General features: G+C 38.3%; 50 protein-coding genes, 1 pseudogene and 2 riboswitches (1 of these 53 running past the window's edge). Of the genes and pseudogenes, 6 read left to right on the top strand and 45 right to left on the bottom strand.

Annotated features, from left to right (window positions below; all coding sequences use genetic code 11):
• The 3 genes from STRINF_RS06750 to metK form a co-directional block, all read right to left on the bottom strand.
• Window positions 1-471: the 5' end (the start) of a UDP-N-acetylglucosamine 1-carboxyvinyltransferase gene (locus STRINF_RS06750; protein WP_006532322.1), read on the bottom strand. Its footprint begins 789 nt before the window's first position; only the first 471 of its 1,260 coding nucleotides appear in the window; the start codon lies at window positions 469-471; its stop codon lies off the left edge, out of view.
• A gap of 266 nt (window positions 472-737) precedes the next feature.
• Window positions 738-1,583, bottom strand: coding sequence for an AraC family transcriptional regulator (locus tag STRINF_RS06745; RefSeq protein ID WP_043878394.1), 846 nt, complete (start codon window positions 1,581-1,583; stop codon window positions 738-740).
• A gap of 116 nt (window positions 1,584-1,699) precedes the next feature.
• Entirely contained in the window at window positions 1,700-2,890 is a 1,191-nt protein-coding gene (gene metK / locus STRINF_RS06740; protein ID WP_043878393.1) for a methionine adenosyltransferase, read from the bottom strand.
• A 385-nt stretch (window positions 2,891-3,275) separates the two neighbouring features.
• Between metK and birA the strand changes: the two genes are divergently transcribed.
• A complete protein-coding gene (birA, locus tag STRINF_RS06735) occupies window positions 3,276-4,208 on the top strand; it encodes a bifunctional biotin--[acetyl-CoA-carboxylase] ligase/biotin operon repressor BirA (RefSeq protein ID WP_006532319.1) in 933 nt (310 codons plus the stop codon).
• Here birA and STRINF_RS06730 read toward each other — a convergent pair.
• The 9 genes from STRINF_RS06730 to udk form a co-directional block, all read right to left on the bottom strand.
• Window positions 4,189-4,383, bottom strand: a complete 195-nt coding sequence (locus tag STRINF_RS06730) for a DUF3272 family protein (RefSeq protein ID WP_043878416.1) — start codon at window positions 4,381-4,383, stop codon at window positions 4,189-4,191. The genes birA and STRINF_RS06730 overlap by 20 nt on opposite strands.
• Window positions 4,384-4,470: 87 nt before the next feature.
• Window positions 4,471-6,159, bottom strand: coding sequence for a DNA polymerase III subunit gamma/tau (gene dnaX, locus STRINF_RS06725; protein ID WP_006532317.1), 1,689 nt, complete (start codon window positions 6,157-6,159; stop codon window positions 4,471-4,473).
• On the bottom strand, window positions 6,159-6,656 hold the full coding sequence (locus STRINF_RS06720; RefSeq protein ID WP_043878392.1) for a GAF domain-containing protein: 498 nt from the start codon (window positions 6,654-6,656) through the stop codon (window positions 6,159-6,161). The genes dnaX and STRINF_RS06720 overlap by 1 nt, the downstream gene beginning before the upstream one ends.
• A gap of 152 nt (window positions 6,657-6,808) precedes the next feature.
• Entirely contained in the window at window positions 6,809-7,399 is a 591-nt protein-coding gene (gene leuD / locus STRINF_RS06715) for a 3-isopropylmalate dehydratase small subunit (protein WP_006532315.1), read from the bottom strand.
• A gap of 12 nt (window positions 7,400-7,411) precedes the next feature.
• Window positions 7,412-8,800, bottom strand: a complete 1,389-nt coding sequence (gene leuC, locus STRINF_RS06710; protein ID WP_043878391.1) for a 3-isopropylmalate dehydratase large subunit — start codon at window positions 8,798-8,800, stop codon at window positions 7,412-7,414.
• A gap of 38 nt (window positions 8,801-8,838) precedes the next feature.
• Complete coding sequence (locus STRINF_RS06705; protein WP_006532313.1) at window positions 8,839-9,117, bottom strand: DUF1294 domain-containing protein; 279 nt, start codon at window positions 9,115-9,117, stop codon at window positions 8,839-8,841.
• Window positions 9,114-10,151: a 3-isopropylmalate dehydrogenase gene (gene leuB, locus STRINF_RS06700; RefSeq protein WP_006532312.1), complete on the bottom strand. Its 1,038-nt coding sequence runs from the start codon at window positions 10,149-10,151 to the stop codon at window positions 9,114-9,116. Before leuB ends, STRINF_RS06705 begins: the two co-directional genes overlap by 4 nt.
• 49 nt (window positions 10,152-10,200) lie before the next feature.
• The gene (locus tag STRINF_RS06695) at window positions 10,201-11,766 is read right to left on the bottom strand and encodes a 2-isopropylmalate synthase (RefSeq protein ID WP_006532311.1); all 1,566 of its coding nucleotides are present in this window, start codon (window positions 11,764-11,766) and stop codon (window positions 10,201-10,203) included.
• Window positions 11,767-12,074: 308 nt separating this feature from the next.
• Window positions 12,075-12,707, bottom strand: a complete 633-nt coding sequence (gene udk / locus STRINF_RS06690; RefSeq protein ID WP_006532310.1) for a uridine kinase — start codon at window positions 12,705-12,707, stop codon at window positions 12,075-12,077.
• A 155-nt stretch (window positions 12,708-12,862) separates the two neighbouring features.
• Here udk and STRINF_RS06685 point away from each other — a divergent pair, with 155 nt between their 5' ends.
• Window positions 12,863-13,948 (top strand): DEAD/DEAH box helicase, encoded by a 1,086-nt coding sequence (locus STRINF_RS06685; protein WP_006532309.1) that lies wholly within the window; start codon window positions 12,863-12,865, stop codon window positions 13,946-13,948.
• A 40-nt stretch (window positions 13,949-13,988) separates the two neighbouring features.
• Here STRINF_RS06685 and STRINF_RS06680 read toward each other — a convergent pair whose 3' ends face one another.
• The 9 genes from STRINF_RS06680 to acnA form a co-directional block, all read right to left on the bottom strand.
• Window positions 13,989-18,563, bottom strand: coding sequence for a S8 family serine peptidase (locus STRINF_RS06680; protein ID WP_006532308.1), 4,575 nt, complete (start codon window positions 18,561-18,563; stop codon window positions 13,989-13,991).
• 305 nt (window positions 18,564-18,868) lie between these two features.
• Window positions 18,869-20,512, bottom strand: a complete 1,644-nt coding sequence (locus STRINF_RS06675) for a phosphoenolpyruvate carboxykinase (ATP) (protein WP_006532307.1) — start codon at window positions 20,510-20,512, stop codon at window positions 18,869-18,871.
• A 185-nt stretch (window positions 20,513-20,697) separates the two neighbouring features.
• Entirely contained in the window at window positions 20,698-22,128 is a 1,431-nt protein-coding gene (locus tag STRINF_RS06670; RefSeq protein WP_006532306.1) for an NADP-dependent glyceraldehyde-3-phosphate dehydrogenase, read from the bottom strand.
• A gap of 353 nt (window positions 22,129-22,481) precedes the next feature.
• Window positions 22,482-24,215, bottom strand: a complete 1,734-nt coding sequence (gene ptsP, locus STRINF_RS06665) for a phosphoenolpyruvate--protein phosphotransferase (protein WP_006532305.1) — start codon at window positions 24,213-24,215, stop codon at window positions 22,482-22,484.
• A gap of 4 nt (window positions 24,216-24,219) precedes the next feature.
• A complete protein-coding gene (locus STRINF_RS06660) occupies window positions 24,220-24,483 on the bottom strand; it encodes a phosphocarrier protein HPr (protein WP_004230961.1) in 264 nt (87 codons plus the stop codon).
• 219 nt (window positions 24,484-24,702) lie between these two features.
• Window positions 24,703-25,503, bottom strand: a complete 801-nt coding sequence (locus STRINF_RS06655) for a putative ABC transporter permease (RefSeq protein ID WP_006532304.1) — start codon at window positions 25,501-25,503, stop codon at window positions 24,703-24,705.
• A 77-nt stretch (window positions 25,504-25,580) separates the two neighbouring features.
• On the bottom strand, window positions 25,581-26,756 hold the full coding sequence (gene icd, locus STRINF_RS06650; RefSeq protein ID WP_006532303.1) for an NADP-dependent isocitrate dehydrogenase: 1,176 nt from the start codon (window positions 26,754-26,756) through the stop codon (window positions 25,581-25,583).
• A gap of 29 nt (window positions 26,757-26,785) precedes the next feature.
• The gene (locus tag STRINF_RS06645; RefSeq protein ID WP_006532302.1) at window positions 26,786-27,904 is read right to left on the bottom strand and encodes a citrate synthase; all 1,119 of its coding nucleotides are present in this window, start codon (window positions 27,902-27,904) and stop codon (window positions 26,786-26,788) included.
• A gap of 3 nt (window positions 27,905-27,907) precedes the next feature.
• Window positions 27,908-30,571: an aconitate hydratase AcnA gene (acnA, locus tag STRINF_RS06640; protein WP_043878390.1), complete on the bottom strand. Its 2,664-nt coding sequence runs from the start codon at window positions 30,569-30,571 to the stop codon at window positions 27,908-27,910.
• 272 nt (window positions 30,572-30,843) lie between these two features.
• Between acnA and nrdH the strand changes: the two genes are divergently transcribed.
• The 4 genes and pseudogenes from nrdH to thiT all read left to right on the top strand — a co-directional run bounded on the left by nrdH (window position 30,844) and on the right by thiT (window position 35,327).
• Window positions 30,844-31,071: a glutaredoxin-like protein NrdH gene (nrdH, locus tag STRINF_RS06635; protein ID WP_014334480.1), complete on the top strand. Its 228-nt coding sequence runs from the start codon at window positions 30,844-30,846 to the stop codon at window positions 31,069-31,071.
• 70 nt (window positions 31,072-31,141) lie between these two features.
• Window positions 31,142-33,301 (top strand): class 1b ribonucleoside-diphosphate reductase subunit alpha, encoded by a 2,160-nt coding sequence (gene nrdE / locus STRINF_RS06630; protein WP_006532299.1) that lies wholly within the window; start codon window positions 31,142-31,144, stop codon window positions 33,299-33,301.
• A 260-nt stretch (window positions 33,302-33,561) separates the two neighbouring features.
• Window positions 33,562-34,525: pseudogene (gene nrdF / locus STRINF_RS10890) on the top strand (class 1b ribonucleoside-diphosphate reductase subunit beta).
• A gap of 69 nt (window positions 34,526-34,594) precedes the next feature.
• A riboswitch (TPP riboswitch) is annotated at window positions 34,595-34,692 on the top strand.
• A gap of 68 nt (window positions 34,693-34,760) precedes the next feature.
• Entirely contained in the window at window positions 34,761-35,327 is a 567-nt protein-coding gene (thiT, locus tag STRINF_RS06620; protein ID WP_014334477.1) for an energy-coupled thiamine transporter ThiT, read from the top strand.
• 63 nt (window positions 35,328-35,390) lie between these two features.
• Here the strand turns inward: thiT and ribH are convergent, their stop codons facing one another.
• The 24 genes from ribH to STRINF_RS06505 form a co-directional block, all read right to left on the bottom strand.
• The gene (ribH, locus tag STRINF_RS06615) at window positions 35,391-35,852 is read right to left on the bottom strand and encodes a 6,7-dimethyl-8-ribityllumazine synthase (protein ID WP_006532294.1); all 462 of its coding nucleotides are present in this window, start codon (window positions 35,850-35,852) and stop codon (window positions 35,391-35,393) included.
• 11 nt (window positions 35,853-35,863) lie between these two features.
• Window positions 35,864-37,042 carry a bifunctional 3,4-dihydroxy-2-butanone-4-phosphate synthase/GTP cyclohydrolase II gene (locus STRINF_RS06610; RefSeq protein ID WP_006532293.1) on the bottom strand — a complete coding sequence of 393 codons (1,179 nt, stop codon included), beginning with the start codon at window positions 37,040-37,042 and terminating at the stop codon, window positions 35,864-35,866.
• Window positions 37,043-37,645, bottom strand: a complete 603-nt coding sequence (locus STRINF_RS06605; RefSeq protein ID WP_006532292.1) for a riboflavin synthase — start codon at window positions 37,643-37,645, stop codon at window positions 37,043-37,045.
• Window positions 37,645-38,700 carry a bifunctional diaminohydroxyphosphoribosylaminopyrimidine deaminase/5-amino-6-(5-phosphoribosylamino)uracil reductase RibD gene (ribD, locus tag STRINF_RS06600; RefSeq protein ID WP_006532291.1) on the bottom strand — a complete coding sequence of 352 codons (1,056 nt, stop codon included), beginning with the start codon at window positions 38,698-38,700 and terminating at the stop codon, window positions 37,645-37,647. Before ribD ends, STRINF_RS06605 begins: the two co-directional genes overlap by 1 nt.
• A 219-nt stretch (window positions 38,701-38,919) precedes the next feature.
• A riboswitch (FMN riboswitch) is annotated at window positions 38,920-39,174 on the bottom strand.
• 69 nt (window positions 39,175-39,243) lie between these two features.
• Complete coding sequence (locus STRINF_RS06595) at window positions 39,244-39,801, bottom strand: NAD(P)H-dependent oxidoreductase (RefSeq protein WP_006532289.1); 558 nt, start codon at window positions 39,799-39,801, stop codon at window positions 39,244-39,246.
• A 95-nt stretch (window positions 39,802-39,896) separates the two neighbouring features.
• Complete coding sequence (locus tag STRINF_RS06590; RefSeq protein ID WP_006532288.1) at window positions 39,897-41,027, bottom strand: acetylornithine transaminase; 1,131 nt, start codon at window positions 41,025-41,027, stop codon at window positions 39,897-39,899.
• 25 nt (window positions 41,028-41,052) lie between these two features.
• Window positions 41,053-41,787 (bottom strand): acetylglutamate kinase, encoded by a 735-nt coding sequence (gene argB / locus STRINF_RS06585; protein WP_006532287.1) that lies wholly within the window; start codon window positions 41,785-41,787, stop codon window positions 41,053-41,055.
• A 12-nt stretch (window positions 41,788-41,799) separates the two neighbouring features.
• The gene (argJ, locus tag STRINF_RS06580) at window positions 41,800-42,993 is read right to left on the bottom strand and encodes a bifunctional ornithine acetyltransferase/N-acetylglutamate synthase (protein WP_006532286.1); all 1,194 of its coding nucleotides are present in this window, start codon (window positions 42,991-42,993) and stop codon (window positions 41,800-41,802) included.
• 20 nt (window positions 42,994-43,013) lie between these two features.
• Entirely contained in the window at window positions 43,014-44,036 is a 1,023-nt protein-coding gene (gene argC, locus STRINF_RS06575) for an N-acetyl-gamma-glutamyl-phosphate reductase (RefSeq protein ID WP_006532285.1), read from the bottom strand.
• 114 nt (window positions 44,037-44,150) lie between these two features.
• The gene (locus STRINF_RS06570) at window positions 44,151-45,329 is read right to left on the bottom strand and encodes a pyridoxal phosphate-dependent aminotransferase (RefSeq protein ID WP_006532284.1); all 1,179 of its coding nucleotides are present in this window, start codon (window positions 45,327-45,329) and stop codon (window positions 44,151-44,153) included.
• Window positions 45,330-45,342: 13 nt separating this feature from the next.
• The gene (locus tag STRINF_RS06565) at window positions 45,343-46,125 is read right to left on the bottom strand and encodes a carbon-nitrogen family hydrolase (RefSeq protein ID WP_006532283.1); all 783 of its coding nucleotides are present in this window, start codon (window positions 46,123-46,125) and stop codon (window positions 45,343-45,345) included.
• Between the two features lie 186 nt (window positions 46,126-46,311).
• Entirely contained in the window at window positions 46,312-46,962 is a 651-nt protein-coding gene (locus STRINF_RS06560; protein WP_006532282.1) for a hypothetical protein, read from the bottom strand.
• Window positions 46,963-46,982: 20 nt separating this feature from the next.
• Entirely contained in the window at window positions 46,983-47,261 is a 279-nt protein-coding gene (locus STRINF_RS10610; RefSeq protein WP_223903559.1) for a peptidase M50, read from the bottom strand.
• 111 nt (window positions 47,262-47,372) lie between these two features.
• Window positions 47,373-47,558, bottom strand: a complete 186-nt coding sequence (locus STRINF_RS06550; protein ID WP_006532280.1) for a hypothetical protein — start codon at window positions 47,556-47,558, stop codon at window positions 47,373-47,375.
• Between the two features lies 1 nt (window position 47,559).
• Window positions 47,560-50,178 carry an alanine--tRNA ligase gene (alaS, locus tag STRINF_RS06545; RefSeq protein WP_006532279.1) on the bottom strand — a complete coding sequence of 873 codons (2,619 nt, stop codon included), beginning with the start codon at window positions 50,176-50,178 and terminating at the stop codon, window positions 47,560-47,562.
• A 32-nt stretch (window positions 50,179-50,210) separates the two neighbouring features.
• Complete coding sequence (locus tag STRINF_RS10750; protein WP_014334468.1) at window positions 50,211-50,333, bottom strand: hypothetical protein; 123 nt, start codon at window positions 50,331-50,333, stop codon at window positions 50,211-50,213.
• 203 nt (window positions 50,334-50,536) lie between these two features.
• Window positions 50,537-51,595, bottom strand: coding sequence for a peptidylprolyl isomerase PrsA (locus STRINF_RS06540; RefSeq protein WP_006532278.1), 1,059 nt, complete (start codon window positions 51,593-51,595; stop codon window positions 50,537-50,539).
• A gap of 69 nt (window positions 51,596-51,664) precedes the next feature.
• Complete coding sequence (locus STRINF_RS06535; RefSeq protein ID WP_006532277.1) at window positions 51,665-52,366, bottom strand: O-methyltransferase; 702 nt, start codon at window positions 52,364-52,366, stop codon at window positions 51,665-51,667.
• 52 nt (window positions 52,367-52,418) lie between these two features.
• The gene (locus STRINF_RS06530; RefSeq protein WP_014334465.1) at window positions 52,419-53,030 is read right to left on the bottom strand and encodes an HAD-IA family hydrolase; all 612 of its coding nucleotides are present in this window, start codon (window positions 53,028-53,030) and stop codon (window positions 52,419-52,421) included.
• A 1-nt stretch (window position 53,031) separates the two neighbouring features.
• A complete protein-coding gene (locus STRINF_RS06525; protein ID WP_006532275.1) occupies window positions 53,032-53,538 on the bottom strand; it encodes a GNAT family N-acetyltransferase in 507 nt (168 codons plus the stop codon).
• Between the two features lie 72 nt (window positions 53,539-53,610).
• Window positions 53,611-55,413, bottom strand: coding sequence for an oligoendopeptidase F (pepF, locus tag STRINF_RS06520; protein ID WP_006532274.1), 1,803 nt, complete (start codon window positions 55,411-55,413; stop codon window positions 53,611-53,613).
• Entirely contained in the window at window positions 55,413-56,375 is a 963-nt protein-coding gene (locus STRINF_RS06515; RefSeq protein ID WP_006532273.1) for a competence protein CoiA, read from the bottom strand. The genes pepF and STRINF_RS06515 overlap by 1 nt, the downstream gene beginning before the upstream one ends.
• A 50-nt stretch (window positions 56,376-56,425) precedes the next feature.
• Window positions 56,426-57,142, bottom strand: coding sequence for a pseudouridine synthase (locus STRINF_RS06510; RefSeq protein WP_006532272.1), 717 nt, complete (start codon window positions 57,140-57,142; stop codon window positions 56,426-56,428).
• 32 nt (window positions 57,143-57,174) lie between these two features.
• Window positions 57,175-57,671, bottom strand: a 497-nt coding sequence (locus STRINF_RS06505) for a glucosamine-6-phosphate deaminase (RefSeq protein ID WP_006532271.1), incomplete at its 5' end; no start/stop codon positions are given.

Below are 57,671 nucleotides of genomic sequence, written 5' to 3'. Positions count from 1 at the left end.
GTGAGCTCCATGAATTGGTTCTCCATCTGTTGCAAGGCGCATAGCTTCGCCTTCATAAGATACTTGAGCTCCCATAGCTTCAAAAGCTTTCAAGTGAAGGTCAATTGGACGAGGCCCAAGATCACATCCACCTGGAAGTCCAACAGTCGCTTCACCAAATTGGCTAAGCAAACTACCATAGAAATAATAAGAAGCACGCAAGCTATTGATTTTTCCATATGGCATTGGTTGATTTTTAACACCACGTGGATCGATTTCAAGCGTTTCGCCTTCTCGCTTAATCTTAGCTCCCATCACTTCCATAATCTCAATCAAACTATCAACATCGGAAATGGCAGGAACTCCATCCAAAATAACAATATCATCAGATAGAATAGCTGCTGGAATCAAAGCCACAACACTATTTTTAGCACCCGAAATAGCAACCTCTCCCTTTAAAGGTTTGCCACCATTAATAACAATTTTACGCATACATTCAAAACTTTCTGCTAGAATTCAACCTTTACATTTTATCATAGATTATGGCATTTGACAAACTGATTATGGTGAATATTTTGACACTTTGTTAAGATTTTGTCATATTTTTTCGTGTTTTAATATCATAAGCAGAAACTACTACTTTTATTTTTCAAACTTTTTTAGTCAAAAAATTTTAAAATCAAGGTTAAACCTGTTTCAAATGTCTACTTTATGGCAAGTGTAACAAACTGATGGACTTTATTAAAAATATTGGTCAGCTATTTAACCTTTTCTTTAACAATCGGTATCCACAAAGCCATTTCATAATCTTCAGCGTGAATATCTCCTTCTGCATAAACCTCAAAATCTGGAGCACCAGAGTGGCGATAACCATTTTCTGGAAAAAATACTTCAAGAACATATTTCCAGGCTTCGTGAATAGCCTCTGGAACATTGCCTCTGACTGGAACAATCGCATATTGCGTTTCTGCTACTTCTAAAAGACTCAAACCCAACTCTTGTGCCTTTTTCTTATCTGTAACATCATATCCCGCTAAGTAATTAAGTCCCACACCAGATGAGAGCTCTGAGCAGACACCAAAACTTTGACCATTTCCTAATGCTTTTAAATCAGCAATTTCAAATTTAGCATAGAGTTCATCCCAAACTCCTGGGCAATCTTTACTTTCAATGTGTGATGCTAAAACACCAGCAACCGCAAAAGCCGCTTTCTTTTCAATTGTGATATTCATAGACTTACCTCCACTTACCGTTAATGATAAGTAAACTTTTGGAAATACTTTGTAGGGCATTCCCTTACGAACTTCAGTTGGCGTTGAACCGTGGAATTTTTTAAAAGCTGCGCTAAAACTATCCGCAGAATCATAACTATATTTCATAGCAATATCAATCACCTTATCAGATGACATCTTCAAATCATTAACCGCTTCTGATAATCTACGCTTACGCAAATACTCTGATAAGGTTATATCTGCCAAGACAGAAAATAAGCGAGAAAACATAGCATAGGAATATCCTGATAAGTGTTGAACTTTTTGTTTATCAATTTCGGTCGTTAATACACTTTCAAGGTAGGTCATTGTTTGATTAAATCGTGAAATCATTACCCTCACCTCCTACTGTATAGTCTAGCAAAAGATTGAAAGATTTTCCCCTTATTTTTAAAACAAAAAATCTAGGATAAAAAAAACGCCGCACTATCAGTGCAACGTTTCTATATTTATTTTACAGCTTCTTTCAAAGCATCGACTTTATCAAGTTTTTCCCATGGAAGATCGATATCTGTACGTCCCATGTGTCCGTAAGCAGCTGTTTGACGGTAAATTGGACGTTTCAAATCAAGCATCTTAATGATACCTGCTGGACGAAGGTCAAAGACTTCACGAACAGCAGCTTCCAATTTGCTTTCAGCAACTGTGTTAGTACCAAATGTATCAACACGAACTGAAACTGGATGTGCCACACCGATAGCATAAGCTAATTGCACCTCTGCTTTGCTTGCAAAACCAGCAGCAACAATATTTTTAGCGATGTAACGCGCAGCGTATGATGCAGAACGGTCAACTTTTGTAGCGTCTTTACCAGAGAAAGCACCACCACCATGACGTGCATAACCACCATAAGTATCAACGATAATCTTACGACCAGTCAAACCAGAATCCCCTTGAGGACCACCGATTACAAAACGACCAGTTGGATTGATGAAGAATTTAGTCTTGTCATCAAGGTATTTAGCTGGAATAACTGCTTTGATGACTTTTTCAATCACATCATTGTGAATTTGTTCGTTGGTTGCTTCTGGGTCATGTTGAGTTGAGATAACGACAGTATCTACACGAACTGGTTTGTCATTTTCATCATATTCAACTGTAACTTGTGATTTCGCATCTGGGCGAAGGTATGAAATTTCGCCTGATTTACGCAAATCCGCCAATTTTTTAACCAATTTGTGAGAAAGTGAAATTGGCAATGGCATCAATTCTGGCGTTTCATCAACAGCAAAACCAAACATCAAACCTTGGTCACCAGCACCAATCAAGTCAAGTGGATCTTGATCAGCATTCCCACGAACCTCTAATGCTTCGTTAACCCCTTGTGCAATATCAGGTGATTGTTCAACCAATGACGGATGAACCCCAACTGATTCAGCAGCGAAGCCATAATCAGCATTTGTGTAACCGATTTCTGCGATAGTATCGCGAACAATGCGGTTAATATCAACATAAGCTGTTGTTGAAATTTCTCCAAAAACATGAACTGACCCAGTGTATACAGCTGTTTCTGCTGCAACGTGTGCATCAGGATCTTGTTCCAACACAGCATCTAAAATAGCATCTGAAATTTGGTCTGCAATCTTATCTGGATGCCCCTCAGAAACTGATTCAGACGTGAAAAGTTTACGTTCTGACATAAAAATGTCCCCCCATATCATCATTTTTTCATTCTAATACCTCTAGGTATTAAAATGTCGGGAATTTTTCCCTTTCGAAACCTCCACATTAAAAGTAGACATTTCTAATGAGTTACAAAGTACCAATCTAAATCATCTAAAAAGAGATGGCGCGGTCAATAGCGTGTTAGTCAAGTCAGCGAAATCGCAGATAATACTGAAGAATATCAAGATGAGCTAACGAAGAAGAACACACTATTAAACCGCCAGATTGTCTTATCGGGACTCATTAACTAGAATATTGTACCACGTTTTACCCAAATTGCCTATAGAAAAATTCTTACCATTTCATAACAAATTCATTTTTCATTAAGAATATTTAGAAAAAATATATTATACTATTGATATGAAAACCTACGAAAAAATTTATCATTATTTACAAAACCAAAATGATTACATTAGCGGAGAGACTTTGGCAAATGAATTCGAACTGTCACGCACCGCTATTTGGAAAGCCATCAAGACTTTAGAAGAAAAAGGCGTTCAGATTGATTCTGTTAAAAAACGTGGCTATAAAATTCTCTCAGGTGACTTGCTACTTCCAGAAATCATTTCTAAAGATTTAAAGATAGCTGTTAGTCTCAACGAAAAAAGTCAATCAACTCAATTAGATGCTAAAAATCATTTAGATGAAGATAAAGAAGCGCACCTCTACTTAGCTCCAAGTCAAGAGCAAGCTAAAGGAAGATTTGGTAGACAATTTTTTGCCTCAGAACAAGGTGGCATTTATATGTCACTTCACCTTAAACCAAATGTTCCTTTTGAAGAAGTAAAACCTTATACACTCATGATAGCCTCAAGCGTTGTTAAAGCCATTTCGCGACTAACTGGCATCGAAACAGACATCAAATGGGTCAATGACATCTATTACAATGGTAAAAAAATCGCTGGCATTTTAACTGAAGCTTTTTCATCTGTTGAAACAGGATTAATTACCGATGTTATTATTGGAGTTGGCATCAATTTCCACATCACAGACTTTCCAGCTGATATTTCTGAAAAAGCCGGCTCACTTTTTTCTGGGCAACCAAGTATCACGCGCAACCAACTCATCACCGAAATTTGGAAACTCTTCTTCACTATTCCAGAAAAAGATTTAATCAAAGTTTACAAAGAAAAATCACTTGTCTTAGATAAACAAGTGACTTTTACAGAAAATGATTGTCTATACTCAGGAATCGCCCAAGACATTACCAATCAAGGGCATCTGATTGTCAAACTTGACAACGGTCAAGAAAAAATGCTTCGTAGCGGTGAAATCAGTCTTTCTTCTTGGTAGTTGATGTTAGGGTCTGCAAGACCTTATCAACCGTGTAGGCACGTTGAAGATCACGTAGCAAAAATAACCCCCAAAAGAAAGCAAAGAAATAATCACCATTAAATAAACATTCATTAAAAAAGTAGGTTTCAAAGGCGCACATGAGTGCCATTAAAATAAAACGTTTTATAGTCATATCTTTATTATAGCATAGATAGCTGCTTTTAGCAGTTTTCGCTGGCACGATTTCAAGTTAAAAGGAAGTTTCGATTGAAACTTCCTTTTAATCTTCTACTTTGTTAATTTTATCTGCTAGAAAATCAAAGCCTTCTGGAATGAAAGAGTCATCTTTGACTTCTTCTTCAATTGATTCAACTGAGTTTTGCTTTTTCTTTTTAAGATTTTGAGCAAATTCAGTTCGGATGCTGTTAAAGTCTTTTCTAGGCACAGCCAAAATATTTGGTGAGAAACCAGCAGCTTTACTCATGATATTACCAAACATGTCATTAAGGTCTGTTCGTTTCATGGCTTGCTCGGCATTAAAGGCTGCATCAAAAGCTAAAATGGCATTCTCGCTATTCGCAAGAACTGGTTCAGAACCAAGCAAAAGTGCGCGGTCTTGAGCTGAAATGCTATCCAAAATTTCATTCCAAGCGCCTTTAAGGGCTTCAAGATACTCCCTTGATTTCTGACTATCAGCAATCGTTTCTTCCATGATGTTTAAAATCTTGACGCGGTCAACCTTGTAGCGATAGCTAGAATTTGCTTTTGGACGTTTGTTTGATTTTGGTGAAATCGCAGAGCTATCCAGATTAGCTAGTTGATTTTTCAAGCCTTTAATTTCTGACTGTAGTCTAGCTAACTCATCTGACAATTCTTCTGGAACCTGAGTTAGAGCGGTTTGCTTACCTGATTCTGACAACTGAATGGTCAACATTTCGGCGTATATCTTAGGCTGAACACCATTTTTGATTTCAGGTAAAACTTTGGTCACCAAGTCAATCATCGCAAAGATAAGGTCTTGTTGAACATTAGCCAAATTCTCTTGAAAAACTTGACTCGTGTGGGTGTTTTCACCACCACTTTGAGCCACTAATAAATCACGAAGATAATTCAATAAATCCGTCGCAAAACGACTCATGCTCTTACCACTATCGAAAATTGTTTCAAGATTTGTCAGAGCTTGGCTAGTTTGATTGGCTAAAACATTTGCTACAAAATCATCCAAAGCCGTCATTGAAATGCTGCCTGTGATTTCTTCAGCAATGCTAAGTGAGACATGATTATCACTTGTAAGACTTAGCGCTTGGTCAAGAATAGACAAAGCATCACGCATTCCACCTTCTGCACAGCGTGCAATCAAGGTCAAAGCATCTTCTTCGTATGTAATGCCTTCTTTGCCAAGAATATCAGCCAAATGGTCTCGAATAGCTGCTAACTTAATCGCTTTAAATTCAAAACGTTGAACACGTGACAAAATTGTCGCAGGAATTTTATGCAGTTCAGTAGTCGCTAAGATGAAAACAACATTTTCTGTTGGTTCTTCTAAGGTTTTTAGAAGCGCATTAAATGCTCCCGTTGAAAGCATGTGAACTTCATCGATGATATAAACTTTATAAGTGGCACGACTTGGTGCATAGGTTGACTTATCACGAATTTCACGAATTTCATCAACCCCATTATTAGACGCCGCGTCAATCTCAATGACATCTTCAAGACTACCATTTGTAATATCATGACAAATATCGCAATGATTACATGGTTCACCATTGACCTGGTGAGGGCAGTTCATAGCCTTTGCAAAAATTTTAGCGGCACTGGTTTTACCAGTTCCTCGTGGACCTGAAAACAAGTAAGCATGGCTGATTTTGCCAGAAGAAACTGCTTGTTTTAAAGTCGTTGAAATAACCGTTTGCCCAACCATTTCATCAAAGGTTTGGCTACGGTATTTTCGATAGAGGGCTTGATACATTATTTTTCAACTCCAAACATATCTAGATTCCAATATGATTTTTCGACAAGAATAGCTGCAAATTTTTCAAGATATTCTTGGTCAACAGCATCATAACCATCTGTCAAACGTGAATCCAAATCTAAAACACCAACAAGTTTGTCATCTTTAACCATTGGAACAACAATTTCACTCATGGCAGCAGAATCACATGCAATGTAGTTGGCGTGTTTTGTCACATCTGCAACAATCATTGTTTCTCGTTTAGCTGCTGATTCTCCACAAACACCTTTACCAAGTTTAATATGTACGCAAGATACCCCACCTTGGAATGGCCCAAGAAGTAACTCTTCACCATTGAAAAGGTAAAAGCCAGTAAAAACAGAATTTGGCAAAGTCATCTTCAAGAGCGCACTTGCATTTGAAAGGTTAGACAACAAGCTTTTTTCGTTAGCAAACAAAGCATTTGCTTGCGCTAACATGATTTCATAATTCTCAATTTTCTTAGTATTTTCCATAAGCTTAATTATATCAAAAAAAGCCTGCTTCGTCATACTTTGAAAAAATGATATTTTGGTGAACTTGATGTAAAAAAGAGCTGAGACAATGGCATCTCAACTCAATTTATATTAAAATGACTGCTTAGTTAGGTTGCCTACTGCTTAATACTTTATTGCCAGTAACTTGGACGATTTTTTTCGTAGGCTGAAATCAATTCTTCATACTGAAGAGTAATCCCGATATCATCAAGACCAAGAACAAGCTTACGTTTCCACTCACTATCGATTTCAAATGGAAATTCGCCAGCTGATGATTTGATGACTTGATTTGGTAAATCAATGGTAATTTCTTCTCCTGCAGGTAGCGCAGCTAACTTTTGACGCACTTCCAATGGTTGAACAATGGGAAGCATGCCATTTTTTAATTCATTATTATAATGAATGTCTGAAAACGAACCCGCAATCACACAACGAAAACCATAATCTTCAAGCGCCCAGGCAGCATGTTCACGTGATGACCCTGACCCAAAATTATCTCCAGAAATTAAAATCGTCGCATCACGATATTCAGGCTGATTAAAGATAAAATCAGGATTTTCATCGTAATTATCATTTAAATAACGCCATTCAAAAAGGAGATTTTTTCCGAAACCTTTTTTATCAACAGCTTTTAAAAATTGCTTTGGAATCAGTTGGTCAGTGTCAATATTATCATTCATCAAAGGGACAGACTTCCCTGTATAGACGGTAAATTTTTCCATGGTCTCTCTCCTTTATTCTACTTCTGATAGTTGACGAACATCTACAAATTTACCAGCAATCGCTGCCGCTGCCGCCATGGCAGGACTACAAAGATGTGTCCGAGCTCCAAAACCTTGGCGCCCTTCGAAGTTACGGTTACTTGTTGAGGCACAATGTACACCTTCTGGCACATGGTCTGGGTTCATTCCAAGACACATTGAACAGCCTGGCTCACGCCATTCAAAGCCAGCATCCAAGAAAATCTTATCAAGTCCAAGGCGCTCTGCTTCTTTCTTAACAGGTCGAGATCCTGGAACAACGATAGCTGTCAAATTTGGAGAAATGTGTTTTCCTTTGACAATTTTAGCTGCTAATTGAAGGTCTGAAAGTCGAGCATTGGTACAAGAACCGATAAAGACATAACCAAGGTCAATATCTTCTGCTTTCTCACCTGGTTTCATGTCCATGTAGTGATAGGCACGTTCGTCATTCATGTCTTTGATTTCTGGGAATGGTTGACCAAATTCAACACCCATTTCAGGGTTTGTCCCCCAAGTCACCATAGGTGCCAAGTCAGAAACATCGATAGTGATTACCTTGTCGTACTCTGCATCAGGATCAGAAACTAATGTCTTCCAATCTTCTACAGCTTGCTCAAATTTATCACCTTTTGGTGCAGCCCCACGACCTTTCACATAATCAAATGTCTTTTGATCTGGGTTCATCAAGCCCATTTTAGCACCAAATTCAATCGACATATTGGCAATTGTCATGCGTTCATCCATTGAAAGAGTATCAATAGCTTCACCACAATATTCGACCGCATAACCCACGCCAGCATCAACACCGTATTTAGCAATCAAAGCCAAAATAAAGTCTTTTGAATAAACCCCATTTTGTGGTTTTCCGACAAACTCGACCTTCATTTTTTTAGGTTTCACTTGCCAAATGCATTGTGTCGCAAACACATGCTCCACTTCTGATGTTCCAATACCAAAAGCAATAGCTCCAAAAGCGCCATGTGTCGCCGTATGGCTATCCCCGCAGACAATAAATTTGCCAGGTTGACTGCGTCCTGTTTCCGGACCAACCATATGAACAATCCCTTGACGTTCGCTTCCATGTGTTGCTGCGTCAATACCAAATTCTTCAACGTTTCTTGCAAAAGTATCAATTTGATTTTTTGAAATCAAATCACGAATATTGAAAATGTCAACCGTTGGAACATTATGGTCAGTTGTTCCAAATGTTAACTCTGGACGACGCACTTTACGATCAGCATCTCTAAGACCTTGAAAGGCCTGCGGACTTGTTACTTCATGAATATAGTGCTGATCAACATACATAAGCTGTGGTTCACCTTCTTCGCCAGTAATCACATGACGTTCCCAAAGCTTATCAAAAATCGATTTTCCGCTCATATTTTCCTCCACTGTCTTTACTCTTATCTTTTTAGTATTTAATGCCACACGACTAAAATCCAATAAATAAAAGCAATATCAATAATAATCCCTAAATACCAAGATGCTTTAAAATACCACTTTAATGTTTTGTGATGAAATATCTTTCCACCAAGAAAAGCTCCAAGACCACCAAGCAAGATACTTTCCCACAACAATGTCTTTTCAGGAATTCGCCAATGGCCAGACTTAGCTTTTTGTTTATCAACCCCATAAGTGATAAAAACAAAAACATTCCAAAAGATAAAAGCAAGGACTGTATAATCTTTTAAACTCATAGATTTGCAATAATGGCTGCTGTCATTTCTGCTGTTTTTGCCTGACCACCTAGATCACGTGTCAAAATACCTTGGTTAAAGGTCTTGTCGACAGCTTCTTCAATCATTTCTGCCCCAGCAAATTCCCCGAAACTTTCACGAAGCATCATCGCAACAGACAGAATCATGCTGACTGGATTTGCAATACCTTTGCCAGCAATATCTGGTGCTGAGCCATGAATTGGTTCATAAAGACTTGGCCCATTTTCTGAATGGCTAGCCGAAGGCATTACGCCAAGAGTTCCTGGAAGCACGCTTGATTCATCAGACAAAATATCACCAAATAAATTTTCAGTTACCACAACATCAAAACGTGATGGATTAGTAATCATAATCATGGCTGCGCTATCTACCAATTGGTGTTCCAAAGTCACATCTGGGAATTCTAGCGCCACTTCTTCAGCTACTTTTCGCCATAACTTTGAAGTTGCTAAAACATTTTGTTTGTCAATGCTAGTCACTTTTTTGCCACGAACTTGTGCCAATTCAAAAGCTTTTCGAATGATGCGACGGATTTCTTGAGCAGAATAGTCATTGATATCACGCGCAGCTTCATCTTCTAATTTGTGTTCACCAAAATAAATTCCACTAGTCAATTCACGAACCATCACAAAATCTACCCCTTCAATGCGTTCAGGTTTTAATGGTGATAAGTGTTTAAGCGCATCAAAAATACGAACAGGACGGATATTAGCAAACAGATTCAATTCTTTACGAATAGCAAGTAAGCCTTGCTCTGGTCGAACTGTTGCATTATCGTATTTTGGTCCACCAATAGCTGCTAACAAAATAGCATCCGCAGCTTTGGCAGCATCCAATGTATCTTTTGGTAGGGGATGACCGCAAGCGTCAATCCCTGCACCACCAAAAGGTTTTGCATCAATATCATAATCAAATCCAATCTTATCCGCAACAGCTTCAAGAACTTCAAGACCAGCTGCCATGATTTCTGGTCCGATACCATCACCAGCTAATGTCACAATTTTTTTACTCATCCTTGTATCACTCGCAAGAAAACAAGCTACTTTCTTGCTCTATCCTTTCTTAATCATTTGTTGGAACATCACGGAATGAAACAGCTTTGCCAATTTCTCCCGCATTTTCCTTTTGAACCAAAGCATTAGCATTCACATAAGCAATGGCACCAGCTTTAAGAACATCAAAATCAATACCTGAGGCGTTAAAAATAGTACCTGTATCATCATTTTCGACTGAAACGGATACGCGCGCTTGAGAATCAATACCATCTGTCACTGCATCCATTGTGTAGCTTAGTAGACGAACTTTTTGGTTGAAGAATTTATCAACGGCATTATAAACAGCCTCAACTGAGCCTTTACCATCAGCTGTTACATCGACTTCTTCGTCCTCAGCATTAATCATTGTCACCTCAGCAGTAACCGTTTCGTCTGGATTAGACGTAAATTTCAAATCACCAAAATGGAAACCTTCTGGATTTTCGATTTCTGTTCCAGCAACCAAAGCACGGATATCAGCATCTGTAATTTCTGTTTTCTTATCAGCCAACTTTTTGAATTTACCAAAGAGTGGTTTAATTTCAGCCTCTTCAAACGCAATTTCAAGTTCTTTTAATTTTTCAACAAAAGCATGTCGACCTGAAAGTTTTCCAAGAGGAAGTGAGTTGTGCTTAACCCCAACAAGCTCTGGTGTAATGATTTCATAAGTAAGTGGATTTTTAAGCACACCATCTTGGTGAATCCCTGATTCGTGTGAGAAGGCATTTCCACCAACAACTGCTTTATTTTTAGGAATTGGAATACCTGAGAAGCGAGAAATCAATTCTGAGGTATTGACCGTTTCGTTAAGAACAATATCTGACGTTGCTTGATAGTAATCTTCACGGATATTAAGAGCTACTGCAACTTCTTCAAGGGCAACGTTACCTGCGCGTTCACCGATACCATTGACCGTACCTTCAATACGTCCTGCACCATTTTTAATGGCAGCAAGTGTGTTAGCTGTCGCCATTCCAAGGTCATCGTGACAATGCGGACTAAAGATAATTTCACGGTCAGATGTTACATTTTCAATAAGGTATTTGAAAATATGCCCAAACTCTTCAGGCGTTGTAAACCCAACAGTATCAGGAATATTAATGTAAGTTGCGCCAGCATCTACCGCTGTTTGAACCACTTGAAGAAGATAATCAAGTTCCGTTCTAGTAGCATCTTCTGGAGAAAATTCTACCACATCAAATTTACTACGCGCATAAGTTACATGTTCTTTGATAATATCAAGAATCTCTTCTTTTGTCTTTTTCAGTTTGGATTCACGGTGAATTGGACTTGTCGCGATGAAGACGTGACATTGCGGGTATTCAGCATCTTTCAAAGCTTCATAGCAAGCATCGATATCGGCTTTGACTGAACGAGCCAATCCTGACACCGCTGTTGTTGTCATAGCTTCAGCAATTTGGCGAACAGCTTCAAAAGAATCTGGGCTGGCAGCTGGGAATCCAGCCTCAATTGATGCAATGCCCCATTTTTCAAGTTGCTTAGCAATCGCAACTTTTTCTTTAACTGAAAAATTCACCCCTGGCGTTTGTTCGCCATCACGAAGAGTGGTATCAAGAAATTCAACTTTACGCATAGTAACCTCTTTCTAATTCTAGCAAAAACAATAAGATAAAAATAAAAACATCTCACGGTCAAGCGAGATGTTTTTATCCCGCTTGGTAAGCCAAACAGGACTAATGCTTATGCTGCACTAGCCCTCATTACGCAATAGCAAGACTGTCATTGTTGCGAATGTCATTGACTTATTTTCCCTTCGATGTTTTTCGTTTTTTAACATAATACCCCTTTCTAAGGTAAAAGTCAACAGAATAATCTAAATAAAACAAATTTTCTGAAAATAATTACTGAAAGTAAAAAGAGCTGGATTTTCCAGCCCTTCACTTATTCTTCATTTTCTTTCAAAATTGCAGCAATTTTAGTGTTGATAAGGTCAATCGCGACAACGTTTGAAGCACCTTCTGGGATGATGATGTCTGCATAACGTTTTGTTGGTTCGATGAATTGATGGAACATTGGTTTAACCACTGATGCGTATTGTTCGATAACACTATCAAGGCTACGTCCACGTTCTTCCATATCACGTTTAATACGACGGATGATACGGATATCGTCATCAGTATCAACAAAAAGTTTAATATCCATCAAATCACGAAGACGTTTGTCTTCAAGAACCAAGATACCTTCAACGATGATAACATCTTGAGGTTCTTGACGATATGTTTTTTCACTACGAGTGTGTAGTGTGTAGTCGTAAATTGGAATATCTACTGGGCGACCTGCAATCAATTCATTGATGTGTTCAATCATCAAATCGGTATCAAAAGCAAGTGGGTGGTCATAGTTAGTTGAAACACGCTCTTCAAAAGTCAAATGGCTTTGATCTTTGTAGTAAGAATCATGTTGAATCATTGCAATTTTTTGATCTTGGAAATTTGCCAAAATTGCTTTAGAAACGCTGGTTTTTCCGCCTCCAGAACCACCAGTCACACCAATAATAATAGGTTTTTTACGCATTTATTACTCCAAATAAAAAATATTTCCTATCTATTCTACTACTTTTTTTAAAATTTTCAAACATTGAAATCCCTTACTTGCCCTTAAAATAAAAAAAGTTAGCTTTTTCTATGTTATAATGAAGTAAAGACTAGATAGAATAGAAAAGGAAACCTATGATTTCACAATTTCCACAAGTTTGGCAAGAACAGCTAAAATCACTTAGCTTTTCAGAGCTGACAGACATTCAAAAAAAGGTATTTGAACCTATTTCACAAGGAGATAACCTTCTTGGTATTAGCCCGACAGGTACAGGTAAAACCCTAGCTTATCTCTTTCCCGCACTTCTAAAATTAAAGCCTAAAAAATCTCAGCAATTGCTTATCTTAGCTCCAAATACCGAGTTGGCTGGGCAAATTTTTGAAGTTACAAAAACATGGGCTGAGCCATTAAACCTGTCTACACAACTCTTTATTTCTGGCTCAAGCCAAAAACGTCAAATCGAACGTTTGAAAAAAGCTCCTGAAATTCTTGTCGGAACACCAGGTCGTGTCTTTGAACTCGTTAAACATAAAAAAATCAAAATGATGAACGTTGACACAATCATCTTAGACGAATTTGACGAATTGCTTAGCGATTCACAATATCACTTTGTTGAAAATATCATTCACCGTGTTCCGCGCGACCACCAAATGATTTACATGAGCGCAACAGATAAAGTTGATCCTGAAGTTTTAGCTGAAAATACGATTACTATAGATCTTTCTGACCAAAAACTTGACCAGATTACTCACTACTACATTTTAGTTGACAAGCGTGACCGTGTTGAATTGCTTCGTAAATTCGCAAACATTCCTGATTTTCGTGGTCTCGTCTTCTTCAATAGTCTTTCAGACCTCGGTGCAGCTGAGGAACGCTTACAGTTCAACCGTGCTTCTGCTGTTTCTTTAGCCTCAGATATCAACGTAAAATTCCGTAAAGTCATCCTTGAAAAATTCAAGAATCATGATATTTCACTTCTTCTGGGAACAGATTTGGTAGCACGCGGTATCGATATTGACAATCTTGAATATGTCATCAATTTTGAAGTTGCTCGTGATAAGGAAACCTACACACACCGTGCTGGCCGTACAGGACGTATGGGAAAATTAGGTGTTGTTATCACATTTGTTAGCCACAAAGAAGACTTGAAAAAACTTAAAAAATTCGCTGATGTCTCAGAAGTTTATCTTAAAAAACAAGAACTTCATTTGAAAAAATAATATCTAAAAATGCATAGCCATCTAGGCTATGCATTATTTTTTATTCTTGTACGTGTTTTCGATTTTTCCAGATAAGAGAAACACCTGCTAAGATTATAAATCCTAATGAAACTAAGAATGATTCTGATTGACTAGATGTCGTAGGAAGATAAGCAGTCTCTTTGGATTGTTTAAGTGCCGAAGCAGATTTTTCTGCTAAACCTCGTTTATTCACCCCTAGTGCTACTACCTCTCCTCCTTTCTCACTGGCACTTTGAGTTCTCATCGATTGTGGTGGTGTTTCACTCTTAATAACCTCTTTTGGAATGAAATCATTAAGCTCAGTTTGAGTAGATGTGGTTTGCTTTTCTTTTCCATCAAGCTCTGCTTCTGCCGCTTTTAGGTTAGCTAAGGCAGCATCGACCTCACCTTGAGTTGCTTCTGAGTTGCTCAAAACAGATTGCGCTTCGACTAAAGCTTGATTATAGGCTGTTTTTGCTGGTTCACTTGCATTTTTATATTTAGCTGATGTGACTTTCAAGACTTTTGATTTGTGTGAAAGATTTGAAAGTGCTCGGAAATCTGTTGCTTTTCCATCAAGAGCTTCACGCGTAGATTTCAATTTTTTCAATGTCACATCAACTTCTTCTTGGGTTACTGAACCTTTTGCAAGCACTAAGTTCGCTTTACGGTGCTGAGTGTCATAAGTGGTACGTGCTGCGACTCCAGCATTGTAATAAGCTGGGTCTTCTTGTTCTGCTTGAAACTGACTATCTTCTTCAGTCAATGCCTTAAAGTCTGTCGTTTTGCCATCTAAAGCTTCAATAGCATCTTGTAATGTTTGAAGTGCTGCATCAACTTCAACTTGTGTGTATTTTCCTGACAAAATGGCTTGCGCGCTTGTCAATGCATCTCGATAAGCTAAGAGTTTTTCTAGTGAAGCATTATAATAACGCGCTTCATTTTCAATACCATTTATTGCTTGTGTTTCCGCAATCAAAGCAGTTTTATCAATAATACTAAAAGCAATATGATTTTGTTTTCCATAAACAACTGTGAAATGTGGATCCTCATAAAGCTCATAACCAACTGGAAGTGGCAATTCTAATATGTAGCCTCCAACATATACGTTTTTACCATAATCTTTCTTAGCATATCTTGCTGCTGGAATAACTGTCAGTTTGCCATTTTTATTTGAAATAGAAACTGTTGTACCTTTTGGAAGTTCCTTATCAAAATCAAGTACCAATGCTGCCTGATTACGCATATGAACATAGAAATTCACTGTTTTGTAACTATCCGCATCTGAAAGCTTAATAATTTGGCTAGTTGGACCAGCTAATTCGGCAGCATCTGTATCATAAAGTGCAAGTTCTACAGTATAATCACCAAATGGCAAATTAACCGTAGATAAATCATTGCCGTAATACTTCAAATCAGTGATAACATTACCATCATGGTCTTTGACAATAAACGTATAATCAACATAACTTGCAACATTTGTCTGACCATCAAGAAGGTTGATTGTAACACGCCCACTTTCATTCCCGACATTGACCAAATCACTAACTTTAGCCGTTTCCGTATTGCCAGCAAAATCTTCTACCACATAGTAAAAATCTTCTAACGAAGCAGCAGCAAGCGGCAAAGTAAACGAGCCATCTGGATTTTGTTCAAGAAAAACAGGGGTGTAATGGTCATCGATATAATAAACACGTCCACGTAAAACGCCTGAACCATCATCTAAAGCTTTTCTAGGATTAAAGTTTTGGCTAGCTGCATCATAAGTTGCAGTTGTGATAACTGGATTTTTACGATCGACAATAATATCAAATGCTAAATGTTGAGCTTGTGCACCAATAACGGTTGGATAGTAAGTCAAGACATACTTGTATGAACCATCTGACAAGTCCTTACCGTCCAGATTATCACCATACCAAATCGTTGATGAAAGAGCTGTTGAACCTCTTTCGCTCTTATAATTTTTAACTCCAGAAAAAGTCTCACTTTGCCATAAAGGATGCTCAAAATTGACATCATCTGCTGCATACACCGCAGCGCTAGCATCAGTATAATTTCTTAAAAAGACACCTTTGAAAGCTACGAAATCTTGCTTACCGTCATTATTTGGTGAGATAGCAAGTCGCGTTGTGCCATTTTCATCCAAGTGCAAGACAAAGTCTCCAGCATTATTGGCATAAGTACCAAGAACGATTTGTCTTGAACTATCAGTCGAATTTGTTAGCAAGGCTGTCGTATCATCAGAACCAGAAACAATATGGTCACCATCAATTTCTAGATAAAAACCTTCTTTACCATCAGACACCAATTTGTAGACAGAATCTTCTACAACAGCTAGATTTTGGAAATCACCTCTAAATCCAACAAACGGAAGGCTGACAACTTCAGCAAAATCAACCGAATCCAAGAAACGAACAAAACCTTCAAGATAATAACCATTTGGCATTTCTTTTGTTAATAGCTCAGCAAACTGACGTGCATCAACAGTAATCATTACTTTCTCAGAACTATTAGCCTTCACAGTAATGGTTCTACCAGCGATACTTGCCAAGTGTCGTGGTGATAAAGTAATCTTACCATCCTCGACAGCATCTGTTTGAAGATTTGTTTCATAGGTTAATGTCTTATCTTGGTCGCTAATGTTATGAATAGTTACATCAAAATTAAAAGTATCTCCAACATTTCCTAGAGTGATACTGCCGTAACCGTCATCACTTGTCAGATATAAACCAGAACTAATAGCTGATGCTGTATCAACTAGCCCTGCTCCTTGTTGGCGTGGCGAACTAAATTCACCTGCTTGTTCATCATAATGCGCCTTAGCATTGCTCATAATCAAAGCTTTTACCAAGTAAGCTATTTCGGCATCTGATTTTTCTGGATATTTTTCCTTGAGGTACTGCTTAACCAAAGCTACAACACCTGTTACGTGAGGAGCAGCCATACTTGTACCACTCATCAAACCGTATTGACCATCATTAAACGATGAATAAATGCTTCCTCCGGGTGCTGAAACATCAGGTTTTAACTCACCATCACTCGTCAATCCCCAGCTACTAAAGCTTGAAAAATGCCCAGCTTCGATATTATCAAATTTTTCAAGATTACCACTGAAACGAATTTTATAATTACCGTTTGCAAGAGCATTACCAAATTTATACGGAATAAATACGGCTGGAATAGCAATGGCTGAATCATCAAGAGACATGCTGATATTTGCTCCTTGAGGGTCGTTATTATAAATAACAACACCTTCAGCTCCTTGAGCAATGGCGTTAGCAATTTTTTCAGAAAAAGTTGAGCCACCACGCTTAATAAGAGCAATTTTTCCTGTTAAATCAACCCCTTGCACTTCTTCTGCTGTACCTGTACCTACGTAGACATAGTCATAATCTCTACCAATTTCAAATTTCTTTTCACTTTTATTTGGGTCAGAAAATGGGCATCTTCCGTAGTTTAAGTCCGCATTATTCTCCATTCCAACAAATGTAATGGCTTGACCTCTGGTATAATCGCTATTGTAAGACGCAACAGAAATGGCTCCTTTTGCCGTTGAAGGATTGCCAACTAAGCCATAATCAATATTTTCAGCAAAAGGTTTTTGATTATCACCAAATGCCCCATTGTTCCCTGCTGAAATAACAACCGTTACACCTGCTCGTTGGGCTGCTTCAATAGCCTCAAGCAGGCTCTCCTCAATATTAGCTGTTGAACCCGTGGTACTACCGAGGCTTAGATTAATAGAATCAGCTCCAAGCTTAACAGCATCTTCGATTGCTCTAACATACAATGCCGGACCAGTTGTCTTTTTCAAATCTGAAAAAACTCGCAAGAAAATAACTTGAGCTTCTGGTGCCACACCATAGATATACTCATCTCCAGCTTTTTGAGTTGGGTTACCAGCTGCAATCCCTGTAACGTGCATACCATGAGAATCTTCAATTCCCTCTTTCAAATTGGTATTTCCATCAACGTAGTTATAACCGAAAATAACCTTGTCATTAAACCATTTTCCGTAAGTAATGCCTGCAGCAGCCTTAGCCGCATCCATTTCCTCTTGACTTTTGTATTTTGCTTTTGATGGATCTGTGATGTGCAAAACATCATGATCAACATCCAAACCTGAATCAATGATTGCTACAACAGTTCCTTGACCTTTATAGCCGCTCTCCCAAACCTCTGGAACCTTGATTTGCTCATCTGTATCAATACTTTGTGGAGTTTCTGGTTGTTTAGCTTGACTTGCTTCTTGCTGTGGTGTCGAGTCAAATGTTTCATTGCTGACAGTACTGATTTTATCTTGAGTGTTGTCAGTCACTTCGTTTTCTGTCGGAAGACTTGCTTCTTGATTATCAGACAAATTGAGACCATCTTGATTAACAGTCTGAGACGAAACTTCTGATGTTTGTTCTATAGCAAGCTCAACTTGAGTTTCATCTACCGCCTGACTGCTATCAACTACTTGAACAGCTTGCTCTATTCCCACCTGATTAACTTGTAGCGCAGAATTAACCTCATCTGCTGCTACATGCCCCGCTAAAAATACTGCTCCAATCAAAACAGAAACCAATCCGACCTTGTACTTTCTCAACGAGAAACGTTCTTTTTTACCCATAAATAAACCTCCAAAAATGGTTATTTCATATTGACGGCTTGTCAATATAAAAGATATTAAAACACAAGTTTATTAAAAAATCAATCATTTTCTGAAAATTCTTTTGTTTTTTTCCATATTTTATAGTCATAGGTATATATTTAAAACTTTTATAGTCAGATTTATTGACAAACAATGTGATAAATACTGGTGATTACCTTATTTATAATTATGATACAAAAATTGTATTTTTATTTAAAAACATCAAAAAAGTATCCGCTAGGGATACTTTTTCATCGAATAAATAGTTTTGTAAGAGTAAGACCTTATTTTAGATTGTTAATCACTCGTTCCAAACGTGAAATGGCTTCTACTGGCAAAGCAAGTTTTGGGTTGTTTTGGTTGAATGAAAGCAAATAATTCAAACGGAACTGCATACGTGAACGGATGAGTTGTTTATACTTGCTGTCAAAATGATGAACAGGGTATTCTGCCAAATCCAAATATTGGAAACCTTCGATTGGTCCAAAATATTTAAACTCAGCATCACCATCAACTAACTTTTCAATAATACCTAAAGAAACTTCTTTCGGAATACTTTGTCCCATGTAAGTACCAGTATTGATGATGTAACAATCAACATCTCCTTCAAATAGTGAACGGAATTTTTGATAATCTTCAACGAGTGGATAAACCCTAAATGGGTTGGCAAATGGTTCGATGACAAGTGTTTGTTTATTTCCTTCAATATTTTCAGCACTTGACCGTTTTGTCATCAAGGTACATCCCATCGTAGCTGCCATTAGAGGGTCATTAACCTTAATCAATGGAGGTAGAGAATCGTCTTTCATAATCCAAAAAATGGCATTAATCGGCTCTTCGATATGGTCAACACGATTTGGTGTCGCAAAACGAGATTTAACCGTTCGACCATTACCGTTTCGAATGTCTTCTGTCATCAATTTCTTACGACCATTTTCATCCAAAGTAACCCCACAATTTTGTACTGTTACAAAGAAATCTTGTTCTGGGTGTCCTGTTGGATAATCATTAGTTTTATCAAAATATGAAGGTTCCAACGCAATAGATGAACCATCTTTTTCTGAAATAACAAAAGCATCATCATGCAAAACTTTGATATCATACTTACCATTATGCTTAGCATGGGTCAAGGTAGATTTTCCTGAACCAGACAAACCAAAGAATGATGCTACATAGTCATTGCCATCTTCCTTACCTTGGAAAATCTTCAAGCCACCATGGCAAGAAACGTAGCGATTACGGGCCGCTGTCCCCCAAGCAAGTGTCAAGGTAGCTTTTTTCAACTCACCAAAGTAATTAAGTCCCAAAATAGCAACACAGTTATGGTTAGTATCAAAATAAACTAGACCATCTGGATAAGCTGGATGAGACCATTTAGGATCAAAGAAAACAAAAATATCATCTTCATCGTAAGATTTAGAGATTTTCAAGCGATTTTTGAACTCTTCATCCAAAATTTGGAAATTCAATAACCATGAATAGAGATTGTTAATTTCTTCTTCAGGTACCATCAAATGTGCATGTACCATGAATTTTTCATCTAACCCTACAATAGCATCAGCTTTGTAAAATTGACGACGATGCGCTTGATAAACTGCACTTCTAACGATGGATAGCAAACGTTCATCTTCATCTTCGTCTTGACCAAAAATTCGACGTGCTTTAGCTGTTCGTCCAACGACTGCACCAGAATTTGTTAACAACACACGAGCATAGGAAGGCAGTCCCAATTCCTTAGTATGAATGACAGGCATGTCTAAAATCACTGTACCTGCAGCATTTGAAGCCAGTTGATATGCCTCTTCTAAGGTTTTAATTGGGTGAACCTGGTTTTCATAAAATACTGTTTCGACAATAGTTTTTAATGCAGAAAAATACGGACTTGATTTGCGCATTTCTAAAGTTGAAAATTGATTACGTGTTACCATTTTCTACCTCCTATTGTATGGTTAATTTCATTCTACCAAAAAAGTATGCGTTTTCACAATTAAAAGTGTTAAAATATTAGAAAAAAGAAATAATTTCTAAAAATTATACAAAAAAAAACAACTTTCCTTACTTCTATTTCTGAAAAAAACAAAAAGGCTAGAACAATGTTCTAACCTTTTATCTATTATTCGGCAATATCAAATACGGTAGATTTGACAGTTGTCATAGCTTCAATTGAATATTTCACACCTTGTGTTCCAGCACCAGATTTTTTAGCACCAAGGAATGGGAAGTTATCTGTACCACGTTGTGTTTTGTTGTTAATGTGAACAGAACCCACTTCAAGTTGTTCAGCAATCTTGAATGCCAATGGGAAGTTGTTTGTAAATACAGAAGCTTGAAGACCGTATTCAGATTTATTTGAGATTTCGATAGCTTCTTCAACTGAGTTTACACGGATAAATGGAAGGACTGGACCAAATGGTTCTTCCCAAGCCAAGCGCATGTCAGTTGTTACATTATCAAACAATACTGGGCTGATAAGGTTACCTTCACGTTTGAATGAGATAACTTCTTTAGCACCTTTTTCTTGAGCATCTTTGATAAGACCTTCAACGTAATCAGCTGCTTTTGTATCAATAAGTGGAGTGATATCAGCGTTATCTTCTGGCATACCAACAGTCAAGTTGTTAACAAGTGCAGAAACTTTTTCAACTAATTTGTCAGCAATGCTATCCATAACAAGAACACGTTTTACAGCTGTACAACGTTGTCCTGAGTATCCATAAGCACCAGCAACGATGTTTTTAGCAGCCAAGTCAATATCAGCATCTTCAAGGATGATAGCTGAGTCTTTACCACCAAGTTCAAGCATGATTGGACGCATACCAGCCAAGTGACCAATGTGTTCACCAACTGGTGTAGAGCCTGTAAAGTTGATGTAGTTAACAGCTTCATGTTCTACAATGTAGTCACCAATAACTGAACCACGTCCTGTGATTGTATTGAAGACACCTGCAGGTAGTCCAGCTTCAGCAAATGCTTCAGCCAAAAGAAGACCTGAGATAGAACCTTGCGTAGGTGGTTTAAGGGCAACAACATTCCCTGAAATAAGGGCAGGAGCGATCTTAGAACCTGCAAGGTTGATTGGGTAGTTAAATGGCGAAATAGCAAGCACCAAACCTACTGGTTCGCGACGAACGATAGCGATTTTTTTCTTGCTTGCTGGATCAAAACTACCACCTTCAAGAACTTCACCTTCAAGACGAACGCCTTCTTCAGCAGCATAGTTAATGATTTCAGCAGTACGAATAACTTCACCGACAGCTGATTTGTAACCTTTAGCGATTTCTTTAGAAAGAACAGCACCGATTTTTTCAGCATCACGCATCAAAATATCAGCTACTTTGTGAAGGTATTCAGCACGTTCTACATATGAAAGTGCACGCCATGCTTTTTGAGCAGCTTTAGCTGATGCATAAACATAGTCAACTTCTTCTTGGCTCATTGCAGGAACAGAACCAAGTTCTTCACCAGTTGCGGGAGCGTAAATTTTGATTTCTTCTTTAGAAAGTTTCCACTCACCGTTGACGTAATTTTTATATTGTTTAGTCAAGCGATATCTCCTTTTAAATGTTATAACTCCATTTTATCACTTTTTTAGTCTTTTTCTAATATTTTAACACGAAAAAATTCTGAAAATTTAGACAAAAACTTTGCGGTGTCAAATAGTTATAATTATAAAACTTATAAATAATTTTATAATTCCATTGTAATACCTCTATGTGCTTCTAATATCAGAATTTAGTGAATTTTTTCAATTGAATAACTTTTTTATTTTATTCGATAATTGTATATTTTTTCATTAGAAAAAATAGTAACATTTCAAATGGATTCAATTAAGACTTCCTGTATTTTTAACATACAAAAAAAGCTTTTAACATTACGTTAAAAGCCTTCTCATGTTAATTAGTCAACATTAACATATTCTTTGCTAAGTTCAAGAACTTCTTCCATTGTTGAGCATTCTGTAAGAGCGCGGTTAGCGTATTCTTGCATTTTAGCAGTGTCAAGTTTCTTCATCAAGCTACGTGTACGAAGAATTGACGTAGCTGACATGGAGAACTCGTCAAGCCCCATTCCGACAAGAAGTGGAACAGCTTTTTGGTCACCGGCCATTTCACCACACATACCAGCCCATTTACCTTCAGCGTGAGCTGCTTTGATAACGTTGTTAATCAAACGAAGGATTGATGGGTTGTATGGTTGGTAAAGGTATGAAACTTGTTCGTTCATACGGTCAGCAGCCATTGTGTATTGGATAAGGTCGTTTGTTCCGATTGAGAAGAAGTCAACTTCTTTCGCAAATTGGTCAGCAAGCATAGCTGCAGCTGGGATTTCAATCATGATACCAACTTGGATATCATCTGAAACGGCAACACCTTCAGCTTTAAGGTTTGCTTTTTCTTCATCAAAGATTGCTTTAGCAGCACGGAATTCTTTAAGAAGAGCAACCATTGGGAACATGATACGAAGTTGTCCGTGTACAGATGCACGAAGAAGTGCACGGATTTGTGTACGGAACATTGCATTTCCTGTTTCTGAGATAGAAATACGAAGTGCACGGAATCCAAGGAATGGGTTCATTTCTTTTGGAAGGTCGAAGTAAGGAAGTTCTTTATCCCCACCGATATCCATTGTACGAACCACAACTGGTTTACCATTCATGCCTTCAAGAACAGCCTTGTATGCTTCATATTGTTCATCTTCAGTTGGGAAGTCTTGTGAATCCATGTACAAGAATTCTGTACGGTAAAGACCAACTGCTTCTGCACCATTAGCATTAACACCTTCAACGTCTTTAGGTGTACCAATGTTAGCTGCCAATTCGAAGTGTTTACCATCTGCTGTTACTGTTTTAGCATCTTTAAGAAGAGCCCATTCAGCTTTTTGTTTAGCATATGTTTCACCAGCAGCTTTAAATTCAGCAACTTGTTCATCTGTTGGGTTGATGATCACTTCACCAGTGATACCGTTTACAGCAATGATATCGCCATCTTTAACACGGCTAGTGATATCGTTTGTTCCAAGAACAGCGGCAATTTCAAGTGTACGAGCCATGATAGCTGAGTGACTTGTACGTCCACCAATGTTTGTAACAAAGGCTTTAACAAATTGTTTGTTCAATTGGGCAGTATCAGAAGGTGTCAAATCGTGTGCAATAACGATTGATTCTTCATCAATTGTAGCAGGGTTTGGAAGTTTAGCACCAAGAAGGTGAGCCAATACACGTTTAGCAACGTCGCGGATATCTGCGGCACGTTCTTGCATGTATGGGTTATCATCCATTCCTTCAAAGATAGTGATGAACATATCAGTCACTTCTTTAAGTCCTGCTTCTGCGTTAGTTTGTTTTGCACGAATAGTTTCTTTAATTTGGCTGATCATTTCTGGGTCAGCAAGAACCATTAAATGTGCGTCAAATACGGCAGCTGCTTCTTCGCCAAGTGTCTCTACTGCTTTTTCACGTATAATAGAAAGCTCGTCTTGTGATGCTTTCAATGCGGCATCTAGGCGAGCTTCCTCTGCACTTGTATCTTCAACTGTAACAGTTTCAAATGACAAATCAGGTTGAACGAGTAGATACGCTTTAGCAACAGCAACACCATCAGATGCGGCAATTCCTTTAAGCATTTCTGTCATTTTCTTAAGCCAATCCTTCTTTTGTCATTGTTTCTTCGATTGCTGCAAGTGCGTCATCAGCATCAGCACCTTCAGCAGAGATAGTTACGTCAGCACCTTGACCAACACCAAGACTCATAACACCCATGATTGATTTAAGGTTTACTGCTTTACCTTTGTAGTCAAGAGTGATGTCTGAAGCGAATTTGCTAGCTGTTTGAACAAGCAAAGTAGCTGGACGTGCGTGAATACCTGTTTCCGCAATAATGTGAAAATCTTTTGAAGCCATATTATGGTTCTCCTTTTATTTGTGTTTTTTCGGATCATCTTATGATAACCCTTACAAGTTATGATTATAGCATAAACCCTTTTTTATTTCAATAGTTACACACCTTGTATGCTCCTTCTTTTTTGAAAAATTAAGGAAAAACGGCACTTTCAGGCTGTAAAATTACCTGTTTTTTTCAAAAATAAATAGAAACAAGTTGAACTCGCTTCTATTTATTGATTAATCTTTCTTTTCAGCTTTTTTCTTTTTTAGGGCTGCTGTTTGTTTACGAATTTCATTAAAGAATGGTGCCGTTGTCAAGCTAAGATTTTTATAGTTCCGCAACATACGACGTTGGTTAAAACGAAATGGCTGAACACCCTTAACTTTTAAATTCTCATTTAGCTGAAGTCTAAATTTCTCCAAACGTTTGCTGAAAGCTTCTCTTTGTTTAGTCCAGTCGTCAAATTCTGTTTTAACAGATCGAAGCAATCTTTCCTGTTCAGAGCGAACATATTTTTCAACCGTTGCTGCTGCTTGTTGAAATTTCACAGTATCCATAACTGTCCAAATTAAATCCGCTGTCATGATAGAAACAATCACTAGGGCAAACCAGCCGTTCAAACGATTGATAACAGCCATGACCGTCGGCTGGACAAATTTAACAAGTATCAAAATACTAACTCCCCAAAAAAGTGAAATTTCAGGAGCAATCCAACCTTTAACATTACCAAATAAATCGCTGTAATCCCAAAGTTTCATATGAAAGAAGTTCTCCAAAAACCAGCCAGCCAGAAATTCAAAAATCGTCGCAATGAGCATGCCACTGATAAAAAGTCCTAGTAGATTGTTTTGAAATGGTTTTGTGCCGATTAAAACCGTCGCCACCGCAAAGCCATAAACTGGACAATAAGGCCCAGCTAAGAAACCACGATAAGCAAACTTTTTATCACGAATGGAGCAATAAATGGTTTCCCATAGCCAACCGATAAATGAATAAATAAAAAATAGAAAAATAATATCCGTTATAGAATAGCCCATAAAATGTCAACCTCTAAATTTCAAACTATTCTCATTATAACAAAAAACCTAGAACAAGACTTGTTCTAGGCGAGCTTTTACATATTTTCAATAAGTTTAGCTGCAAATTCACTTGTTGAGCAAGCGGCTTTTCCTTGCGCCAAATCTGCTGTAAATTGACCTTTGGCAAATGTTTTTTCAATTGCTTGAGAAATCAAGCTGGCAACTTCTGTCCATCCGATATAATCAAACAACATACAACCAGATAAAAGAACAGAACATGGATTAGCAATGTCTTTTCCAGCAATATCAGGAGCTGTTCCGTGAGTTGCTTCAAAGATTGCATGTCCAGTTACGTAGTTGATATTAGCACCTGGTGAAATACCGATTCCACCAACTTGAGCAGCAAGGGCATCACTTGCGTAGTCACCATTAAGGTTTGTCAAAGCCACAACATCAAACTTTTCAGGGTTAAGCAAAATTTGTTGCAAGAAGTTATCGGCAATGATGTCATTCATAACCAATTTCCCACTTGCTAATTCATCAGCGTATTCACGTTCTGCAAGTTCGTAACCCCATTTGCGGAAGCCGCCTTCGGTAAATTTTTGAATATTTCCTTTGTGAACAATTGTGACGTTTGTTAGGTGATTAGCAAGAGCGTATTCAATTGCAGAACGAATCAAACGTTCACTACCTTCTTTTGAGATAGGTTTGATACCAATGCTACTTGTTTCAGGAAAACGAATCTTGCTGACAGACATGTCATTTTGCAAGAATTCGATGACTTTTTTCACTTCAGGTGTGCCAGCTTCCCATTCAATACCAGCGTAAATATCTTCAGTATTTTCACGGAAAATAGTAATACTTGTTTTTTCTGGTTCTTTAAGTGGACTTTCAATTCCTTTAAAATAACGAACTGGACGAACACAAGCATACAAATCCAATTCTTGGCGAAGCGTTACATTTAGTGAACGAATCCCGCCCCCAACTGGTGTTTCTAGAGGACCTTTAATAGCAATCAAATCTTTTTTAATCGTATCAAGCGTTTCTTCTGGTAACCATTTCCCAGTTGCTTCATGCGCTTTTTTACCAGCTAAAAGTTCATGCCATTCAACTTTCTTTTGACCTTGATAAGCTTTTTCAACAGCAGCATCAAAGACAGCACGCGCATTTTTCCAAATGTCACGTCCAACACCATCCCCTTCAATAAAAGGGATAATTGGATGATTAGAAACGACCAATTGGCCATTTTCTAAAGTGATTTTATCAGCCATAATTTTCCTTTTTCCTTTCGTAATCTTTTTTAACGATCTTCATGTGGAACATATTTCAAACCAAGTTCACCTTTATAACGAGAACGTGGACGAATCAATTTATTATGTTTTTGTTGTTCTTGAATATGAGCAATCCAACCAGCAACACGACTCATGGCAAAAATCAACGTAAAGATTGAACTATCAATACCAAGCACATGATAAACTGTCGCTGAATAGAAATCGACATTTGGAATCAAACCTTTAGTATGTTTCATGTAATCTTCAATTTCACGAGACAAGTCAAACCAAATTTCATTTTCAGTTCCTTCTGTTAAAGCTTGAGCCATTTCACGAAGATATTTTTCACGTGGGTCTTGTGTTTTATAAACGCGGTGGCCAAATCCCATGATTTTTTCTTGTGAATCAAGTTTTTCTTTTAGATAAGCTTTAGTATCACCCATTTCACGGATTTCAGTCAGCATGTCGAAAACACGTTCATTAGCGCCACCGTGAAGAGGTCCTTTAAGGGTACCAATCGCCGTTGTTACACAAGAATAAATATCAGCCAAAGTTGACGCACAGACACGAGCGGCAAATGTTGAGGCATTTAATTCATGATCAGCATGTAAAACCAAAGCTCGATTTAAAGCTTTAACTTGCAATTCTGTTGGTTCTTCACCATTTAGCATATAAAGGAAATTGGCGGCAAAGCACAAGTCCTTGCGTGGTGCTACTGGTGTTTTTCCTTCACGTAAACGAGCAAAAGCTGCAATAATCGTTGGCATTTTTGCCATTAATTGAATAGATTGTTCGTAAGTTGCTTCTTCTGAGTTATCTTCTGCATTAACGTTGTAAACACCTAGCAAGCTAACTGTTGAACGAAGAACACTCATCGGATGCAAATGATTACGTGATTGAATCATAATACATTGCACAACAGCGTCACTGATTTCATAGTTATCACGAAGTAATTTTACAAAATCATCAAGCTCTGTTTTATTTGGCAAATGAAGGTTCCAAAGAAGGTAAATCACTTCTTCGAAACTAGCATCATTGTCCATCAATTCTGAAATATTGTAACCTGCATAAGATAAATTATCATTAATAATCGAACTAATACGGGTATTACAGGCGATTAAATCTTTTAATCCACTTGATCCTGTCATATATTAAGCACCCCCTAATTTCTTTCTAACAACCATTGGTAGAATTCCGCCGTTTTTGTAGTAACGGATGTCAGCATCCGCATCAAAACGTACCATGGCTTTAAAGTGTTTTTCACCTGATTCATCACGTGCAATCACATCAACAATATCGTGAATACCAGGATTTTCTGAAAGGTTAATATCGTATGTTTCGTAACCTGTTAATCCAAGACTTTCAGCTGTATCACCTTCTAAGAATTGCAATGGTAAAACCCCCATCATGACAAGGTTTGAGCGGTGAATACGTTCAAAGCTTTCAGCAAGAACAGCTTTAACTCCAAGAAGATTTGACCCTTTGGCAGCCCAGTCACGACTTGATCCCATACCATAGTCTTTACCAGCAATGACCAAAGTATCAACCTTATCTTCTTTATAATGCATGGCTGCATCGTAGATTGGCATTAATTCACCATTGTATTTTGTATAACCACCAATTTTACCGTCGGCTAATTGGTTTTGAATTCGAATGTTGGCAAATGTTCCGCGCATCATGACTTCGTGGTTACCACGGCGGCTACCATATGAGTTGAAATCAAGGTAATCAACACCATGTTCTGTCAAATATTTAGCAGCTGGACTGTTTTTAGCGATGTTACCTGCTGGTGAAATATGATCAGTTGTAACACTATCGCCAAATTTAGCCAATGGTTTAAGGTTCTTAAGTGGTTTGATAGCCAAATCATCACCCAAGTGATCAAAGTATGGTGGATTTTGGATGTATGTTGACGCTTCATTCCAATGATAGATTTTACTTTCTTCTGTTGGAATTTGGTTCCATTTTTCACTATCTGTAAAGACATGTTCATACTCATGTTCGAACAACTCACGTGTGACAAATTGGTCAACATATTTTGCCACTTCGTCATTTGTTGGCATAATGTCTTTAAGGTAGACTGGTTCATTATTTTGATCAAAACCAAGCGGTTCTGTTGTCAAATCAATGTTAGTATTTCCAGCAAGTGCATACGCCACAACAAGTGGTGGGCTAGCAAGGAAATTAGCTTTGACAAGTGGATTAACACGTCCTTCAAAGTTACGGTTACCTGATAAAACAGCTGACGCTAACAAATCAGTATTCGTAATTGCTTCAGCGACTTCTGGGCGAAGGCTACCTGAGTTACCGATACATGTTGTACAACCGTAACCGACAATGTTAAAACCAAGTGTATCTAGGTAAGTTTGCAAACCAGAGTTGCGAAGATAACCTGTCACCACTTTTGAACCAGGGGCAAGTGATGTTTTGACTGTCGGAGCTACGCGTAAACCACGTTCAACAGCATTTTTGGCAAGTAATCCAGCTGACATGAGCACGTAAGGATTTGAAGTATTCGTACATGATGTGATAGCTGCAATTGCCACATGTCCAGTCTTGATTTCCACATTTTTGTCCTCAAAGTGAACAGTCGCTGTTTTATTAATCTCATCTGCTGTCAAACCAAATCCTTGAACACCTGCTTCGCGTGTCAAACTTTCTTGGAAAGTTTGTTTGGCTTGTGTCAAATCAATCAAATCTTGTGGACGTTTTGGTCCAGAGATACTTGGTGAGATGGTAGACAAATCAATCTCAACAACTTTAGTGTACTCAGCTTGATGCACTGGATCATAGAAAAGATTGTTACGTTTAGCATATTCTTTTGTCAACGCAATGTGGTCTTCATCACGGTTTGTCAAACGCATGTAGTTAAGCGTTTCATCATCGATTGGGAAATAACCACATGTTGCACCGTATTCAGGAGCCATATTAGCGATAGTTGCACGCTCTGCAAGGCTAAGATTTGAAAGACCATCACCAAAGTACTCAACGAATTTGCCGACAACTTTTTCTTGACGAAGGACTTGTGTCACTTTAAGTGCCAAGTCAGTTGCAGTCGCAATCTTAGGCAATTTACCTGTCAAACGCACACCGATGACTTCTGGAATTGGGAAAAACGAAGCCTCACCAAGCATAGCTGCTTCTGCTTCAATACCTCCGACACCCCAACCAAGCACACCAATACCATTGATCATTGTTGTGTGGCTATCAGTACCAAACATTGAATCAGGGTAAAGCGTGCCATCTTTTTCAATGACAACATCACTTAAATACTCAATATTAACTTGGTGAATAATCCCTGTTGCCGGTGGAACAGCACGGTAATTATCGAATGATTTTTCAGCCCACTTCAAAAATTCGTAACGCTCATTGTTACGTTTAAATTCCATATTAATGTTATCTTCTAAAGCTGTATCGCAGCCAAAGAAATCGACTTGAACACTGTGGTCAATAACCAAATCAACAGGAATTTCAGGATTAATAAGTTCTGCATCACCACCGTTTGAGACAAGGGCATCACGCATTGAGGCAAGGTCGACAACAACTGGTACACCAGTGAAATCTTGTAGGATAACACGACTTGGTTTGAATGGGACTTCGCCTTGGATGTTTTTAGGATTGTAAGTTGCTAAATTTTCAATGTTAGTTTTTGTAACATCTACTCCATCATACTTTCTGAGTAAACTTTCAAGTAATATACGAATAGTGTAAGGGATTCTTTTGATATTTCCTCCATAATGAGAAACGGCTTCTTCAAGATTTAGGTAAGAATAGTCATTCTCTTTGAAAGAAAATTTAGATAAGAACTCTGTCATGTACGGACCCCCGATTATAATAATATTGTTTTTAATTATACAAAATTCAGAAAATTTTGTCAACATTAATTTACAGGTTTGTGTTAGATTTCCTAACATGATGTGTTACTTAAAAATAAAAAAGCTGTTAAGCCTTGATATCACTACATTTTGTATAAACGACAATCACCAACCACTACATATGGTATTTTCGTAAGACTTTTTGGTTGCTTTTTTGGTATATTTTGGCTATTCTAATTAAAAAAAGATAACGATTTATGGAGGAAAGCCTAATGGCTAATAAAATTACACTTTTTTCAAAAAATAATTGCATGCAATGCAAAATGACTAAAAAACTTTTAGAAAAAGCGGGCGCTGAATTCCAAGAAATTAACATGGATGAACGTCCAGATATGATTGATTACGTTAAAAGTCTTGGTTTTACAGCCGCTCCAGTTATCAAAGCTGGCGAAATTGCCTTTTCAGGATTTCAACCAAATAAACTAAAAGAAATTATTTAACCATCCTTCCATTTTGAATTAGAAAGGAATTACCTTACTCAATCTATGAACTAGGTAACTTACTTTATTTATGAGTCTTAAAAATCTCGGCGATGTTTCTTACTTTCGCCTTAATAATGAAATCAACCGTCCAGTTAATGGACAAATCCCGTTAAATAAAGATAAAGAAGCTCTTAAAGCTTTCTTTCTTGAAAATGTCATTCCAAACACCATGACATTTGAAAGCATCACTGAAAAAATTGACTATCTAATTGCCAATGATTACATCGAAGCTGAATTCATCGGTAAATACTCACCAGACTTTATTGAAAACTTGTCTAAAGACTTGCAAGCTCACAAGTTTCGTTTCAAATCTTTCATGGCAGCTTACAAGTTCTACCAACAGTATGCTTTAAAAACAAACGACGGTAGTCAATACCTTGAAAGCATCGAAGACCGTGTGCTCTTTAATGCCCTTTATTTTGCTGACGGAAATGAGGAGCTGGCACGCGATTTAGCGCTTGAGATGATAAACCAACGTTATCAGCCTGCGACACCTTCTTTTTTGAATGCTGGACGTAGTCGTCGTGGCGAATTTGTATCGTGTTTCTTGATTTCTGTGACGGATGATATGAATGCTATCGGACGTTCTATCAATTCAGCCCTACAATTGTCACGCATCGGTGGTGGTGTCGGCATCAACCTTTCAAATCTGCGTGAAGCTGGCGCGCCAATTAAAGGCTACGAAGGCGCAGCCTCTGGTGTTGTCCCAGTGATGAAACTCTTTGAAGATAGTTTTTCATATTCTAACCAACTTGGTCAACGCCAAGGTGCCGGTGCTGTTTATCTCGATGTTTTCCACCCAGATATCATGGCATTTTTATCAACTAAAAAGGAAAATGCTGACGAAAAAGTGCGCGTCAAAACCCTTTCGCTTGGGATCACCATCCCAGATAAATTTTACGAATTGGCCCGTAAAAATGAAGACATGTACCTCTTTAGCCCCTATAGTGTTGAGCGTGAGTACGGTGTGCCATACAGTTATGTCGATATCACAGCAGAGTACGACAAAATGGTCGCCAATCCCAACATTGTCAAAACCAAAATTAAAGCGCGTGATTTGGAAACTGAAATTTCCAAACTCCAACAAGAGTCTGGTTATCCCTACGTGATTAACATTGACACCGCTAATCGTACTAATCCAATCGATGGCAAAATCATCATGTCAAATCTCTGTTCTGAAGTTCTTCAAGTTCAAAAGCCAAGCATTATCAATGATGCCCAAGAATTTGTCAAAATGGGAACGGATATTTCATGTAACCTTGGTTCAACCAATGTGGTTAATATGATGACTTCTCCTGACTTTGGCCGCTCTATTAAAGCCATGACACGCGCCTTAACTTTCGTTTCTGACACATCATCAATCGAGTCAGTGCCAACAATCAAGCACGGCAATGAACAAGCCCACACTTTTGGACTTGGCGCTATGGGACTTCACACCTATCTTGCCCAAAATCACATTCACTACGGAAGTCCAGAATCTATCGAGTTCACAAACATCTACTTTATGCTGCTCAATTACTGGACTTTAGTCGAGTCTAATCAGATTGCTCGCGAGCGTAAGCAGACATTTGTAGGATTTGAAAAGTCAAAATACGCGGACGGAAGTTACTTTGATAAATACATCACAGGTGACTTTGTACCAAAATCTGACCGCGTCAAGGAACTCTTTGCTGAGCACTTTATTCCTAGTGGCAAAGATTGGGCTGAGCTTCGCGATGCTGTGATGATTGATGGACTCTACCACCAAAATCGTCTTGCCGTTGCTCCAAATGGTTCGATTTCGTACATCAACGATGTCTCAGCATCGCTTCATCCCATTACTCAACGTATCGAAGAACGTCAAGAAAAGAAAATCGGTAAGATTTATTACCCAGCAGCTGGGTTGTCTACAGATACAATTCCTTATTACACGTCTGCTTACGACATGGATATGCGTAAGGTCATCGATGTTTACGCTGCAGCTACTGAACATGTCGATCAAGGATTGTCTCTCACTTTGTTCTTGCGCAGCGATATTCCAGAAGGACTCTACGAGTGGAAAACGCAAAGCAAACAAACCACTCGTGACCTTTCTATCTTACGTCACTATGCTTTTAATAAAGGACTCAAATCAATTTATTACATCCGTACTTTCACTGATGATGGGGAAGAAGTTGGATCAAACCAATGCGAAAGCTGTGTGATTTAACTGAACACTTGTTATTGGTCCTAAAGTTCCTAATAACAAGACGGCAACCGCTATGGCGGATTCCCTAGTTCACTTACTAACTTCATCAAATGACTATTATCAAGTCGTTTGGTTTCGTGTCGTGACTTTATTGAACACTTTGTTTTATCTCTGTAGGCGTTACAACCCAAACAGGATAAAAAACATAACTTGAATCACTATTTGAAATGCCAGTCTTCTGGCTGGCTTTCTTATAACTACTCTTAGGAGAAATCAGAAACATGACTACATATTATAAAGCCATTAACTGGAATGAGATTGAGGATGTGATTGACAAATCAACTTGGGAAAAGTTGACCGAACAATTCTGGCTTGATACGCGTATTCCGCTGTCAAACGACCTCGATGATTGGCGCAAGCTTTCTGACCAAGAAAAAGATTTGGTCGGTAAAGTTTTTGGCGGATTAACCCTCCTTGATACCATGCAATCCGAATCTGGTGTAGAAGCGATTCGTGCAGATGTAAGAACACCTCACGAAGAAGCCGTCCTCAACAATATCCAATTTATGGAATCTGTCCACGCCAAATCATACTCTTCCATTTTTTCAACACTTAACACAAAATCAGAAATCGAAGAAATCTTTGAATGGACGAACAACAACGAATACTTACAGAAAAAAGACCAAAATCATCAATGATATTTATGAAAATGGTACTGCGCTACAAAAGAAGGTCGCTTCAACCTTTCTTGAAACCTTCCTCTTTTACTCAGGCTTCTTCACCCCTCTTTATTATCTTGGCAACAATAAATTGGCAAATATCGCTGAAATTATCAAGCTAATCATCCGCGATGAATCTGTCCACGGAACTTACATTGGCTATAAATTCCAACTTGGTTTCAATGAATTATCTGAGAAAGAGCAAGATGACCTGCGTGATTGGATGTATGACTTACTTTATCAACTCTATGAAAATGAAGAAAATTACACCAAAACACTTTATGACCAAGTTGGCTGGACTGAGGAAGTTCTGACTTTCTTACGTTATAACGCCAACAAAGCTCTCATGAACTTAGGGCAAGACCCGCTTTTCCCTGATACCGCAAATGACGTCAACCCAATCGTCATGAATGGTATTTCAACAGGAACTTCAAACCACGACTTCTTTAGTCAGGTCGGAAACGGATACCTTCTTGGTTCTGTTGAAGCTATGCAAGATGATGATTACAATTATGGCCTTTATTAGGATTTTCAAAAAATATTTTCGAACTGTCTTGACAAGAAAGTTTCTTTCATGCTAGACTATATACAAATTGAATTCACAAAGGAGTGCCATCGGCTGAGATCGCATTTGCGAAATCCTGATAACCTGATCTCGTTAGGACGAGCGTAGGGATTGTGATATGACTTTTTTAAACGTGATTAAAATAGCATTGAACATATTATCAGAAAAGCTCCTTTGTGTTAGAAGGAGCTTTTTTATGTCGTCGAAGAATTCTCAATTGTCTGCTTTAATTGAGACTGCATTGGTTGCTGCTTTTGCTATGGCTTTATCTTATATTCCAGATTTTGCTAGCTGGTTCACCCCTTCATTCGGTGCTGTGCCAGTCGTCCTTTTTGCCCTACGTCGCGGTCCAAAGTACGGAACTCTAGCTGGTCTTATCTGGGGTTTGCTTCACTTCATTTTAGGTAAAGTTTGGTATTTGGCTTTGTCACAAGTTATCATCGAATACATCATTGCCTTTATCTCAATGGGCTTAGCTGGATTTTTATCTGCGCCATTTCAAAATGCTCTTTCTAAAGACAATAAAGGACGTGCTTTGATTTACTCTACTATCGGTGCCACACTTGCTGTTTTTGTCCGCTACTTCTGGCACTATGTCGCTGGCTTTATCTTCTGGGGAAGCTACGCACCAAAAGGCATGTCACCTTACCTTTATTCTCTCAGCGTCAATGGCACTGCTGGACTCTTAACTCTAGTCTTCGTCATTTTAGCACTAGCTATCATCATCCCAACACAAGGGAAACTCTTCTTGGTGAAGAAATAAACCCTTCATTTTCTAAGCTTAACACCATAAAAGCTAAGACAAATCGCCTTAGCTTTTTTTCTATTACATTTGTTTTGCCAAATTAATCATTTCAAGCACACCTTGAGCGCATTCGCTACCTTTATTACCTGCTTTTGAACCAGAACGTTCGATAGCTTGCTCGATATCCTCAGTGGTAATCACACCAAACATAACTGGAATATCGCTAGTGAGATTGATTTGTCCAACCCCTTTAGCCACTTCGTTACAGACCAAATCATAATGACTTGTTGACCCACGAATGACACTACCAAGGGTGATCACACCATCATATTTACCGCTGGCAACGATTTTTTTCGTCATAAACGGAATTTCAAAAGCGCCTGGGACCCAATAAACATCGATATCATCCTCAGCCACCTCATTTCTAACTAGACCGTCCATTGCACCACCTAATAATTTTGAGGTGATGAATTCATTAAAACGCGCCACAACGATAGCGATTTTCAAGTCTTTTCCGATAAATTTTCCTTCAAATGTTGTCATAATTATTCTCCTTATACGATGTGTAATAAATGATGAAATTTTTCTTGTTTGGTTTGTAGGTAAGCTTTATTTTCTTGGTGAGCTGGCATCTGCAAGGGCAAGCGTTCTATAATTTCTATACCTGCCATTTCAAGCTGCTCCAACTTGTCAGGATTATTGGTTAAGAGTTTAACCTGCTTGATATCTAAAAAGCTCAAAATATCCGCTGCAATCTGGTAATCACGCTCATCTGGGGCAAAGCCAAGCTCAAGATTTGCCTCACAAGTGTCCAAACCTTCTTCTTGCAACTGATAAGCTTTCAGTTTATTTTTTAAACCGATGCCTCGACCTTCTTGACGAAGGTACAAAATAGCTCCGCGCCCAACTTGGTCAATTTTTTCCATGGCAGCATGCAACTGTTCTCCACAGTCACAACGCAAAGACCCAAAAATATCGCCAGTCAAACACTCTGAGTGCAAACGCAGTAAAAGCGGTTCATCTGTCGTCAAATCTCCCTTTGACAAGAGAACATGCTCGCGCTTTTCTTCATCTTCAAATAACTGAAGGTCAAAGTCACCATAACTTGATGGCAACTTTACCTTAGGACTATCTTGAAAGCTCACATAACGCGCAATATCACCCACTTCAATCATGGTCAAATTCCACTTGCTAGCAAAATCATGCAAATCAACTTTGCGAGCCATCGTGCCATCATCTTTTAAAATCTCACAAATGTAAGTCGCTTCTCTCACACCAGCTAAACATGCCAAATCAAGACTTGCTTCCGTGTGCCCACGACGTTCTAGAACGCCACCACTTCGTCCCACCAATGGAAACATGTGACCAGGTCTTTGAAAATCACTTGCTTTACTTGTTGACGACGCCAATTCTTGAATAGTCTTAGCGCGGTCAAAAGCTGAAATTCCTGTTGACGTTTCTTTGTGGTCTACGCTAATGGTAAAAGCTGTGCCATGTGCATCTGTATTTTCTTCTGACATTGGAACAAGTTCCAAACGATTAGCAATCTCCTCAGACACTGGTGCACAAATCAAGCCACGCGCATACTTGGTCATAAAATTCACATTTTCTGGGCTTGCTAATTCTGCCAGGCCAACCAAGTCCCCTTCAGCTTCGCGGTCATCATCATCAACCACGATAATTAATTTTCCTGCTCTCAAATCAAAAAGAGCCTTTTCAACATCCTTAAACATTTATTCTCCCTTCATCTTTGACACTTGTGCCTGCATGTATTTTGCTAAAATATCAGTCTCGATATTGACCTTGTCGCCTTTTTTAAGACTAGCCAAGTTGGTTTCTTTTGCCGTATGCGGAATCAAAGACACGCTAAATTGTCCCGACTCAACAGACACCACCGTTAGACTAACACCATTGACTGCGATTGAACCTTGTGCGACAATTTGCCCTTCAAGTTCTTTTGGAAAAGCAAAGCTGAGTACCAGAGCAGTTTCATCGCTCTTTTTCTGGACAAGAGTTGCCACACCATCTACGTGCCCCGTCACAAGGTGCCCTTCAAAACGAGCATTGGCTGACATGGCTAGTTCTAAATTAACCAAATCACCAATACGACAAGTTGAGAACATTGTTCGTCTAAAGGTTTCTGGCATGATATCTACCGTAAACATATCACCTGCTTTTGCTACGCAAGTTAGACAGACACCATTGATTGCCATACTATCACCAATTTTATAATCTGCTAGCAATTTTCGAGATGCTTTACAAGTTAATTTAATATTATGCTGGTGTTTAACCATTCGACTAATGAGCCCTTGTTCTTGAATTAATCCTGTAAACATCACGTTCTCCTTTTCGCTGACAATCTGATTGTATTTCCAATTTTTTGACATGAAAAATCTTGCAACTCTAGCACTTCTTCTACCAAACGAAAACTTGACATTGCTGCTTTGCCATTTCCTCCAATAAGCTTAGGCGTCACATAAGAAATGATTTCATCCCAAAGTCCGCTATCCAAGAAAGCATCATGAACAGCCGCTCCGCCCTCGACATAAACTGATTGAATCTTTTCATCATAAAGTACCCGCAAGATATTTGCAATCGAGAACTCAGGCAAATCAATCACCTTCACATGACTAGGTAAATCTGTAACCTTATGCTTACTAAAAATCAAAATTGGAGCTGAATCATCCGTAAAAATCTGTAAGTCTCTTCTTTCAAAAACACGACCAGCTTCATCTAAAATCACACGGACAATAGGATACAAACTTGTCCCCGCTCCCAGTAAACGTGGGTTATCAATCAAGACAGTGTCAGCACCAACCAAAATAGCCTGATAATCATCGCGTTCATCATGAACGAAGCGATTAGTTTCGGCATCCGTCAAAGCTGTGCGTTTGCCAAGCACCGCTATTTTTCCATCTAAGCTAACCGCTTGTTTTAAAACCACGTAAGGTCGCTGGTTTTCGTAGTAAAAATTATAGTGAGAATTAAGGCCTCTAGCCTCTTCTTCTAAAACACCAGTCACCACTTCGATGCCTTCTTCTTTCAAAAAAGCTAGCCCTTTCCCAGCCACCAAAGGATTGGGATCAAGTTGACCAACCACCACCTTTTTGATGCCAGCTGCTAGAATTGCTTGAGTGCAGGGGGGCTGTTTTCCCCTGTGATGGCAAGGTTCCAATGTTACATAAAGCGTTGAATCGACTAGTTCTTCAGGAGTTTGACAATGTAAAATAGCATTCTTTTCAGCATGTTCGTGCCCATACTGCAAATGCGCACCGCGAGCAATCACATGATTATCTTTAACAATCACTGCGCCAACTAAAGGATTGGTATAAGTTTGACGAAAACCTTTTTTAGCTTCTGCAATTGCCTGCGACATATAATAATTATCCATAATCGTCCTCCTTTCTAGACTAAAAAATCCCGATAAAAATCACTAAACTAGAATGGCCTAGTTAGTTATTTTCATCGGGATAACACTTGAGGTATTATCAAAAAATTCTGACAATACTATAAAGTTACTAAACTAAAATCCCCGCAGCTTACACCACGGGGAATTAAAGACAAGTAAAAAAGTATTCCAAAAAGCAAGAGCTTGCCTTTTGACACTCTATCAATTCTTCTCTCATCCAGACTATACTGTCGGTTCTGGAATTGCACCAGATCAGCTTGCGCTCACGGACTTAACTATCTCGCTTGGATATCAAACCAAACAAAGTTGATTGATGATTTGCTTTTAGTTTAGGCGACAGCCTCGCAGACATAACTGGTATTAGGCAAGGGGTGTCAACAATGAATAAAAGCAAATAGCAATCAACAAGACAACATCACCGTCGGTCGGGAATCGCACCCTGCCCCGAAGAAAACTATTCAATTCTGTTTTAGATTAGCACGAATTAGAAGTGCTGTCAATCATTTTTATTATTTTCTGCTACTTCTACAAACTTTCAATCATTTCTACCAGTTTTTTAGCATGTGCTTGAGATTTTGCAATCATTTCTTGGATTTTGTCAGCGTCCTCACGCAGTGAATAAGACACACCATGTGTGACAACATAACCAACAAAGTTAAGCTGCGTCAATTTAGCTGTCAAACGAATTGGTGCTAAAAGGTTTTCAATCGTTGTGCCAGATCCAGCGCTATAAGCTGCTTCGCCTGCACCAGTCGTCAAAGATGCAATCAAGTATTTATCTTTCAAGACATTACCATTTGACCCGTGAGAAAAACCATGCACAAAAACTTTTTCAATCCATTTGTTCATCAAAGATGGGGTCATGTACCAATAAAGCGGGTATTGGAAAACAATGACATCCGCCCAACGAAGCTTATCTTGCTCAGCAGCCACATCAATCTGATAATCAGGATACAAATTGCTCAAAATATCCAATTCAACTTCTGGGTATAGCTTTTTAATTTCTTTTAAAATGGTTTTATTTGCCAAAGAATCATTTTTCAAATCAGGGTGTCCTGAAACAACAAGAACTTTTTTAGCCATTTTTTCACCTCTTCTATTATTAGAAAATTCTATACAATTGCACACAATTTGTCAACCTAAAAAAGCTGAGAACTTGGTCTCAGCCTCAAACAATTTTATGCGAAAACATCTGCCAAAATGGCTACACCTTGGTCGATTTCTTCTTTTGTCAAGGTTAATGGTGGCAAGAGACGAATGACATTGGTTCCTGCTGTCAACACAATCAAACCTTTGTCACGCGCTTTTTCAACCAAGTCTGCTAGGTTTTCACTGGTTTCAATCCCAATCATGTAGCCAAGACCGCGAACGTCAGTCACTTTAGGATTTTCAGCCAAGACTTTTTTCAGTTCCCTTTGCAAATAATTACCGTTTTCAAGTGCTTGTGGTAAGAAACCGTCAGCCAGCATAATATCCAGTACGCTTGAGGCTGCTGACATGACTAATTTATTACCACCGAAAGTTGAACCATGACTACCGTATGAAAAGGCTGAACCAAGTTTTTCTTTGGCAATCATGGCACCAACGGGAACACCATTTCCAAGACCTTTAGCCAAGGTGAAAATATCTGGTTCAATACCATAATGCTCAAATGAGAAGAGCTTACCAGTACGTCCCATACCAGTTTGCACTTCATCAACAATCAGTAAAATTCCTGTTTCTTGACAGAATTGACTCAAATCTGTCACAAAGGCTTTGTCAGCTGGACGAACACCTGATTCTCCTTGAACTAATTCTAACATGACAGCTGCCGTATCTTTCGTTACCAAAACTTTAACGCTGTCCAAATCGTTGTAAGTAGCGTAGCTGAAATGTGGCACACCATCACCAAAACCAGTCTTGATTTTATCTTGACCAGTTGCTGACATGGATCCAAAGGTACGTCCATGGAAAGAATTGACAAAAGTGATAATTTCTTGCTTACCAGTGGACTTACGAGCGATTTTAATGGCAGCTTCATTTGCTTCCGCACCGCTATTAGCAAAGAAAGCCAGGTAGTCTTTGTCACCGATTAATTTGCCAGCCACTTCTTCTTGCAAAGAATTATGATACAAGTTAGGAATATGCCAGATTTCTTCTGCTTGTTTTAGAAGAGCTGCCTTAACTTGTGGGTGAAAACCAAGGTTGGTTACCCCAATTCCTGTTGAGAAATCAAGGTATTTTTTACCATCTTGATCAAACAGATAATTTCCTTGCGCCTTAACAAATTCAATTGCTGCACGTTTATAATTTTGAAATAATTTCGTCATTTCTTTCTCCCATTTGCATTAAGTTTTAGCTGATGATTGAAGTTCCTGTTACAAGATTGTCGCCAATCAATACTTCACCAACACCTGCTAAAACGGTATTGACAGCTGATTCAATTTTTGGAATCATGCCACCAGTAATAATTCCTTGATCGATCTTTTCTTGAAATTCTTTTGAAGTCAGGCTATCAAGCACTTCACCATTTTCCAAAACACCTTTCACATCTGTCATCAAAACCAATTTTTCAGCATTCAAGGCAATCGCAACAGCTGTTGCTAAATAATCAGCGTTGATGTTGAGCATATCGCCTTCTTTTGAATAACCAATTGAAGCAAGTACTGGCAACATTTGATTATCAAGCATTTGCTCCAAAATTGGTGTCTGAATATGTGAGACATCACCAACATAACCATAAGTTTCCTTATCAAGAAAATCAGCTGTCACCACTCGTTTGATATCTGATAGCAACTGAATACTATCAATAGATGATTGGTTTAGTTTTTTAGTCAAATTTTCACCAACCATGTGAAGAAGAGCATAGCTGACCAACTTCATATCAGATTGACTGGTTACACGAAGACCATTGATTTTTTTAACTGGTACTTGGCTATCTTCCATTAATTTATTAATAGCATAGCCGCCACCATGCACAATGACCAAATTTTTATGGGCATCTTTCCATTTTTTGACTTGTGCTAAAAAGTCTTGCGACAAGTTTTGGCTAGCAACGCCACCAATTTTAATCACAATTGTATCTTTCATAGTCTTATCCCTTTATGTACGATAGAGAGCATTGATTTTCACGTAATCGTATGACAAATCACAACCCCAAGCTTTTCCTTGTGCTTCACCCGCATGCAAATCAACAGTGATAGTAATCTCATCTTCGTGCATAACATCTTGCATTTCTTCTGCTTCAAATTCAACGGGACTTGATTTTAGCATGACTGGAACATCACCTAAATAAATATCAATGTTATCTACAGGGACATCAACACCTGCATAACCGACAGCCGCTAAAATGCGTCCCCAGTTAGGATCTTCACCAAAAATAGCCGTCTTCACAAGGCTTGAACCCACAACACTTTTAGCCATCATACGAGCATCAAGGGCATTTGGAGCATTTTTAACATTTACTTCAATAAGTTTGCTTGCCCCTTCACCGTCTTTGGCAATCATTTTAGCCAATTCTTGCATCACGTAATTAAGCATGGCTGAGAATTTATCAAACTCAGGCGTATTTGGCAAAATTTCTTCGTTCAAAGTGCAACCATTTGACATAACAAGAACCATATCATTTGTTGATGTATCACCATCAACTGTAATTTGGTTAAATGTCGTTTCAACATTTTGGCTAAGGGCTAGTTGTAAAGTTTCACTTGAAATATTAGCATCACAAGTGATGAAAGCTAGCATGGTTGCCATGTTAGGGTGAATCATCCCTGAACCTTTTGCCACACCTGCCATGGTTACTTCGTCACGTCCAAATTTTTCTGTGACTGCAACTGTTTTAACCATAGTATCTGTTGTTAAAATAGCTTTTGAAAAATCATCTGAATTCCCATTAACAACAAGTTTAGAAAGACCAGTTTTAAGAGTATCCATTGGTAACAAATCACCAATAACACCAGTAGATGCCACACCGACCAAATTAGGTTCAACACCAAGCTTTTCAGCTGTCCATTTTTGCATCGTGTAAGCATCTTCCATCCCTTGGACACCAGTACAAGAATTAGCAACACCTGAGTTAACAACGATAGCTTTCATTTTCTTAGCTTTTTTAACAGACTGGCGTGTCACAATTAGTGGCGCTGCAATAACTTTATTTGTCGTATAAACCCCAGCAACGCTAGCTGGCACTTCAGATACAATCCAACCAAAATCAAGTTTTCTTTTCTTAAACCCTGCATGTAATCCATCTGCTGAAAATCCAAGTGGGCTTGCTACATTACCTTCAATAACTTTCATATTTCTATAACCTTTCTAGACTATAAATAATTTGGTGAAATCAATAATCCTTCTGTTTCATCCCAACCATTCATCAAGTTGATGTTCTGAACAGCCTGCCCAGCCGCTCCTTTAATCAAATTGTCAATAACTGAAACGATGGTTAAGACATTTGTGACCTCATTGTAGAGGAAACCAATATCTGTAAGGTTTGAGCCAATAACATTGTGCAATTTTGGTAAATCATCTTGCACACGAACAAAAGGCGTATCCTTGTAAGAATCTTCATAAATCGCAAAGAGATTAGCATTTGTTAGTGGCTTTTTCAACTTAACATAAACCGTTGACATGATACCGCGATTAACTGGCAAAAGCGATGTTGAAAATTGAATGTGATTAACCTTGTCATCGAACAACTTCAACTCTTGCACAATTTCTGGAATGTGCTGGTGACGATTCAACTTGTAAGTCACGTAATTATCATGCACATTAACAAAATGACTTGATTCAGAAAGTGCCTTACCAGCACCTGTCAAACCACTTTTGGCATCCACAATAATAGAATCTTCTTCAACCACACCAGCTTTTAGCAAAGGTATCAAAGCTAATTCTGTTGCTGTCGCGTAGCAACCAGGGTTTGAAATGAATTTTTTACCTTTAACATCTGTAAACTCAGCCAAAGAATATGTAAATTTATTCAACGCTTCATCACTAGCAGGTGTTTTTTTATACCATTTTTCATAAAGATAGGCTGGCAAGCGATGGTCCCCTGACAAATCTATCACTGGAAAATCAGCTTCCACAAAAGGCTGTGCCAACTTGCTTGCGACCCCACTTGGTGTTGCAAAGAATACCAAGTCTGATTTTGCCATGATTTTCTCGGCATCAAATCCTTCGATAACCAAGTCACAGATACCAACTAAGTAAGGGTATAAATCTGATAATCGTCGACCGATTTCCTTAGTTGCATGAATCGAAGCAATCGTTACTTTTTTATGATTATTCAATAATTTAACTAATTCTAGACCACTGTATCCAGTGATACCAACAATCGATACTCTCATAATATACACCCCTTGAATAAATATGTATTCAATTTTATAGTATATTTATTCATAAGTCAAGTATTTTTTTTGCATAAAATATAAAAAAAGCACGAATTTTCATTCGTACTTTCATTATTTTTCAAACAATCCCAGCTGACTAACTCTTTCAATTGCTTCTTCAAGGCGTTCTGGTTCAACTAGAAGTCCGATTCTGACGTAGCCATCTCCTGCTTGTCCGAAACCTTTTCCCGGTGCGACTGCGACATGAGCTTCGTTTAAGAGTAAATCAGCGAAGCTTTCACTGTTATAACCTTCTGGCACCGGCATCCAAGCATAAAACGAACCTTTTGACTCAAAGGCGTGCCAGCCGATTTTAGCAGCAGCTTTGACAAAAGTGTGACGACGTTCATCATATTTGTGATTGAGTTCTGCGATTGCTGCTTTCGCGCGTTTGTCTAAAAGGGCAGCCGCGCCAGCGTCTTGGATAGCCGGAAAAATACTAACAAAGAGGTGATCTTGTAGGAGATTAAGAGCTTCAATCATCTCAGCATTTCCTGCAGCAAATGCCAAACGCCAACCTGCCATGTTAAAAGTTTTCGAAAATGTGTAAAATTCAATACCTACTTCTTTTGCTCCAGGTGTTGATAAAAAACTTGGATTTTGGTAACCGTCTGCTCCCAAAGCCCCATAAGCAAAGTCGCTAACAACACCGACCTCGTATTTTTTCGCCCAATCGACCAGTTCTTCATAAAATTCAGTCGTCGCCACAGCTCCGGTAGGATTGTTAGGGTAATTGATGTAGATAAATTTAGCACGCTTTGCCACTTCTTCAGGAATGGCTGACAAATCTGGCAAAAAGTTATTTTCTTCTTTTAAAGGAAAGGTTTCATATTCAATTTTTCCTAGCGCTACACTTGATAAATAGTCTGGATAGCCTGGGTCAGGCAGCAAAAGCAAATCACCAGGATTCATCAAGGCCAAGGGAAACTCAACCAGACCAATCTTTGCACCACCAAGGACACAAATTTCCTTCTCACTATCAAGTTCCACCTGATAATTATCCTTATAAAACTGACTAGCTGCTTCTTTAAAATTAGCATTGCCTCGAAATTGTGAATATTTATGGGATCCTGGATTCTTAGCAGCTTCAATCAAAGCATCAACAATATAATCGTATGTCGGCTGATCAGGATTTCCTTGACCAAGATTAATCACATCATAACCTTCAGCCACTTTTGCATTGACCTTAGCAACAAGACTAGCAAAAAATTGTTTTGGCAATGTTTGTAAAATATCTGATTGTGAAAACATCCTAACTCCCCCATTAATGATACAACTCTGGTTTTCGGTCAGCAAAAACAGGAATATGCCCACGAACTTTTTCAACCTCTGATAAGTCAATATCTACCGAAAAAACACCTTCTTGATTATCTGGCGCTTGCAAAATAACATTTCCTAGCGGGTCAATAACCAATGAATCCCCAGAAAAATCGTCCAACGCTCCTTGACCAACACGGTTAACAGCCACTACAAAAGCTTGATTTTCAACTGCACGCGCACGAAGTAAAATCTCCCATTGTTCGACACGCTCTTTCGGCCACTCAGCTACGACAAATAAAACCTTGGCTCCGCTTGACATCAAGGTTCTCACCCATTCTGGAAAACGGATATCATAGCAAATAACACTAGCTGCTTTTACACCGTCTAGTTCAAAAAGATTCTCATTTTTGCCAGCCTGCAAAAAACGATCTTCTCCCATCAAGCCAAAAAGATGAACCTTATCATAATCAGCAATCACCTGACCAGATCGGTTAAAAACATAAGTTGTGTTAAAAAACCCAGTTTCTTTTTTCGTTGCCACAGAGCCCGCTACCAGATTAACCTGGTGATCCTTCGCAAACTTTCTAAGCAAGTTTTTAGTTTTTTGACCATTCTCATCAGCAAGCTCTGCTATTTGCTCCAAAGCATAACCTGTATTCCACATTTCTGGCAAGACAATCACATCAGGCTCATCAAGCGCTGCTTTTTCTAACCAAGCTAAGACATTCTCAATGTTTTTCTTCGGCTCAGCTTCGTAAATAGCCATCTGAATTAGTGAAACTTTCATGATTTCCTCGATTCTATCTTTTGTTTAAAATTTTCTGAAATCTTAGTGACTATTATAGCAGTCTCCCTTCTCCTCGTAAAATAGTTATTTTAAATAGATTTGATAGTTAAAAACTATAACCCCAAAAAAGCCCACCATCAGGTGAGCTTTGAATACTTTATACTAAAAACTGTTTTTCAGCTTGAACTAAAACTGATTTTTGTTCACTATATGATGATAACACCTCTTGAAAAGCGATTTTTTCTCACTTATATCTTCACTATTTTCTAAATAAAAACATGATAGATATTGCAGACGTTTTTGGCTAATCTTATCTAATTTCTCCAAGTTGACTTTAGCAAATAAGTCACTAGACACCCTCTTATACACTAATGCTTCTAAACTTACTAGAAGGCTATAGTAATAATTTCGATTAAACTGATTACTTGGCTTTATCTCTGTCAATCTTTGATAACTATTTCTAATCTGCAACATTTCTCCTTGCAATAACCAAGCATAAATCAGATACAATAAAAAAGTATTTATCATATAGTCAGGAATATTTTTGTTTGATAAAGTGCTACAAACTTTTGAAACTTCATCAAAAGTCGTAACGCTGTAATCTTGCAATAATTGATTAGATACTCTTTGATATAAAAGAAATAAGTCATCTTTCATTAACAATTTATATGCCTTAAAACCATCGTTGCTTAAGCCAGAAAAGTTTATTGGAGCTGCCGTTGCTATAAATAATAATAGGCTAGAATATCCAAATACTTTCAAAAATTCCAACTGTGAAAACAAGACAAATGAACCAAGTAAACTAACTAATGGACCTCCAACTAGTAACTTTAACATTGATTTTTCTGGATACTTTGCTACCTTATAGCGATAAATCCCCCATAGTAAATCCAGTTATTATTAAATTGAATGTGGAATCCTCTTTCAAAATCAAATTTAATAAAACCAACAATAAGATGCTGTGGTTTTACGCCATTAATATAACCAACTGCAAAATGACCAAATTCATGACATAAAATAGCCAACATAATGCTAATATAACTTAAGATAAATGTTTCTCGTACTGATGGAAATATTATCATCAACAAAAGTAAGAACAAAAATGTTACACAAACTGGCGAAGGTAATTTTCTCATATATCTCCCTTTTATTCCTGAATATCTCTGGAATTCCTAAATGATATTACCATTTTATCATAAGATTTTTTAACCATAGCAAAAAAGCCCACCGTTCGGTGAGCTTTCATTTTATTTTCTTTCTTGCAAGGTTTTAATCAGGCTACTGAGTAGGCTTGCTTCTGCAAAGAGAATGACAATAAGTACCCAGTTTACCTTTCCTTGGATGCTATTGACAATAAGCACTCCAGCAAGGATTATGATTGTTACACTGATTAAGGCAATGGCGAGTTTTAGAAAGATATTTTTTGATGTCATCTTATAGATTTTCTGCTACTGCTGCAAGAAGGTCAGCGATTTTAGCAGCATCTGAACCACCTGCCATGGCCATGTCTGGTTTACCACCACCACGACCTGATACGATTGGTGCCAAAGCTTTAATCAAGTTACCAGCGTGAACATCTTTTGATTTGCTTGCTACAAGAACATTGACTTTTTCGCCAATAGCTGCTGCCAATACAAGAACGTCAGAGTAGTCTTTTTGTTTCCAGTTGTCAGCAAATGTACGAAGAGCACCTGCATCAGAAACAGTTACTTGGCTAGCGATAAAGCGAAGACCGTTTGCTTCTTTAACATCTTTGAAGACGTTACCAGCTTGTGCTGCGGCTGCTTTTTCTTTCAATTCAGCGTTTTCTTTTTGCAATTTGTGCAATTGTTCTTGCAAGCTAACAACTTTCTTAGTAACTTCTTTCAATTGAGGCACTTTAAGTGTTTCAGCGATTGCTTTAAGGTCTTCTTCTTCTTGACGGTATGCTTCAAAGGCTTCTTTACCAGTTACAGCAAGGATACGACGAGTTCCTGAACCGATACCTTCTTCTTTAACAATCTTGAAGATTCCGATTTCTGCTGTATTTGAAACGTGTGTACCACCACAAAGTTCAATTGAGTAATCACCAATTGTTACAACACGTACATTTTTACCGTATTTTTCACCGAACAAGGCCATAGCACCCATTGATTTAGCAGTGTCAATGTCAGTTTCAACAGTGATAACAGGAATAGCATTCCAGATTTGTTGGTTAACTTCTTCTTCGATTTGACGCAATTCATCAGCAGTAACAGCTTCAAAGTGAGTGAAGTCAAAGCGCAAGAAACCTTCTTCGTTAAGAGAACCAGCTTGAGTAGCGTGTTCACCGATAACATGGTGAAGAGCTGCGTGAAGCAAGTGAGTTGCAGTGTGGTTTTTAATAACACTGTGACGACGTTTAGCGTCAATTTCAAGTGTGTATGTTGTACCAACTGACAAGCTTGCAAGTACTTCAACTGTGTGAAGAGCTTGACCATTTGGTGCTTTTTGAACATCAATCACACGAGCAACGATGTCGCCTTTATCGTTTTTGATAACACCGTGGTCAGCTACTTGACCACCCATTTCAGCGTAGAATGGTGTTTTAGCGAAAACAAGTAAAGCTTGACCTTCTGAAACAGCTTCAGTACGTTCTTTATCAGCGATAATAACTGACAATGTAGATTCAAGAACTTCTTCTTCATAGCTAAAGACTGATTCTTCAGTGATGCTTGACAATGTTTCATTTTGCATACCCATTGAACCACCTTTAACAACGCTTGCGCGAGCTCGTTCTTGTTGTTCTTTCATAGCAGCTTCAAAGCCAGCGTGGTCAATCTTGAATCCTTTATCTTCAGCCAATTCTTCAGTCAATTCAACTGGGAATCCGTATGTATCGTACAATTTGAAGATGTCTTTACCTTCAACAGTGTCTTTACCAGCTGCTTTCAAATCAGCCAACAATTGGTCAAGCATGTTTGAACCAGCATCGATTGTACGTGCGAATGTTTCTTCTTCACGACGAACGATTTTTTCGATAAATTCACGTTTTTCAAGTACTTCTGGGTAGTATGATTCCATGATTTTACCAACAGTTGGAACCAATTTATACAAGAATGTTTCGTTGATACCAAGGCGACGACCGTGCATAACTGCGCGACGAAGCAAACGACGAAGCACGTATCCACGACCTTCGTTACCAGGAAGAGCACCATCACCGATAGCAAATGAAAGTGAACGGATGTGGTCAGCGATAACTTTAAAGCTCATGTTGTCGCCATCTGGATCATAAGTTTTACCAGATAATTTTTCGATTTCACGAATGATTGGCATGAAGAGGTCAGTTTCAAAGTTTGTTTTAGCCCCTTGCATAACGGCAACCAAACGTTCCAAACCAGCACCCGTATCAATGTTTTTGTGTGGTAATTCTTTGTATTCTGAACGTGGAACAGCTGGATCAGCGTTAAATTGTGACAACACGATGTTCCAAATTTCGATATAACGATCATTTTCAATGTCTTCAGCAAGAAGTTTGATACCAACGTGATCTGGGTCAAAGTCTTCTCCACGGTCAAAGAAGATTTCAGTATCTGGTCCTGAAGGTCCAGCACCAATTTCCCAGAAGTTATCTTCGATTGGAATCAAGTGGCTTGGTTCAACACCAAGTGAAATCCAACGATTGTAAGTATCTTTATCATCTGGGTAATAAGTCATGTAAAGTTTATCTTTAGGGAAGTCGAACCATTCTGGGCTTGTCAACAATTCGAATCCCCAAGTAATAGCTTCATCACGGAAGTAATCACCAACTGAGAAGTTACCCAACATCTCAAACATTGTGTGGTGACGAGCTGTTTTACCAACGTTTTCAATATCGTTTGTACGGATAGCTTTTTGAGCATTTGTGATACGTGGATTTTCTGGAATTACTGATCCATCAAAATATTTTTTAAGTGTGGCAACACCCGAGTTAATCCACAACAAAGTTGGGTCATTTACAGGGACCAAGTTTGCAGAAGGTTCAACAGAGTGACCTTTTGATTTCCAGAAGTCTAACCACATTTGGCGCACTTGCGCACTAGTCAATTGTTTCATTACATCTTTCCTTTTCTTCTTACTAAGCGATTTTAACGCTTGCCATAGATTGAAATCATCTTTTGCTCTCGTTCAAAGGAGAAAAAAACGACAAGTTCCATTTCATAGAGGGTGACGTTAGCCACGGTACCACCTCTTTTCAATGAACCTGTCATTCTTCATTTATCTCTTAAATTGTTTTTTCTTGTATTTGACCATGGTAACTCGGTTACCACTTCTGACATTTAGAAAACATGAGTAGCACATTTTTAACTTCATCCATGGCTCGCAGCAACCGCCACTTTTCTGAATCTGAATGTTTAAAAACGATTCTCAATATTTTTAATTGTACTGTATTTTAGGCGTCTGGTCAAGTAGCTTATTCAGCTGAATCTGTAGAACTTGATTCTGCTGTTGAAGAGTCTTCAGTTGAGCTAGCTTCTGAAGAACTTGCTTCACTTGAGCTTGATGAAGCTTTTGAAGATGATGAAGATGTGCTTGTAGCATATTGTGAAAGAATGCTTGCGAAGCTACGATCTTTGATTTTCACATTAGCTTTATCAAGTGCTTTACTGATAACTTGGTTTTGGAAGCTTGTATCATTTTGGTATTTAGCCATGATGATTTTCTTCAAGCGTTTTTTGTAAGTTTTCCAGTCAGCATTTTTTTCTGTTTTCTTAGTTGTTTTAACGATGTAGTAAGTGTATGAGTATGTTGATGAGTTCATCACTTTAATCACATCTGATACTGACCCTTCGTCTTGTTTGAAGGCAGCTGCCATAACATCTGATGGCAATTTAGTGTCTGCTGAATCGAATGTGTATTCAGTTTTCTTAGCTGTTGTGTTTTCTTTAGCGATTTTATCAAAATCAGCACCGTCTGCAGTTGCTTGATTGTGAACTGAGTTTGCTTTATCTTCGTCAGTTAATGCGATAACTGTAGCAGTTGTGTCTGCGTTGTAGTCTTTATAAGCGTCTTTGTAGTTTTTAGTTGTTAATTTGTCTTTAGCAGCTTCTTTAACAGCGTATTCGACAAGCATTGATGTGCGGATTTGTTGTTTGTAAGTATCTGTTGTCAATCCTGCTGCTTGAAGAGCGCTTGGGAATGATGAACCGTATGATGAAGCTGTTGTGTTATAAGCTTTGGTAACGTCTTTGTCAGAAACTTTATCACCATATTGATCTTCAAAGACACGTGACAAAACCAAGTTCAACATTGTTTGTTGAGATGATGATGTGCTTTTAGCTGCATTGTAGAAGTCTGATACTGTAATTGTGTTACCTTTCATTGTAACAAGAGCTTTAGTTTCAGAATTGTTGTTTGTAGCAAGGTAAGTTACACCAGCACCGATAAGAGCTGACGCTACGGCAATAGAAACACCTTTAAAAGCCTTGCTTTGGATCATTTTTGAAAATCCTGATTTTTCTTTGTTAGCCATTGATATTAAACTCCTTAATTTGTCTTTAACTCCATTAGTATACCACAATAACTTAAATGTTGCTTAATTTTACAGTTCTACGTCTTCTGCATTTTTACGGAGCATTAACAGCCCGTCACTAAGTGGCAAAAGGCTTGCTGTCAGATTTGGATTGTCAAGCGTTGCGTCGAAAAGTCGTTGAAGGCCACGGTAAATTGTACGCTGTCCGCGACGCACTTCTTCGATTGTTTTAACAATATCACCGCCTTGAAAAACATCATCAAAGATAACAACACCACCAACTTTTAAGTGTTTTAACACTTCTGGTAAAAAAACAATATATTTTGATTTTGCTGAATCCATGAAAACAAAGTCATACTCTCCCTCAAGGGTTGAGAGGGTATCAACTGCATCTCCTTCAACCAAAGTGATTTGCTTGCGAGTGTCGTATTTCGCAAAGTTTTCCTTAGCAAAAGCAATCATTTCTGGATTACGATCGAGTGTTGTAATCTTAGCTTCTGGTGCATTTTCTGCCATCAAAAGCGCTGAAAAACCAATCGCTGTCCCAATTTCCAAGATATTCTTAGGCTGCAAAGTTTGCAACAAGAAACGGAAATAAGCCACTACTTCGTGCTGGATAATCGGGATATTTTCTTGATGTGCAAAAGCTTCTAATTCCGCTAAAAAGCCATCATTTTGCTTTTGATGTGTTCGCATATAACGCACGACATTCTCTTTGACAACAGGACGTCGCATATTGTGATTTGCTGTTTTTGAATATGATTTAACCATAACTCTTATTATATAGCAAAATAAAGCCGATGTGAATAGGCAGCATTTTATTTTACTGCTTAAGAAGGGTAACAATATCTGACAAATCAGCAATCTTTTGATTCATTTTTGATGACGGTTGTCCAAGATTAATGGACTTAATACCAGCATTCTCTGCAGCTTCAACATCAATTCTGCGGTCACCTACATAAAAGGTGTCAGCTTTGTCTAAAACATATTTTTCAATAAGATAATTAATAGCTTCTGGTTCTGGTTTACGAGCAAAACCGTTTGCTGAAGTCACTACTTCTGTGAAATACTGACGCACTCCAAGTCTTTCTAGCACATCGTTAGCTGTAATTCCTTTATGCGTATAGACAAAATGAGTTGTGCCCATTTGTTTTGTCTGTTTAAGCACCTCTGCCAAATGTGGCATTGGTTTTATCATATGGTCACGCGCTTCCTGCTCTTTTTTAAAGAAGGCTGATAACTCCGCAAAATCTAATTCTTGCTCTTTCGCCACTTGAAAAAGTAAAGCTTTTACGGATTCTTTAATGATAAAATCCATAACCCATTCTTCATCAAAAACCAAGTCATAATGCGCATAAGTGACTTTCAAAGCCTCACCGATTGCCTCATATGAGTCCACCAAAGTTCCATCAAAATCCCAAATCAAAGTTATCAATCTATTTCTCCAATCTAATCCAATAACATGCTAGACGATGTCCATCTTCTAGATCAATAATATTTTCCAAAATACCGCTAGCTTTTTCAATGGTTCTACGACTGGCAATATTGTTCTCACGCGCTGTGATAAGCACAGGATTGATGCCACGTTTGGCATATTGCTCAAGAGCAAAGTTAAGAAGTTTTGTCATAATACCTTGTCGTCTAAATTCTGGTAAGGTTTGATAGCCGATATGTCCACCAATCGTCGCAAGATTACCCTTTTCCAGCTGCCATCGACAAGATATACGCGCAGCAATTTTTCCATTCACAAAGGCATAATAGGTCGTCATCGTTGAATAATCAGGATTAGTAGCTTGTGTTTCTTGCGTTCTGCTATTTTCCACAAAGGTTTTAAAATCACCAATCTCACGTGTCGTAATAAAGGGGCTATCGTCATTTTCCAAAACTGTTTGATAAGCTCGGTAAGCCGCTTCATCATTAACATCTAGTCTCCTAATTTCCATACTAGCACCTCCAAAATTTTTTCCATTATAACATAAAAAATGAGGCTGGAATATCCAACCTCATAAAGCATTTTAAAGGTGTGCTCCTTTTTCGACCAAAGCTTCCAATTCATTTAGACGTTCTTCAAAAATCTTGAAGGCTGCATCCAAATAATCACTACTTATCATATCCACACCTGCTTTTGCAATGACGTTTAGTGGGTAATCAGAATTTCCTGCTTTAAGATAATCAAGATAACGATCAATATCAGCTTGAGTGCCATGAACCACTTTATCAGCTAAATAGCTTGCTGCAGCAAAACCTGTTGCGTATTGATAGACATAATAATTGTAGTAGAAGTGCGGAATACGTGCCCATTCGTATTGAATTTCTGGATTGTCTTCCTTGCTAAGACCATAATATTTTTCATTTAGGTCTGCATAAAGATTGTTAAGGTATTCGCTTGTCAATACTTCACCAGCTTGGTCTGCTTTATGAATCATATCTTCAAACTCTGCGAATTGTGCTTGACGGAAGATTGTTCCTTTGAAACCATCCAAGAAATGATTCAAAATCGCAAAGCGAGCCTTGTCATCATCTACTTCTTTTAGAAGTGTTTCTGTCAAAATATTTTCATTAGTTGTTGAAGCAATCTCAGCTAAGAAAATACTGTAATCACCGTACACATATGGTTGGTTTTCACGTGTAAATGTTGAATGAAGGCTGTGCCCAGTTTCGTGTACCAAAGTAAACAGATTATCAAGGGTGTCTTGCCAGTTCAAAAGCATAAAGGCATTAGTATCGTAAGCACCACCAGAATAAGCTCCTGAGCGTTTTCCTTTATTGACATGAACATCAATCCAACGTTCTGTGAAAGCACGATGAACACGCTCAGAATAATCTTTACCAAAGACAGCCAAAACTTCTTCTGCTTTTTTCAAAGCTTCTTCATAAGTGAAGCTCATATCCATTTCAGACAATGGTGTATGGATATCATACATTTTCAAATCATCTAATTTAAGGATTTTCTTACGAAGCTCAACATAGCGATGAAGCAATGGCAAATGCGCATTTACACGGTTAATCAATGTATCATAAACTGCTTCTGGAATGAAGTTAGCAGAAAGTGCTGCCTCACGTGCTGACTTGAAGTGGTGAACACGCGCATCGTAGTTATGAACCTTAACATTTGTCTGCAAAGTCTTAGCGTAAGTATGCTGGAATTGTTCGTAAGTGGCATACATCGCTTCATAAGCTGCTTTTCGGACGTCGCGATTTTTTGATTCCAAAAGACTAATGAAATTACCATGCGTTAACTGAACTTCATTACCTTCATCATCTAAAACCACTGGGAAAACAATATCGGCATTATCTAGAATTTCAAAAGTTTCACCAGCGGCACCAAAGATTTCATGTGCACCAGCTAAGAGTTCCTCTTCTTTTTGTGACAAGACGTGTGCTTGACGTTTGAAAAGTTGTTCAAAGAAATGCGCATAAGCTGACAACGCTGGCGTTTCAGCAACAAATGCCGCAAAGTCTTCAGCTGATAATTGCATCAATTCCGGTTCGTAAAAAGCAAAGACTTCGCTGTATTTAGCATAAAGTGCTGTAGCTTTGGCTTGGTATTCTTGGTACTTTGCCACTGTCGTATCTTGGTCGTTTTTCATTGATGCATAGACGTAAACTTTTTCCAATCGGCGTGACAAATCAAGATAATGCTCCGTGATAGTTAGCAAATTCTTACTTGATTGTGTCAAGTGACCTTTGTATTTTTTAGCATCTTCTAAATCAGCATCTAACTTAGCTAATTCAGCCTCCCATGTTTCATCTGTCGCAAAAACAGTGCTTAAATCCCATTTGTATTTTTCATCAATATCACTACGATTATTTGACATTATGTTCTCCTTTTCTTGATATTATTAACCATTCTACCATAATAAGCTGGTGGGTAAAGTTTTTGAACACCTTTTTCACTTTGATTTTGATAATAACACCTGAAGGTCTCATAAAAGTCTGATAAGTCTTGTGAAATTTGACAAAAACCAGCCTTAGTTTCTGGGGGCCTAACTTGCGGAAAAAAAGCTGACAAAGGCAGTGTGAGAAGATTTTTCCCTTGCAAATAAGCCTTTTCTTGGCGCTTTAACCAAGAAGTATTTCGAGAAGATAGTTGTCTTTGAATGTAGCTTAATAGATTTGAATCTTGTTTAACCTCATAAGTTGAGAGTTTTTGTTTTTGATAAGGAAGTCTGAAAAATGCCATTAAGTTTTCTGAGAACGAGCAGTTTTTTGTCAAATAATGCACTTTACCATGCCAATCTTCATAAATTAAATAATGTAGTCGAACAAGCCTTTTCTTAGCATCTAACTCCCACAGATAAAATCCCATATTCTGCGAAAAGTAAAGAAAGTGTCGCTGTAGCGGCGTTAAACGCTTGCCAAGCCACAGTTTTTCTCCCAAAAGCCATAAAACATTAAAGCCAGCCTTGTGATAAGAAGCCGTGCGTTCTCTGAGACGCTTTTCTGATAATCTGGAGCACTGAACTTCCAGAGCAAGGTTATCATTGGCCAAAATATCTGCAACCTGATGCAGCTCTGGCAAAACAGCCTCAACGACCACTTTTTCACTTTGCGAAAGCGACTGATAAAGTCCTGCTTTTAACTGCAAATGTTCATCACTTTCATTTTCACTATAAAAGTCACAATTTTCTAAAGAAACATGCGCAAAATGCGGACGCATAATCTGACCATGTCTCAGCCGAACTGGTGAATGACAGGCTGGACAAGTAAAAGCTTGTTTTTTAGGAATCTCATCTAACAAGGAGACCAAACGACCATTTTCATCAAGAGCAGACAGCATATTAAACCTCCTACTTCTTTATTCGAAAAAAATCCTGAAAAACCACCGGATTAATCCAAATAATTTTTCAAGATTTCTTTTTCTTTCGTATTCAATTCTCGGTATTGTCCCCTTGGCAAGTCACCAAGTTCAAAGTCACCAAAAGTCATTCGTTTGAGGTAAATGACCTTGACCCCATAAGCCAAAAACATTTTCTTAACTTGATGAAATTTTCCTTCTGCAATCGAGATATAAGCGGAGCTTTTTTCAGAACTTGCCTCGATAATCTCAAGATTAGCAGGTTTACAAACCGTTCCGTCATCAAAGGTCACTCCATTTTCAAAAAAGGCTGGCGCATCTTCAGCTAACAAACCATTAACCTCAACATAGTAAGTCTTTGTAACGTGATATTTTGGATGCAACATGCGAAACCCCAAAAGACCATTATTGGTAATCAAAAGTAGCCCTTCCGTGTCGCGGTCTAAACGCCCAACTGGATAGAGTCTTGGCACTCGGTCTGCTTCAGCAATCAAATCAATGACCGTTTGATGTTCTTTATCAGACACCGCAGAAACAACACCTGCTGGCTTATTTAAAATGAAATATTTTTCAGTTGACTGCTCCAGCCGCTTTCCTGATACCATGATTTCTTGCAAACTTGGTTCGACATTGAGATTGTCTGCCTCAGCTAGCCTGCCATCCACATAAACTTGACGACTTCTGATGAGCTTTTTGACTTGATTTCGCGAACCAAACCCTGCTTGTCCTAATAATTTATCTAAACGCATGCTCCTATTTTACCATGTTCTGAAGCAATTTTTTAGTCTAATTCACTCGCTGCAGCCTCATCAACAATTACTACAACATTTGGGTGATTTTGAAGAGCACTAGCTGGTAACTCTTCGCTGATTGGACCATTAATCATTTGATTGATAGCGTCAGCTTTATCCTTGCCATAAGCCATTAAAACAACCATTTTTGATTGCATGATTGAGTGAATTCCCATTGAAATAGCTTGTTTTGGCACTTCTTCCATGCTGTCAAAGAAACGACTATTTGCCTCAATCGTATCCTGCGTTAAATCAACGATATGTGTTGTCATGTCAAACGGAGTCCCTGGCTCGTTAAATCCAATATGACCATTACGACCAATTCCCAAAATTTGAAAATCAATCGGATGTTCCTCGATGATTTGATCATAATGTTTTGCTTCTACTTGCAAATCTTCAGCTAGACCGTTTGGCAAATAGCTTTCTTTAAATGGTTTATATTGGAAAAGATTTTCCTGCATAAAATGATGATAACTTTGGTCATTAT

The sequence above is a fragment of the Streptococcus infantarius subsp. infantarius ATCC BAA-102 genome (assembly GCF_000154985.1).
GTDB lineage: Bacteria > Bacillota > Bacilli > Lactobacillales > Streptococcaceae > Streptococcus > Streptococcus infantarius.
This window is presented reverse-complemented; position numbering and strand designations above follow the sequence as displayed.

What these genes read in the sequence shown, in the direction of transcription:
- STRINF_RS06745 (WP_043878394.1), bottom strand. Translation starts at nt 1,583, where the DNA reads ATGATTTCACGATTTAATCAAACAATGACCTACCTTGAAAGTGTATTA.
- metK (WP_043878393.1), bottom strand. Translation starts at nt 2,890, where the DNA reads ATGTCAGAACGTAAACTTTTCACGTCTGAATCAGTTTCTGAGGGGCAT.
- birA (WP_006532319.1), top strand. Translation starts at nt 3,276, where the DNA reads ATGAAAACCTACGAAAAAATTTATCATTATTTACAAAACCAAAATGAT.
- STRINF_RS06730 (WP_043878416.1), bottom strand. Translation starts at nt 4,383, where the DNA reads ATGACTATAAAACGTTTTATTTTAATGGCACTCATGTGCGCCTTTGAA.
- dnaX (WP_006532317.1), bottom strand. Translation starts at nt 6,159, where the DNA reads ATGTATCAAGCCCTCTATCGAAAATACCGTAGCCAAACCTTTGATGAA.
- STRINF_RS06720 (WP_043878392.1), bottom strand. Translation starts at nt 6,656, where the DNA reads ATGGAAAATACTAAGAAAATTGAGAATTATGAAATCATGTTAGCGCAA.
- leuD (WP_006532315.1), bottom strand. Translation starts at nt 7,399, where the DNA reads ATGGAAAAATTTACCGTCTATACAGGGAAGTCTGTCCCTTTGATGAAT.
- leuC (WP_043878391.1), bottom strand. Translation starts at nt 8,800, where the DNA reads ATGAGCGGAAAATCGATTTTTGATAAGCTTTGGGAACGTCATGTGATT.
- STRINF_RS06705 (WP_006532313.1), bottom strand. Translation starts at nt 9,117, where the DNA reads ATGAGTTTAAAAGATTATACAGTCCTTGCTTTTATCTTTTGGAATGTT.
- leuB (WP_006532312.1), bottom strand. Translation starts at nt 10,151, where the DNA reads ATGAGTAAAAAAATTGTGACATTAGCTGGTGATGGTATCGGACCAGAA.
- STRINF_RS06695 (WP_006532311.1), bottom strand. Translation starts at nt 11,766, where the DNA reads ATGCGTAAAGTTGAATTTCTTGATACCACTCTTCGTGATGGCGAACAA.
- udk (WP_006532310.1), bottom strand. Translation starts at nt 12,707, where the DNA reads ATGCGTAAAAAACCTATTATTATTGGTGTGACTGGTGGTTCTGGAGGC.
- STRINF_RS06685 (WP_006532309.1), top strand. Translation starts at nt 12,863, where the DNA reads ATGATTTCACAATTTCCACAAGTTTGGCAAGAACAGCTAAAATCACTT.
- STRINF_RS06680 (WP_006532308.1), bottom strand. Translation starts at nt 18,563, where the DNA reads ATGGGTAAAAAAGAACGTTTCTCGTTGAGAAAGTACAAGGTCGGATTG.
- STRINF_RS06675 (WP_006532307.1), bottom strand. Translation starts at nt 20,512, where the DNA reads ATGGTAACACGTAATCAATTTTCAACTTTAGAAATGCGCAAATCAAGT.
- ptsP (WP_006532305.1), bottom strand. Translation starts at nt 24,215, where the DNA reads ATGACAGAAATGCTTAAAGGAATTGCCGCATCTGATGGTGTTGCTGTT.
- STRINF_RS06660 (WP_004230961.1), bottom strand. Translation starts at nt 24,483, where the DNA reads ATGGCTTCAAAAGATTTTCACATTATTGCGGAAACAGGTATTCACGCA.
- STRINF_RS06655 (WP_006532304.1), bottom strand. Translation starts at nt 25,503, where the DNA reads ATGGGCTATTCTATAACGGATATTATTTTTCTATTTTTTATTTATTCA.
- icd (WP_006532303.1), bottom strand. Translation starts at nt 26,756, where the DNA reads ATGGCTGATAAAATCACTTTAGAAAATGGCCAATTGGTCGTTTCTAAT.
- STRINF_RS06645 (WP_006532302.1), bottom strand. Translation starts at nt 27,904, where the DNA reads ATGACAGGATCAAGTGGATTAAAAGATTTAATCGCCTGTAATACCCGT.
- acnA (WP_043878390.1), bottom strand. Translation starts at nt 30,571, where the DNA reads ATGACAGAGTTCTTATCTAAATTTTCTTTCAAAGAGAATGACTATTCT.
- nrdH (WP_014334480.1), top strand. Translation starts at nt 30,844, where the DNA reads ATGGCTAATAAAATTACACTTTTTTCAAAAAATAATTGCATGCAATGC.
- nrdE (WP_006532299.1), top strand. Translation starts at nt 31,142, where the DNA reads ATGAGTCTTAAAAATCTCGGCGATGTTTCTTACTTTCGCCTTAATAAT.
- thiT (WP_014334477.1), top strand. Translation starts at nt 34,761, where the DNA reads ATGTCGTCGAAGAATTCTCAATTGTCTGCTTTAATTGAGACTGCATTG.
- ribH (WP_006532294.1), bottom strand. Translation starts at nt 35,852, where the DNA reads ATGACAACATTTGAAGGAAAATTTATCGGAAAAGACTTGAAAATCGCT.
- STRINF_RS06610 (WP_006532293.1), bottom strand. Translation starts at nt 37,042, where the DNA reads ATGTTTAAGGATGTTGAAAAGGCTCTTTTTGATTTGAGAGCAGGAAAA.
- STRINF_RS06605 (WP_006532292.1), bottom strand. Translation starts at nt 37,645, where the DNA reads ATGTTTACAGGATTAATTCAAGAACAAGGGCTCATTAGTCGAATGGTT.
- ribD (WP_006532291.1), bottom strand. Translation starts at nt 38,700, where the DNA reads ATGGATAATTATTATATGTCGCAGGCAATTGCAGAAGCTAAAAAAGGT.
- STRINF_RS06595 (WP_006532289.1), bottom strand. Translation starts at nt 39,801, where the DNA reads ATGGCTAAAAAAGTTCTTGTTGTTTCAGGACACCCTGATTTGAAAAAT.
- STRINF_RS06590 (WP_006532288.1), bottom strand. Translation starts at nt 41,027, where the DNA reads ATGACGAAATTATTTCAAAATTATAAACGTGCAGCAATTGAATTTGTT.
- argB (WP_006532287.1), bottom strand. Translation starts at nt 41,787, where the DNA reads ATGAAAGATACAATTGTGATTAAAATTGGTGGCGTTGCTAGCCAAAAC.
- argJ (WP_006532286.1), bottom strand. Translation starts at nt 42,993, where the DNA reads ATGAAAGTTATTGAAGGTAATGTAGCAAGCCCACTTGGATTTTCAGCA.
- argC (WP_006532285.1), bottom strand. Translation starts at nt 44,036, where the DNA reads ATGAGAGTATCGATTGTTGGTATCACTGGATACAGTGGTCTAGAATTA.
- STRINF_RS06570 (WP_006532284.1), bottom strand. Translation starts at nt 45,329, where the DNA reads ATGTTTTCACAATCAGATATTTTACAAACATTGCCAAAACAATTTTTT.
- STRINF_RS06565 (WP_006532283.1), bottom strand. Translation starts at nt 46,125, where the DNA reads ATGAAAGTTTCACTAATTCAGATGGCTATTTACGAAGCTGAGCCGAAG.
- STRINF_RS06560 (WP_006532282.1), bottom strand. Translation starts at nt 46,962, where the DNA reads ATGTTAAAGTTACTAGTTGGAGGTCCATTAGTTAGTTTACTTGGTTCA.
- STRINF_RS10610 (WP_223903559.1), bottom strand. Translation starts at nt 47,261, where the DNA reads ATGAGAAAATTACCTTCGCCAGTTTGTGTAACATTTTTGTTCTTACTT.
- STRINF_RS06550 (WP_006532280.1), bottom strand. Translation starts at nt 47,558, where the DNA reads ATGACATCAAAAAATATCTTTCTAAAACTCGCCATTGCCTTAATCAGT.
- alaS (WP_006532279.1), bottom strand. Translation starts at nt 50,178, where the DNA reads ATGAAACAATTGACTAGTGCGCAAGTGCGCCAAATGTGGTTAGACTTC.
- STRINF_RS10750 (WP_014334468.1), bottom strand. Translation starts at nt 50,333, where the DNA reads ATGACAGGTTCATTGAAAAGAGGTGGTACCGTGGCTAACGTCACCCTC.
- STRINF_RS06540 (WP_006532278.1), bottom strand. Translation starts at nt 51,595, where the DNA reads ATGGCTAACAAAGAAAAATCAGGATTTTCAAAAATGATCCAAAGCAAG.
- STRINF_RS06535 (WP_006532277.1), bottom strand. Translation starts at nt 52,366, where the DNA reads ATGGTTAAATCATATTCAAAAACAGCAAATCACAATATGCGACGTCCT.
- STRINF_RS06525 (WP_006532275.1), bottom strand. Translation starts at nt 53,538, where the DNA reads ATGGAAATTAGGAGACTAGATGTTAATGATGAAGCGGCTTACCGAGCT.
- pepF (WP_006532274.1), bottom strand. Translation starts at nt 55,413, where the DNA reads ATGTCAAATAATCGTAGTGATATTGATGAAAAATACAAATGGGATTTA.
- STRINF_RS06515 (WP_006532273.1), bottom strand. Translation starts at nt 56,375, where the DNA reads ATGCTGTCTGCTCTTGATGAAAATGGTCGTTTGGTCTCCTTGTTAGAT.
- STRINF_RS06510 (WP_006532272.1), bottom strand. Translation starts at nt 57,142, where the DNA reads ATGCGTTTAGATAAATTATTAGGACAAGCAGGGTTTGGTTCGCGAAAT.